Origin of the sequence: Acinetobacter sp. MF4640 (genome assembly GCF_002018895.1) — a bacterium.
GTDB lineage: Bacteria > Pseudomonadota > Gammaproteobacteria > Pseudomonadales > Moraxellaceae > Acinetobacter > Acinetobacter johnsonii.
Map to the genome: position 1 here is coordinate 1 of NZ_MVOM01000030.1, position 45,353 is coordinate 45,353.

Sequence of the window (45,353 nt, forward strand, 5' to 3'; positions counted from 1 at the left end):
ACTCAGTGCAAGGAGTTTTGATAGCCAAGTGAATGAGATCCATGCACGTGTAGCAGTCCTTAACAGATTTACGGAATTAGGTCGACCACTTACCCAAGTTACGCCTTAAATTTGGCTCAATTAGGGGTGCTTTGCATTTCAAATCTTTGTGCAACAAAGCCTATGCAACTCGCATCAGACTATTTACAAATGAGTGAGCGTCATCTTCGACGCTACTTATTGCTAGAAGGTATTAGTTTTCAGCAAATTCGACAAACCGTATTAGAACGAAAAGCGAAACAGATGCTTGAAAATAATCTCTCCATTGGGGACATTAGCCAAGCTTTAGGTTTTAGTGAAGTACGTGAATTTCGTCGGGCATTTAAACGCTGGACAGGCCAAGCGCCGTCTGTTTATAAAAATGGTACCGAATGATCCTAAGCTGATACGGAGGCCCATTTTTTCTGTTTTTATTCGTTCCCTCTTTAAAAGTTGAAGTTGAAATGTGTTTAATTAAAGCAACCAAACTGTTTCGGTCAGCTGCTTAATTTCATCCATATCATGGCTGACATACAACATCGGGATATGGGTTTCATGTTGGACGGTTTGAAAAAAAGGAAGGATTTCCTGTTTATGTGCAGCGTCTAACGCAGACAAGGGTTCATCTAATAATAATAAATTTGGCGAATACAACAGTGCCCGACCCAATGCAACTCGCTGCTTTTCACCACCTGAAAGCTTCGTCGGCATACGACTGAGTAAATGGTCGAGTTTAAGCAGTTCAATAATATAATCGGGATCAAAACGTCGGCTTTCAGGCCGAATGCGCTTATAGCCAAACAATAAATTTTGCATCACCGTCATATGTGGAAACAGTTGTGCATCCTGAAAAACCAAACCAACATGACGTTGCTGTACATTTAAATTGATCTTATTTTTCGCATCGAACCATGTCTGATGATTGATTTTAATCCAGCCCTTGACTGGAGTATTAAGTCCTGCAATAGCATGCAAAATACTGGTTTTTCCTGAGCCTGACGCTCCAAATAAACCAACGACAGGATGTTCAGATGAAAATGTCTGATCGAGTTTAAATTTGCCTAAATTTAACTGAATATGACAGTCAATCATCGTCTTAATGTCCTCGTTTGTTTTTCTGATAGCGATGGAACCACTGGGCAAACCATAACGCCAAAAATGCCACAGTTAATGACAGAATAATCAGTCGCCAGACCGCCTGTTCAGTGTCGGGTTGCTGCATCAGGCTATGCATGGCCAAGGGCAAGGTTCTTGTCTCCCCTGCAATGTTACCGACAAAGGTAATGGTTGCGCCAAACTCGCCCAGACTGCGACAAAAACATAAAATAGCCCCCACCAATATGCCACTGCTGGCTAAAGGCAAAGTGACATAAAAAAAAGTGCCCAAGGAGGAAGCACCGAGCGTTTTCGCCGCCATTTCTAGTCGTTGATCCACCAACTCTATGGCCAAACGAATCGATTGAACCAAGAGTGGAAAGCCCATCACGGCTGAGGCCAAAACTGCGCCTTTCCAATTAAATGCAAAATTGAGTCCTAAAGGCTCAAGATACTTACCCAGTATCCCGTTTCCTCCAAAAACCTGTAACAGCAAATATCCCGGCACCACAGGCGGCAGCACCAGAGGCAGGAAAATAAAGGTTTCAAATAAGGATTTGCCAAAAAAATCTTTACGTGCCAAAACCCAACCCACTGCCAATGCAGGGATCAGACTAAAGGCCAAACAGGTTGCAGCCACTTGGCAGGATAACTTGAGTACCTCTATTTCTTCAGCCGATAAAGAAAACATCATCACTTAGCAGCAGATAAAACGGTAAAGCCATATTTTTTAAAGACTGCATGTGCTTGTTTACTTTGTACAAACTGATAAAAAGTTAGCGCATCGGGATTATTTTTGACAAGAGCTAAGGGATAAACAATCGGGGTATGGGTATTGATAGGGAAAACATCAACGACGGTTACATCTTTACTGATAGCAGCGTCGGTTGCATAGACAATGCCAAGCTGACATTCACCACGTGCTACAAAGTTGAGCGCAGCTCTGACATCTTCAGTTTCAACCAATCTTGGTTCAAGTTTTGACCACCACCCCAATGCGGTCAGTGCCTGTTTCCCATATTTTCCGACTGGGACACTTTTGGTGTCGCCTGTACAAAGCTTGCCTTGAAAAGCGGTAGAAGGATCAAAACTTTTATCCATTTTTATTTTGACGGGCTTAGCTTTGGGCGAAATCAGAACAAGACGATTGCCCAATAAATTCACACGTTTATTCGGCACAATTAACTTTTTATTTTGCAGATAATTCATCCATTGTTCATCTGCCGAAATAAAAACATCCGCAGGTGCACCCGCTTCAATTTGCTTGGCCAAAGTCGATGAACCTGCATAGGAGGTTTTCACGCGTACTCTTTTTTGTTGTTCAAACATTGCATCGACATCTGCTATAGCATTGGTCAAGCTAGCCGCTGCATAAACGGTAATAGCTTGCTCTGCATGTACCTGTGCCCCAAGAGCCAAACCACAACACAACATCGCATATCGCATGCACTTATTCTTAAAATTAAGCAGCACCATGTTCCCCTTAAGCATTATAAATTGACCGATATGTTTTCAAAAATATATGGATACACAAGCAACGTCAATTCCAGAAACAGATTATTTATCGTTCAAGTTAAAGTGTTTGTATCCTAATCACGTGACTGATACTGCTCTTGCAATCGAGTGAATAGATAAGAGCTTTTATCAAATAGAGGAAGCTTATTCGTGTATGTAATGACTTACTACGAGAAGCATCTAGTTGAACTGAATAGATTATTGTTTCAGGTGTTGAGCTATTTCTTCAAAATCCTGCTCAATCGCAACGCGTGCTTTTATTTCCATCTGTCTAAATTGACTTAAAATACTTTCGCCCAAGTCTGTGAGTTTTGCCCCACCCCCATGCGTTCCACCTTTTTGAGTTTCGACCAATCCTGACTGAAAGCTATGATTCATGGTTTCAACCAACTGCCATGCACGGCGGTAGCTCATATTCATACTTTTTGCAGCTTGAGAAATTGAGCCTGTACGGCGAATTTCTTCCAATAACTCGGCCTTACCTGGCCCAAAGGCAATGTCTTGATTAAGAAGTATTCTGAGCTGTAATTTTAATTTGACGTCTTGCATACATTCACTCAAATAAAGACTGGTCATCAAAGCAGATGACCTAAAGAAAAACCTTTTACTTTTTATACAGCAAAATTTTGAATATCAAGTATATAAAACAAAACCATTACCGCGGCAAAAACTCGCTAAGGTCAAACCTGACTGCTTTGCCATATTAATCGCCATACTGGTTGGAGCTGAAATACACGCCAGCAAGGCGATATTCAGTTGAGCACACTTACGAATCAACTCATAACTGGCGCGGCTGGTCATCACTACAAAACCTTGATTTACATCATAATGATGTTCTGCAATATAACCCAATAGTTTATCTAAAGCATTGTGTCGGCCTACATCCTCAAATAAAGCCACTATTTCTCCCGCTTCAACCCACGCAGCCGCATGTGCACCGCCCGTCATTTGGGTGATTTTCTGTCGGGTATTGAGTTGAGCAATGGCTTGGGGAATTTGAGCCAACCATGACTCAGTAACTTGCGTGGTAATTTGAGGTAAATCCAAATGAAGCTGCTGCAAGCTTTCAATTCCACAGAGCCCACAACCCGTGCGTCCAACCATCATCCGTCGATGTTGTTTGAGCGCCATAAAGGCCCGAGTAGAAATCGTCATTTCGACTTGGATCCCAAATTCCGTTTCGTATATGTCTAAAGAGTAAAGCTCTTTCAAACTCGTCAAAATACCTTCAGACAAGCTAAAACCTTTGGCAAAGACTTCAATATCTGCTGGCGTCGCCATCATTACCGCATGGGAAATCCCATTATAAACCAAGGCAATAGGGTGTTCTTGCACTACAAAATCAGATTGTTCAACAGCTCTATTTTCACTTAAACGCTGAATATCAACAGCTTCATACCCCAGAGAACTCAACTTAGACGCTCGAATATCCATAATAATTTTCCAATCTTCCCTAAACACTAAACCCTTCAATCATGAAAAAAATGACACCTCTAAATCAGGTGCCATTTCAGTATTGAATCACCTAGCCTGCTCGATTCACGATCTGATTGGCATCTTCAGGATCAACCGCTTGTGCCAAGTTGAAATGTTCAGGCGCTTGTCCTGCATGCAAAATCACAGGCACGCTTTTCGAAGCTGGTATTTTGGCGTATTTATCATGGCTACTAAGTGCAACCAATGGATTGTTCTCCGGATAATAGGCTGCGAGGCTACCCCGTGGAATGTTATACGGTACGATACGGAAGCTTTGAACCACACGTTTAACACCATCCGAATAGATACTTTCGATATCCACCCATTGATCTTCAACAAAGTCAGCCGCAGCGATATCTCCTGCATTCATAAACAAAACACGGCGCTGACCAAATACACCACGATAACGGTCATCGAGTCCATACAAGGTTGTATTGTATTGGTCATGAGAGCGCGTGGTCATTAGGGTATAGACTTTGGCCCCTGTATATTGTTCAGCGTATTTATTCTCTTTATCGGCATACACTTCAGCCAACGGCGTAATTAAAAACTGTGCCTTGCCTACAGGCGTATTCCACACATGCTGATTGGCTGGATGCTCTAAGTGAAAGCCACCCGGCTGATAGACGCGTGCATTAAAATCATGGAATTCATCAAAGACCTCTTCAATCGAATCTCGAATACGGTCATAACTTTCTACATACCATTTCCACTTGATATCACTGTCTGGTAAGACGGCTACCGCCATACGCGCCACAATGTCAGGCTCTGAAAGTAGATTCTTAGAAGCAGGCTCATTACGCCCTGCTGAAAGATGCACATTACTCATGGAATCTTCAACACTCACTGCCTGCGGCCCATGCTGTTGCATATCAATTTCGGTACGCCCCAAACAGGGTAAAAGTAATGCCTCTTTACCACAAACTAAATGGCTACGATTCAACTTCGTTGCAATCTGTACTGTCAAATCACAACGACGTAAGCCTTCTTGTGTATAAGGTGTATCTGGAGTGGCAACAGCAAAGTTACCACCTAAACCAATAAAAACTTTTACACCACCTTCATACATCGCCTGAATGGTATCCACCACGCCAAAACCATGTTCACGTGGCGACTGAATGCCGAATACTCGGTCCAGACTATCCAGCAATTTTGGGCTTGGTCGTTCATTGATCCCCATGGTTCGATCGCCCTGCACATTACTGTGCCCACGAATCGGAGCTAAACCTGCCCCTGGACGACCAATATGCCCTCTTGCCAACATTAAGTTCGCGAGCATATGTACATTTGCAGTCCCGTGCCGATGCTGTGTAATCCCCATGCCCCAACAGAAAATGGCCGTTTTGGCATCCAAATACATTTTAGCTAAAGATTCTAAATGCTCAGGGCTAAGTCCCGTATGTGTATGAATATCTGACCATGCAGTACGATCTATTTCTTCCATCATGGCATCGAAACCGACTGTATTCATTTCGATAAAAGATCGGTCAAAAACGCTCTTTTTCCCAGCTGCCAGTGCTTGAATGTCCCATTCACGTAAATGTTTCAGCATCCCAAACATGAGCGCATAGTCACCGCCCACGTTGGGTTGGAAATAATAACGACTAATGGGTGTACTGCCATTGGTCATCATCTCAACAGCTGCTTGCGGATCTTGAAAACGTTCTAATCCTCGCTCTTTGAGTGGATTAATGGCAACGATATTGCCACCACGGCGCGATACTTCACGTAAAGTCCCCAGCATCCGCGGATGGTTGGTGCCTGGATTATGCCCAAAACTGAAAATCGCATCTGCGATATCAAAATCTTCTAAAGTTACCGTTCCCTTACCCAAACCAATTGAGTCACGTAAGCCAACACTGGTGGTCTCATGGCACATATTGGAACAGTCTGGGAAATTATTGGTACCATAAGCACGGACAAAGAGTTGATATAGAAATGCCGCTTCATTACTTGCACGACCAGAAGTATAAAATGCAGCTTGATCTGGATGATCCAAGGCATGTAAATGTTTTGCAATTAAGGCAAAAGCATCATCCCACGAGATGGGCACATATTTATCGGTCGCGCTGTCATAACGCATTGGATCAGTTAGACGACCTGAATCTTCAAGCAAGAAATCACTTTGCTCAGACAGCCAACTGACTGTATGGGTTGCAAAAAACTCAGGCGTAACACGTTTTGAAGTGGCTTCAAAGGCAACGGCTTTCGCACCGTTTTCACAAAAGTTAAAGGCATGTGCATCTTTTTTTTCAGGCCATGCACAACCCGGACAGTCGAAACCTGTGGGTTGGTTAATATTGAGAAGCGTAATCGCACCTTTTTTGAAAACTTCCTGTCTCTTTAAGTTTCTTGCAACACTTAACAACGCGCCCCATCCACCCGCAGGATTGGTATAAGGTTCTATTCGTGCATAGCTGGTTTCTTCATCATGCTTTTTATCTTCAGTGTTTTCCATCTCACCGCCCTCAATATTTATCTTCGGTAAAAAGTTCTGCAATGATCAATTCACTGTTCGCTTTGCTCATACTTGCAAGCGATTTGGATTGCTCAACCCTTTTTTATTGCTCTTTTCTTATTCATCATGCCTGCGTTTCTTGGCACAATTCCAAAAACACTTCTGATCAAAAATATCACCCTTTTGGCATGCAATTTCAATAGATGAATTATTACAAAAGACAATGATTTGATGGATCATGTTCGGGCAACACACCCTCTCATTTTTGAAAATGAACGAACTAAGCGACTTTAAGACTCTGTTTGATCTTTGAAATAAAACATTTCATACTCTTGTTTATAAAAACTAAATCGTATGTAAATACGAAGTGGAGCGACTATGGACGGTTCGACGACTACACCCTTAGAACATAGGTCAGCGCAACTGATCGATCAATTTGGCCGTCATAAACATAAACTCCGAATCTCACTGACAGATCGTTGTAACTTTCGTTGTAGTTATTGCATGCCCGATATGCCTGAATGGTTAGCCAAAAAAGACATATTAAGCTTTGAAGAGCTTTTAACATTTTGTGAAATGATGGTCAGTTTAGGCATTCGGTACATCCGCTTAACAGGTGGCGAGCCTTTGATGCGTCAAGGCGTAGTCAATTTTATTTATGCTTTGAATCGACTCAAGGCACAGGGCTTAGAACGTATTTCCATGACCAGCAATGCTTCCTATTTAAACAAGTATGCACGAGCGCTAAAAGAAGCAGGACTAGATGATCTCAATATCAGCCTCGATAGCATTCATGCAGACACGTTTATGAACATGACCAAACGTCCGATAGCACCTGTTCTCGAAGGCATTGCGGCAGCACAGCAAGCCAATCTCCCGATAAAATTAAACTGTATTTTAGTCGCAGGACAAAATGATCATGAAGTGCTTGAACTGACCCAATGGGCTTATCAGCAGAAGATCGCATTACGTTTTATTGAATATATGCCTTTAGATCAACCTGAACACTGGCAGGCAGAAAAAGTTATCACTGAAGATGACATTATCCAAATACTTGAACCCCATTTTCAGATTCAGAAACAAGCCAGACAACATGACCCTGCAACCATTTATCTGCTTAATGATCAATACACATTAGGCATTATTTCCACCATCAGCAAACCCTTCTGTCAAAGCTGTGACCGTTTACGTATCACTGCAACGGGAGAGCTATTTACCTGTTTATTTGCCAATAGGGGAACACCGCTGCGTCATTTACTTCAACCAAAAGATTCCGCTTTATTACAAGCTCAGATTCTCAATGCTGTGTGGCATAAAAAAGCAGGGTTTATTGAACATCAACATGCCCCAACGCGCAAAATCAGTATGCATGCCATAGGGGGTTAATCAACTGGTTAATTTTGAGTTTGTCAGTCATTCGACTGTATCCGCTTTTATTTTTGTGTTATCTAAATACGTCATAAACTTTTTCTCTTGATCGAACAGTTTCACTTTAGATCAACACTTCAATGTTTCGGAATACTTTATGAAAAACGTTGGCATGAAGCCAGAAAGCTATCGCGTTGCAACTGCAAGCTCCGAACTGCTTGCCCCTGCACATTGTTTACAACTTCTTGCCGACGGCAATACCGAAAAAGGTGATGCTCTCAAAACAGCCCGCATTGCTGGGATTTTAGCCGCAAAACGTACCGATGAACTGATTCCGCTGTGCCATCCGCTACCTATTTATCGTGCCGATGTCGATTTTGAACTGCTTGTCGACCGTGTGATTATTCGTGCAACCGTTGAAACGATTGGGCCAACAGGTGTAGAAATGGAAGCGTTGACCGCTGCCAGTATTGCGGCTCTCACCATTTACGACATGCTCAAACCCCATTGCGAACCGCATGAGCTGATCATTCAGCAATGTAAACTCGATCTGAAAAAAGGCGGAAAATCACACTTTAAACGTCATTTGCGTCAGCCTGTTTCTGCGGCAGTATTGGTTCTATCAGATACCGTTGCCGCAGGTCGTAAACCAGATACTGCTGGCCGCTCCGTCGTCGAGACCTTAACCGAAGCTGGTTTTGATCCAATTCATTATCAAATTTTACCTGACGAAGCCGATCAGTTAAAAGCATTGGTCTTAGAGCTCACTCAATCTTATGCTTGCATTATTACTGTAGGCGGAACAGGCATCGGCAAACGTGACATTACAGTAGACACACTTGAGCCTTTACTTGAACGTGAGCTCAATGGCCTGATGGAAGCCGCACGTGCTTTCGGACAAAAACGTACCCCTTATGCTGCGATGTCACGTGGCGTTGCAGGTTTTATCGACCGTTCATTGGTGATTACCCTTCCGGGCAGCCGTGGTGGTGCAAGTGAATCTATGGCAGCCATTTTACCTGCTTTGGTTCATATTTTTGATGTCTGCCGTGATCTACCTCACCCAGGAGGTTATGAATGAGTTGCTCTGGCGTTGGTTTAATTACACTCGATCAAGCTCTTGAACACTATAGCGCCGTCCAAACATTGCCTGTCGTTACTTTGCCTTTAGTACAGGCGCATAGACATGTTTTAGCGGCAGATGTTGCATCAACAGTTGCCTTGCCTCTATTTACCCAAAGTGCAGTTGATGGCTATGCGCTGCGCTCTGAAGACTTGCAAGCTGGAATTACCAGCTTTGAATTGGTTGGTGAAATTCGTGCGGGTATTGAAGAACATATTGAGATTCAAGCAGGTCAAACTGTTCGTATTTTTACTGGGGGCAAGCTGCCAAACTCAGCAGATACTGTGGCTCGACAGGAAATTATCACGCGTGGCCATAAACAAGCGACTCTAACTCAAGCTTTGGACAAAGGCGCAGACATTCGTTATCAAGGTGAGGAGTTATCCATCGGGACAACACTTGCACAGCAAGGCCTGCGTTTAGGCAGCGGTTTAATTGCGGCACTCAGTATGGCGGGTGTTCAGCATGTCGAGGTTTATCGCCAACCTAAAATTGCAGTGCTTATTACCGGTGATGAAGTCAGTACGCAACTGGACAATCAATCTAAAGTGTTCGATGCCAATGCGCCAATGATCCTCACTTGGCTCAAAGAACACGGTTTTTCTGAAGTCCATTTAGAGCATGTGATTGATGATGAGAAGATACTCACACAAGCACTCTCGAATGCCATGAATCATTATGACGTGGTCATTACCACAGGCGGTGTTTCGGTTGGCGATTATGACTTGATTCGACCTGTTTCAATGGCTTTAGGTGCAAAAGAGATTTTCTGGCAAGTTGCGCAAAAACCGGGTAAACCATTGTATTTTGCTGAATATCAGACAGACTATCATCATTCTTATTTGATTGGCTTGCCTGGGAACCCTGCTGCTGTACTCACCTGTCTTGCTGTACATGTATCGACACTATTGGCGGCTTTACAGGGAGTTACGTCTCCCGCACCCGCTTGGAAAAAAGCTCGTTTCAACGACAGTATTAAACAAGACAGCCGTGAGCAACTGGTTCGCATGGTATTAGATGTCAACGAGTTTGGACAATTAACCGTTTCCAAACTCGGCAAACAACAATCCCACATGCTCAGTAATTTAAATCGAGCCAATAGTATTGTTCGAATCCCTGCTCGATCTGATGCCCCTATAACATTGGACTATGTCGATTTCATCTCCATCTAACAACATAGATTGGATAGTGATACAAACCAAGTGCTTTTTTGCACACGATCTAAGGCATGAACAGCTTTGTCCTAGACCGTACATCTCAATATTGAACGGTTATTATTGATATCCCTACACACGGATGTTAGGTCAAAATCATGCAAAACTACCCAGCAACAGCACTGGTGATTTTAGCGGGTGGTAAAGCCACACGAATGAATGGGGTCAATAAGCTTTTGCAAAGATTTGACCATGAAGTCCAGTTGTTAAAAATATATTCAGCTTTTGATGGAAAAGTTCAGGACATATGGATCAATAGTCATCGCGATTATGCGCAATATAGTGAGTTGATTCCTGATATTCGCTGTTTCAAAGATAATAATGCCGGTTTTTTAAGGCCTTTAATCGGTATTCAAACGGCATGGTCATATGTGCAGGCTGATTATATTTTATTTATCCCGTGTGATATTACCAATATTCCACAAGATATATTGCCGCGCCTCCATCACACATTAGAACAACATCCGCACTCTTCTGTTGTCTACCTGAATATCAATGGACAAGCGCTCTACCCTTTTTGTTTGTTAAAACGCAATAGTCTAGAAACCTTGAATAACCATTTACACCAACAACAATTCAGCTTAAAACACTGTTTCAACGATCTGTCGCCACAAACAGTAGATATTCAAAATGCGCATTTGGCTTACCACAGCCTCAATTCATTTGAAGAAGTGCACGATTACCAAAAGTCATTAGACTCTTAGTCGAGTCATATCATTCAAACCGTACTGTCATAGATAGATATAGCGAAATAATAAGAAAAATGGCGTTTTATTTGTCTGTACAAACTGACTTTCCCATTTTGATGATCAAATTAAATAATGCTAAAGTGAATTAATAAGTACTCAATAAACTGAAGTCAGCAAACTATTTTTTAAATCTGTTTTAACCGAGGCGACATGCAGGACATTCATATCAAAATCGAGGCTTATGGTGCAATTGAAAAGCATCTTCCTGTCGAACTTAGCCTGAGTTGTGTGCCGAACAGTTTAATTGCTGATGTACTTGATCAAATAAAAATACGTTATCCATCTGCTTCTGACCTGCTGGAACGCTGTGTTTGTGCGATTGGTGAAGATATTGTGGCGCGTCAAAGTCGATTAGTACAAGATAGCACCTTGGTATTACTTTCACCCGTTGCCGGAGGCTAAGATGTTAGAGTTTGCTCGTATTCAAGATACTGCTCTCAATTTAGAGGATTTTGACGGCATTCAAGCATTTCCTGAATGCGGCGGAACAGGTATTTTTATTGGTACGGTTCGAAACCATCATGAAGGACGCACGGTTCAGGCACTGAAATATACATCTTATGCACCTGTTGCCGAAAAGATGATAAGAACGATTGAACAAGAGATACAAGAAAAATATGCGCTTCGCTATGTTCGGGTTGTACATCGGATTGGTACATTAGACATTGGTGATAAAGCTATTATTGCCATTGCGTATGCTCCACATCGCTGAGAAGCATTTCAGGCCTGTGAAGAAGCGGTTGAGCGTGTTAAACATGAAGTGCCAGTTTGGAAAGAAGAGTTTTATACCGATGGAAGCAGCCAATATGTTGCAGGCTGCTGTATTCGCCAAGACTATGATGAAAAGCATGAACAACACCATCATCACTAGAAATACTTGCATCCATTGATGCTAAAAAGCAATGAAACTCTTTAAACGAAAATAATGGGAAATCATCTATCGCAATCTTCAAGTTTAGTTTTCCCAGTCAGTCCAAAGCCCTCTTCTACTTTGGGCTTTGAACTCGGATGGCGTTATTACGGCTTGATATTATGAAGCACTTTTTGATTTATAGCCGACGAGCATCTTTTCTTTCAACTTTTCAATATCTTCATCCGATAAGCCCAAACCTTCTGTCGCATACTTATCAATACTGCCATACACTTTGATGACTTCATCGAATTGTGCTTTAAAGAATTCTTCACGCACATCAAGAACTGGTCGATATATATTAGCGGCTGCTTCACCTTGGGTGTTGACCATATATTGATACGTCGCATTGACACGGTCTGCGGTATACGCATTTGTTAAAAGATAATCTTGTAAGACATCGTCATACTTCATACCGACCAATAACTGAATCACAGCGGTAACCCATCCCGTACGATCCTTGCCTGCTGTGCAATGATAAAGCTGAACACCATCTGTATAAATTAAACTATTAATCACTACTCCGAAACGTAATTGAGTGCCTTTATCATGCGCAGCCATATTCGCCATTGAGCTATTAAAAAAATTGATCATATCTTCAGCTGTAGCAATTCCTTTCGGTAGATCACTCTCTTTTGAACCAGCAATATTTACCATCATAATATTAGTATCGGGACTTAAAATATCTGGGCTTTTTTCTCTTTCAGAATTGGTTCTCAGATCATAGACGGTCTTAATTTCCAATGTTTTAAAGGTTTCTAAGTCTGTTTCATTTAATGGCAAATAGTTCGATCGATAAATCACGCCTCGTCTTAATTTCAAACCATCAGCGTTAACATAATTGCTTGAAATGCTATTTCCTGCAATATCACGAAAGTTGTCTGCTGTTTCAATTGTAGGTGTATCTGCCAAATATAAACTCGGATCATCCGTAGTATTTGCCGGATTATCAACGACGGTGTTATTAGCATTGTTTGATGAGTTTGAATAACGACTTTCCTCACCACATCCTGTAAGGATAAGCGTTCCTACAAGTAATGGGATAAATAAACTTTTTTTAAGACAAGAAACTAAAAGGCTTTGTTTAGTACTGACGTCCATGGTCTTTTACACATCTGATTTACGGAAGTCGTATTATTGTTAGAGCACATTACATTTACATGAATAATCAAGAATAAAACATAAGCCAATATATTAATTTTTATAGTATTTATCTCAAAATAAAATCACATTAGTGACATAAATCACAATTTAATACACATCAACCCGCGTAAGTGACTGGATGGAATACTTTAATCATTTTGTCATTTTTTATGATAATCAAATGCTGCGCCGAACACGATTTGTTATAGCTAGACCAGTACTAAGCACATTGTCTTATCAGTTCATGTAATTGCATCAATCGATACTAAAATTTTGCCCATATCTAAAAATACACGGGCTTCCATATGCTAACGCATGCACTAAATTTTTAATATTTTGCCTTGGAAAATAAAATTTTCTAAGCTTTAAGCGTACAAAAACTGATTCAAACCAATTACTTGTTCTATATAAATTCGATCAATTTACGTCATATACGGTAACAGAGTCGCCATGATTAGTTACAACACTTAGATTTATTGCAAATAGCTAGTGTCGTCATAGAGCAACAATAAACATTTAAATTGTTGCAAGAAATATAACGAAGGTAGCTTTGAGTGAAATGAAAATAGAGCTTAAAACTGTATTTTTAATATAGCTTCAGAAAGGAAAATAAAAAAAATGGTGCGCTCAGCGGGACTCGAACCCACGCCACAGGCTTCGGAGACCTGTACTCTATCCAGTTGAGCTATGAGCGCGCGAGCACATCATATCAAAAAAAATCACAAGGTAAAGCATCTATATAGCTTAGAGTGATTTTCCTGCTTATGCTTTATACAATGTTCCATATCTGCAACACAGAATTGCGAGTAGATTACTTGGTTTATTAGGCATAATCGCTCACAATAGTGCCACTATTAATCATTCGAGAATTTCATGACTGATGCATTGACGTTAAGAGATTTGTCCAAAACCTATAAAAATGGGTTTCAGGCTTTAAAAGGCATCGATTTAACTGTTCCTGAAGGCGAGTTCTATGCCCTTCTTGGACCAAATGGTGCAGGCAAATCTACAACGATTGGTATTATCAGCTCATTGACCAAGAAAACCTCAGGTACTGTCGAAATTTTTGGACATAATCTCGATACACACCCCTCTCAAGCCAAACAGTGCTTAGGGGTTGTACCTCAAGAGTTTAACTTCGGTCAGTTTGAAAAAACCTTCGATATCTTAGTCACACAAGCGGGCTATTATGGTATTCCTAAAAAAATTGCGGAAGTTCGTGCCGAAGAATATTTAGAAAAACTCGGCTTATGGGAAAAACGCGGTGTTCAAGCCCGTATGCTTTCAGGTGGTATGAAACGTCGCCTGATGATTGCCCGTGCCATGATGCATGAACCGAAACTCCTTATTTTAGATGAACCCACAGCAGGGGTTGATATTGAGCTACGTCGTTCGATGTGGGACTTCCTCACAGAAATGAACAATAAAGGCACATCGATCATTTTAACCACACACTATTTAGAAGAAGCAGAAATGCTGTGTCGTCGAATTGCCATTATTGACCGTGGTGTCATTAAAGAAGACACCAGCATGAAAAATTTCCTCAATCAACTCAATGAGGAAACCTTTATTTTTGATTTGGCCGCACCGATTGAACCAATTCATATCGACATTATTGGGGTTCGTTTCCATTTAGTCGACGCCGTGACTTTAGAGGTGACTATGGATAGAGCGCATACCCTCAATGACTTATTTCAATTGCTCGAATCGCAAGGGATCCAAGTTCGTAGTATGCGGAACAAATCCAACCGTTTAGAAGAACTGTTTGTGAAGATGGTCGAAAAAAATCTCGAAGGAACTACGCCATGAACTTAAATCAACTTAGCGTAGCTTTATATACTTTGGTGTATAAAGAAATTCGCCGCTTTATGCGCATCTGGCCGCAAACTTTACTTCCACCTGCCATTACCATGAGCTTGTACTTTGTGATATTTGGCAATTTGGTCGGTTCTCGTATTGGTGAGATGGGTGGTTTTAGCTATATGCAGTTCATCGTGCCTGGACTGATTATGATGGCGGTGATTACCAACAGTTATGCTAACGTTTCTTCGAGCTTTTTTAGTGCCAAATTTCAAAAAAGTATTGAAGAGCTAATCATGAGTCCTGTACCTTTGCATGCCATTTTATGGGGCTTTGTCTTAGGTGGTGTCTGTCGCGGGGTCTTGGTCGGTATTATTGTGACAGCTATGAGTTTATTTTTTACTGACCTTTATATTACCAATTGGTTTGTTACGATTTACACCGTCTTGGTCACCTCGTTCTTATTTTCACTGGGTGGTTTTATCAATGCGGTGTATGCGAAATCTTTTGATGACATCTCCATCATCCCAACCTTTGTGCTGACGCCTTTAACTTATTTAGGTGGCGTATTTTATGCCATTTCAGCACTCAGCCCTTTTTGGCAAAATTTATCGTTGATCAATCCAATTGTATATATGGTCAATGCTTTTCGTTTCGGCATCTTAGGTCATAGCGATGTTAACGTCGTCGTCTCCCTGTCTGTTATGACCATATGCTGTGCAGTGCTTTATGGCATTGCTTACTATTTACTTTCTCGTGGTTCAGGAATGCGTGAATAATGAGTGTAGAACATTCTCTTTTGGGTAAAGACACCAATTACCCTACAACTTATCAACCCGATATTCTTTTTCCTATAGCCCGTGCTACAGCACGTGAGCACTATGCACATGTTGAAGGTATTCAACAAGGTAAAGACTGGTGGCATGTTTTTGAAATTTCTTGGTTAAATCACCATGGTGTTCCGCAAGTTGCGATTGGTCGCATCAGCCTGCCTGCCACCTCGCCCAACCTCATTGAGTCAAAATCATTAAAACTTTACTTTAATAGCATGAACTTTACTCAGTTTGAGTCTAAAGCTGCATTTAAAGCAACGGTTGAACAGGATTTATCGGCGGCGGCTGGCGCAGATGTGAATATTGATCTTTTTCATGTCGATGATGTGCAAGTTAGTCAACCTGAAGGCATTTGTATAGATGAACTGATTCCGACCCAATTGGAAAATCATCCCAATGCAAATCTATTGGCATTAGATGACGCTGCGGAAGATGTTGAAGTACAGATTTACTCGCATTTACTCAGAAGTAACTGTCCAGTCACTGGACAGCCTGATTGGGGCACGGTATTTATCCGATATAAAGGTAAAAAGCCTTGTTATAACAGTATACTGGCTTATATTATCTCTTATCGTCAGCACAACGGTTTTCACGAACAATGTGTGGAACAAATATTTGCCGATATTTGGCAAAATTTGAAACCTGAAAAGCTGATGGTGTACGCAGCTTATACACGCCGTGGTGGTTTAGACATTAACCCTTGTCGTGTGTCAGATGTGTCATGGATGCCCCGCCCAATTCGATTGGCGCGACAATAAAATAAAGAACATTGAGGTTAATACACGATGCCATTTTTTGGTTTTATTCCATCGACTGAACTTTTACAGACTATTCAAACTGCTCAGCAGAAGAAAGACTCAAGTGAACCTTTATATCCACTTCGTGATAAAACAGCACTCCTCATCAATGATGAAATTATTGATGCCATTTTGACTGAGTTAGTTCGCCGTTTTCCACCGAGTGATAAACGTGACACAGCCGAAAAACTGGCTGGCTATATTAAGTCAACAGTTGCGGTTTTGTTGAAGCAGCTTTTAGGCAAATCATCGAATGATGTGGTTCAAGCATCGATTCAGTTTTCTGAAAAAAGCTTGTTTAAAGATGCTGAAGGTCAGTTCCGTGTGGGTGAAGCGTTAGATGCAAGCTTAGTGACCAGCCTCAAATATAACTATGCTGAAATTAAAGCAGGCAATGAAGTAGATAAAGCCGCGTTAACCGAACTGTATAAACAGTTTGCTGAAGCGACTGTACGCCACTTCATGAATGACTTTAATAAAACCCTCGATTTGGGCATGATTAAGCGTAAAGCAGCCGATATCGGTTCTGCAGCTGTCATTAAAGCAGTGCATATTGCTGCCAATAAAATCATCCCCAATTTAACCAAAGATGAACTTTTAGCTTTAGCTGAATATCACGACACCTTATTTCATGCTTAAGTACTAAAAGTCTTTCGAGGCTTTTCAGATCAAAATGACTCTACCTATGTAGGGTCATTTTTGTTTCTAAGCTGTGATTTCTTGCTCTTTATATAAAGCTATATAAAGTCCATATATAAGCTGAGACCAGATCTAATTGTCATGAGACTTTAAACCGTACAACTCTAATTTCTTCTAAATATGGAAGACTTTTATATCAGTCAGTAAAACTTGACTTATATAGTCACACAAATAATCTGCCTGAAAATCTGCGCCATTTTGAATGATCTGTCCTTTATATAGGCTGAGTTTGTCTTTTTTTGTATACCTATTTGCCCGCTTCAGTACAGACAATGTTATCTTAAAGCCTATTCACGCTAGACTCCGTTCACAAGAATTTCGACATAACAGAAACGCGAACTATGGGCCTTCCCCTATTCGCTTTGCTCCACTGCCAATAACGACTCTGGAAATTAGACTTCTATGTTAAATTTAAACTTTTATAACAAAGTTAAACGTTTACCTTTATTGATTGGCGCTTTGTCGATCACCAGTTTTTGCCAAGCCAACGATTTCGCTTCTCATCCTGACTATGTCAGCTTTAAACAAAAAACCATGCAAAATTATGGTCTGTCTGCTGAACAAGTTGATTGGGCGATGAGTGGTTCTAAAAATGTACCTAACATCATCAACATTATGAACCGCCCTGGTGAAAGTAAACCGTGGTACGAATATAAAACCAACTTTATGGCGGAAAGCACCATTCAACGAGGTGTCCGTTTCAAAGCACAATATGCAGATACTTTAAACCGTGCCGAACAACAGTTTGGCGTACCGCAGTCAGTCATTCTCGGCATTTTAGGGGTAGAAACAGGTTTTGGGACGAACAAAGGTAATTTTGTCACCCGTGATGCTTTAGCCACTTTAGGTTTTGGTTACGAACGTCGTAAGCAATATTTCCAAGATGAACTCAGTGCTTTAATCGCTTGGAGCTATAAAGATGGTGTGCCAACCAACTCAGTTGTAGGTTCATATGCAGGTGCAGTTGGTTACCCACAATTTATGCCAAGCAACATTCCAAAGTTTGGCGTGGATTATGATGGCAATGGTCATGTCGATTTACGCAATTCAGCTGTCGATGCCATCGGCTCGATTGCCAACTATTTAGCAAATCATGGCTGGCAACGTAATCAGCCAATTGGATTCGCAGCACGTTATAGTGGCTCGAATCCTGAAGCGGTCATTGCCAAAGATTTAACTTTACCGACGCCTTATGGTGTTTTAAAAAATCAGGGCATTCAACCGACCAATCCGATTGTCAAAATCGATGATTTAGATATGGTGAATGTGATCCAACTACAGGAAAATTATGGGCAAAGTTATTACATCACTTACCCTAACTTTCAGGTGATTACGACCTATAACAAGAGCCGTATGTATGCGACTGCAGTGTGGCAATTAGGGGCAGAAATTGCTAGCCGATAGGGCTAGCTTTTTACTCAAGCTTGAGATGTCAATAAAAAAATATTTAAAAATGGTGTAAATTTCGGCATTTTTCACACCTTGTTACAATATTGATTATTTTTTAATCAAAAAATGTTCGGTTTATGTAGTTTTTATCATTATTTTAATTAAACACTAGACATGCTTATGACTGCATGAATATTATCCATTTCGTCAAATGTTGTTGCAAAAGTGAATTAACAGGCAAGTTTTTTTATCTTTCAACCACTTAGTTTAAAGAAAAAAGTATTGTCTTTTGGAGTTTATAAATGCAGTCTTCACTTAAATATATACTGGCCATTGCCTCGACCATCGCGCTGAGCCAATCGCAAGCAGAGATGGTTCAGTCATCATTTACCAATGATAACGATAACTCTCGCCTAGCTGCGCGTGTCTTGAATAAAGATGCTCAAGGCTTCAACTCACACTTCTCAAATTTAAATAGCCTTTCAATCACTGAACGTTCAGGCGATAAAATTCGTCGCGAAACAATCGCTGCAAAAATTGAGATCCCTGAAGAAGAGCCTTCAGTGATTGAAAAGTTAAATACTGTTGCATCAAATACAGTCCGTAAGTTTAGTCAAACGGGTATGGCGTCTTGGTATGGTCGTCAGTTCCACGGTCGTAAAACAGCAAGTGGTGAAACATTCGATATGAATGCATTAACTGCAGCTCACCGTAGCTTGCCGCTAAACTGCTTTATTCGTGTAACGAATAAAACCAATGGTAAAAGTGTTGTGGTTAAAGTAAATGACCGCGGCCCATTCCACGGTAACCGTGTACTCGATCTTTCTTATGGCGCTGCTAAGCAACTGGGTATTACCAATGCAGGTACTGCGAAAGTCAGCATTGAACGTATTGATGGACCAAACTCTTAAGATTCTTTCCTACAGCATGCATTTGACAGCAAAGCCACAGTAATGTGGCTTTTTTTATTGTCCTATCTTTGCCTAATGTTTTACACAACCGTAAACAGCTCGATCTCCATCATTTAATCCCTCCCAGATGCTTAGTTTGAATAAGATGCGAAATCTAATCGATCCGATTTTTTGAAGTGAGTGTGCTCACATCTTTACAGCGGTGGAAGACTAGCAGAATTAAATATTTTCTCAGCTCATTCTTATCTGATCAAAGCCAATTTTTCTGCCTACCCTGAACTGTAGTTTTATGCATTCGTCAAATTAAAATGATTTTATGAATTACCTGGTAAATTAAGCGCCATTTTTGCGATATTAGATTCACTATTACCCTGCTTGTTCTATATAATTGAGTCAATTCTATGGACCAAAACTCAAAAGAAAACCTTATTATTTCTTCTAAGTTCTCAAATCCCGCCTCATTTGCTCTATTTTCAACTTTTTTAGTTCCCCAATCAAAAGCTACGCCAATTTGATAGACATAGAAAAAATCGCAAATGGTGAGCATTTAGGGCAACATAAATTTAAAAGCAATGAAAAAGATCGGGCTCGCACACTTTTTCATGCTTTTTTCGGTATTTTATGGGCCTATTTGCTGATGAAATGCTAGAAATCGAATAATAGATTCAGACCGTAAAAAAATCCTAAACTCAGCAAAATACTGAGCAATAATTTTTTCGTCAAAAGAGTGATTAACAGCGTAAAAATTGCCCCATAAAAATAGCTATTTTCAAATATCCCTTTCCAGTGCCCGCCTTCGAAAAAAACCAGTGGCAAACAAATCGAAACCATCAGACAAGGCGCCGCATATTTCAGCATGCGTGTCGCAAATTTAGGCAGCCGAATTTGAGTTTTAGGCTCTAAAAATAAATACTGATTAAAAAAGGTGACACAGGTCAAGCTCAAAACAAATAACCAGGTCATGTTTTAGTCCTCCACTCGATCAAAGAGCGCAGCAACCCACATGCCACTAAATCCAGCCAGCAAAATAGCTGATCCAAGCTCGAACCAACTCAAAATCAGCACCATGATCGATGAACTCACCACACCATAAATTGCGGCCTTATTTTGAATCAGCATCACAGCCATAACCAAGAGCACCACCACAATTGAAAATTCTAAGTGGAGAGTTGAAAGATCAGGTACTTTATTTGCTAGCAAAATACCCATTAGACTAAACAACACCCAACTGACATAAAAGCTGAATCCTGCACCCAACATATAGGCATAAGACGGCTTTTCCTTCAGCATCGCGGTGGCGTAGAGTTCATCGGTTAGCAAAAAGCCGATGCTCAGTCTTCTTTTGAGTGACCATGGCTTCACCTCCTCTCTTAAACTCAGTGCATAAATAAAGTGCTGACTGGTTAAAAAAAATACGGTGATCAGAATACTCAGTAAAGATGCACCCGTCATGAGCATACTCAAACTGACCAATTGTGCCGCACCTGCAAACACTAACGCTGACATGCCTACAGCTTGCATGACACTCAGGCCCGCATTAATCGCTGCTGAGCCTGCCAATATTCCCCATGGAATAACGGCGACTGAAAGCGGCAACATATCCTGTACGCCACGGAAAAAGCTTAAACTTTTTTGTTGGATCAATTACGACTGCACAGCAGACTCCATTTTTCAATTCGCTAGAGTCAATATGCGGCATACCTTAGATGGCTTTCTTGTATGAAATTGCTGTTATTTTAAATTTTATGTGCCAGATATTGCGCAGGCGTACAGCCCAAAGACTTTTTAAAATGACGAGTGTAATGGCTTTGATCGGAGAAACCACAGAGTTGTGCGACTGTCGCAATCTCGCAGCCTTGTTTAAGTAAATATAATGATTTACGTAATCGAAACTGTACCAACCATGCATGAGGTGGAAGTCCAGTAAACTTTTTAAATTGACGTAATAAATGCCATGGGCTCATCCCGACGACAGCGGCGAGCTCGGCTAGTTGATGCTCTCTTTCAGGTTCCGCAGCAAGTAGTTCTTGTACCAAGACCACTTTACGCTGCGCTTCAGGCAAGTCTTTTAATATTTTTTTAGATTGATTATAACGACTTAATAAATAAGCCAAAGTTGAAATATATAAACTCTGCTTAAACAGTGTATTTTTCGGCTGTAACAACAAATCGAACAGCAAATTCAATTGTTCGGCTAGTCCTTCATCATGAACCACAGCTTGCGGAAACCACGGCATAGTGCCGGCTTCATGAAAAAAATCTTGACTCACCTCTTGGATCATTTCAGGGGTCGGATAAATTGCCCGATAACACCAACCAGTTTCAACAGCAGAAGAACCCGTATGTACCTCATCAGCATTGAACAAAATAATATCGCCTTGCGGCGCAATATGCTGATTTCCTGTGCGCAAAAAGGATTGTGCATCTTCATCAATTAAACCAATACAATAGCCTTCATGGGTATGTTTTGAAAACTGCGTATGCTGATAGGAGGCTTTTAACATTTCAAGACCATCAAGTTCCTGAACATGATGGTAATTTACAAATTCACTGGGTCTGATTTCGTGCATGAGTTGGCCTCTCCTGAACACTCAGCATACTGCGATTCAGCAAAACGTATAGAACAAAATTGCTCTACTACTGATAGGTTTTTCCTTGGTGTTTTAACCAACCACCTTCATGGCGCTGTTGTGGATCGTGATGTGTCCAGTGGATCACCCCGCCTTTTTCACTATATTCGTATTCACCATTGAAACCAACGGTATCGCCTTTTTGTAAGCGTTCAATGCGTGGTGCCAAATCAATATTATGTGCAACCAAAACCGTCATTGCATTAGGGAGTTCTACAATAAATTTTTGATGACGAGAACCATCATTATCATCTTTAAGCACAGCCACAACACGCCCTTGTGATTGAACTTGAATATTACTTTTCCGGCTTTGAAACGCTTGGGCAATTTTTGCTGTGCCATCAAGCACTTGATTTTGCGGTTGGCTGGTCTGTGTAGAGGGCTCTACCGCGACTGATGGTGTCGATGTTTGTAATTGATTTTCTTGAAGATCGATTCCGAAATACGCAGCAATCAAAAGTACGATCACCGCACCAATACTCAGGTTGGTTTTGTTGGCCACTTATCTACTTCTCCGTTTTATTTTTATTAATTGTATAAAAAAAGCCCCAAAGGGGCTTTTTTTACTCAAAATAATTTTTCAATTATTTTGCAGCAGCTTGAGCAGCAGCAACTTCTTCAGCGAAAGAAAGTTCAGCTTTTTTCTCAATACCTTCACCCACTTCAAAGCGAGCAAATTGAACAACTGTAGTACCAGTTGCTTTAAGAACGTCAGCAACTTTCTTGTCGTTGTCGATTACGTACATTTGACGATCAAGAGCAACTTCGTTCAAGTATTTCTCAACTGAACCAGTGACCATTTTCTCAACGATGTTTGCAGGCTTACCAGATTCAATTGCTTTAGCTTCAGCAATTTCTTTCTCTTTAGCGATAAGTTCAGCAGATACACCTTCAGCAGAGATAGCAACTGGGTTGAATGCAGCAACGTGCATTGCAATACCTTTACCAGTCGCAGCATCACCTGTGTAAGATACAACAACACCGATTTTTAAACCGTGTTTGTAAACTGCAAGGTTTTCGCCTTCAATGATTTGAGCACGACGAACTTGGATGTTTTCACCGATTTTTTGAACAAGAGCAATACGCGCTTCTTCTACAGTTGCACCATCTTCAAGTTTCAATTCAGCAATTTTAGCAGCATCAGTTTCGCCAGCAGCTAACGCAGCAGCAGCAACTTGAGCAGAGAAACCAGCAAAGTTTTCGTCTTTAGCAACGAAGTCAGTTTGGCAGTTTACTTCTAAAAGAAGCGCTTTGTTACCGTCTTGAGCGATAGTGATTGCGCCATCAGCTGCAATGTTACCCGCTTTTTTAGCCGCTTTAGCTTGACCAGATTTACGAAGGTTATCAATCGCTAATTCGATGTCACCATTCGCTTCTGTTAATGCTTTTTTACATTCCATCATTGCAAGACCAGTACGATCACGCAATTCTTTAACCATGCTTGCTGTAACTGCAGTCATGTCAATCTCCTAAATACGGTAGAAAATGAATTCTTTTTAGAACAGAAACGGCCCAGAGCTGTCTCTTGGGCCGTCTGCATACATGACGCTTACTTTGCCACCATCACATGTCGCAAAAATGACAAGCTTACGTCAAACGCATTAAGCCTCAGGAGCTTCTTTAGCTTCTTCAACTTTAGCTTGTGCATTTGCTTGTGATTGAGCATATTCTTTACCAGCAAGAATCGCATCAGCCATAGCAGAAGCATACAAAGTAACTGCACGGATCGCATCGTCATTACCCGGAATAACGTAGTCTACGTTGTCTGGGTTAGAGTTTGTATCAACGATACCGATTACAGGAATACCAAGGTTTTTAGCTTCTTTAATTGCAATTGCTTCGTGATCAACGTCGATTACGAATAATGCGTCAGGTAAACCACCCATGTTCTTAACGCCGCCTAAAGCGCGTTCAAGTTTTTCCATCTCACGAGTACGCTCTAAAGCTTCACGTTTAGTAAGCTTAGCGAAAGTACCATCTTGAGATTGAGTTTGAAGGTCTTTAAGACGGTTGATAGATTGGCGAAGTGTTTTCCAGTTCGTCAACATACCACCTAACCAACGGTGATCAACATATGGTTGACCAGCACGTTGTGCTTGTTCACGGATGATGTTAGAAGCAGCACGTTTCGTACCAACAAACAATACTTTATTTTTTTTGCTAGCAAGGTTGTTAACAAAGTTCAAAGCATCATTTAACGCAGGAACAGTGTGCTCAAGGTTGATGATGTGAATTTTGTTACGCGCACCAAAGATGTATTGACGCATCTTTGGGTTCCAGAAACGTGTTTGGTGACCGAAGTGTGCGCCTGCTTGAAGAAGGTCGCGCATGCTTACGTTGTAATCTGCCATTTTCTTTACCTTAAAGTTTGGGTTAGGCCTCCATATATCCGCATCCTCCACCCTAACGGGCACCCAGAGAAATGTGTCGATATATGTGCGGATTTTATTGCCCCATCGCACAAAGCCCGTGAAATTTATTCACGAAAAAGCATTTGATAAAATGGGCGGCTATTTATACCATAGTCACACACAAATTTCCAAAAGTTTTTAGAGATCATGAACAGTACTTACGAAGCACCCCGTCGACTCATCAAAAGCGCTGAAGACATCGAAAAGATGCGTGTGGCTGGACGACTGGCGGCTGAAGTCTTGGATATGATCAAGCCACATATTAAACCAGGTGTGACTACACTTGAGTTAGATACGATTTGTCACGATTATATTGTCAATAAACAAGACGCGATTCCAGCATGTTTAGGTTACGGTGCTGCACCGGGTCGCCCTGCTTTCCAACATGTGATTTGTACTTCTGTAAACCATGTGGTCTGTCACGGCATTCCTTCAGATGCAAAAGTGTTGAAAAAAGGCGATATTTTAAATATTGATGTGACGGTCATTAAAGATGGTTTCCACGGCGATACCAACATGATGTACATCGTGGGTGGCGAAACTTCTATTCTCGCGAATCGTTTATGTAAAGTGGCACAAGAAGCGATGTACCGTGGAATAGCAACAGTGAAGCCGGGTTCAACCATTGGCGACATTGGTCATGCCATTCAACAATATGTCGAATCGGAACGTTTTGGTGTCGTACGTGAATACTGTGGTCACGGTATTGGAACTGTGTTCCATGACGAACCTCAAGTCTTACACTATGGTCAACCAAACTCAGGCATGATTTTAGAAGAAGGCATGACCTTTACCATTGAGCCAATGGTCAATGGTGGTGACTGGAAAACTAAATTACTGGGCGATAAATGGACGGTAGTGACCAAAGACCATAGCTTGTCTGCACAGTATGAACATACGTTGTTGGTCACTAAAAACGGGGTTGAGGTGTTAACTGCACGTCCTGAAGAAGATTTATCACGTTTTCAGTCTTAAATGATGTCATTGGCATGAAATATGATGCCATCTGTCAAAAAGACCACCTTCAGGTGGTCTTTTTTATGACTAAGCAAATATTAGATGTGAAATTTATTCTTTATTTTACAAACAGCTAGAATCAAAAAATATTCAACAGTAGCGCTCTATTACATTCATTCACCTGTAACAAAGATTGCAAGCTAGTAACACGATCACACAAAACGGGTTTTGACATTCACAAATGTCAAAAACACATGTCCTTCAAAAACAACAGCTTTATCGTAGCAGCAACCTTAATAATACGCTCTATAAAAACGAATAGCTAATTTGGACATGGAGTCCCAGAATGAAAAAAACATTGCTTTGTGTAGCAACGTCTATTGCTGCCTTGCCTATGCTCACACATGCAGATTCACCTTATTTTAGTCTACAAGATGGTGATGGATTTAAACGCTTTTCTGTATCGGTCGGTGCTTTACACGTCATGCCACAAGGTAAAGCTCAACCCTTCCGAGTTAACACATCGGTTAAAGAAAATGAAAGAGCAAAGGTCGGGGATGTTAAATCTCAAACCGTCAAAGACAATTTAAAAGAGGGATTTACCCCTTCACTTTTGCTACAAGCAGCACTCAATACTTTAGATACCATTCCAAGTGCTCTAAGTGGAACTGCTGAAATCCGTGGACTCAGTCAATGGGATAATCCAGGTACGGGTTTAGAAGCCGATGATGTCACCACATTGGGCATCATGACTAATTACTTTTTTACCGACAATATTTCTTTTGAAATGAAAGCAGGGATTCCACCAAAAGTCGATTTACAAGGTAAAGGAAAAATTTATGCGCCTTTTTCAGCAACTGCAACACCTATGGGCGGAGCTTTAGGAAATTTAGAACTTGAAAATGATATTTTCATTACCGATTTGGAAGCACACGGCCCTGCGGCATCTGCACGTGCGTGGACACCTGCTTTCGAGTTCCAATATCACTTTGGTAAAACAGGTGTGAATAAATTCCGCCCCTATGTCGGTGTTGGAATGATGTATGCCTACTTTAATGAGTTGGAAATTAACCCACAAACTGAAAAAGACTTGATTGCAGCAGGTCATATGATTGCCAATATTAAAGAAGGAAATGCTGGCGCATCACTTGAAGGGAAAAAAAGTTCAGCCAATCCCAAAGTTAAGCTAGAAGCAACTGATGCCTTCGCGCCTATTGCAACCGTGGGTTTCACCTATGACTTTAATGATAAATGGTTTGCTGTCGGTTCCGTGTCCTATGCTCATCTTAAAAATGAAACCACGATCACCGTCAAAGATGCTACGCACGGTGAACTAATCAAATCTACAGCCGATATTGAAATTAACCCAATTCTGGCGTATGCAGGTGTCGGCTACCGATTCTAAGCTTCAAACAACTACCAAAAAGACGACACCAAGTCGTCTTTTTTCATGAATATTCATTGTTTTTATTGATCAAATAGTCAATTTTTTATCATCGCTTTCAGCAAATAATTAACTTAATATAACGAACTCTAAGCTCATTTTTTGGTTGAAATATGTCAGAAACTCGTTTTTCCAAACCGCTGATTTATATGCTCATTGGAAGTGCAATAATTCTGGCATTATCACTGGGTGTCCGACATGGCTTTGGACTCTACCTTGTGCCTATGAGTGATGAGTTTGGCTGGGGACATAATGTCTTTAGTCTAGCGATTGCGATGCAAAACCTGATTTGGGGTGCTGCGCAGCCCTTTACAGGCGCATTAGCAGATAAATATGGCTCTAAAATTGTGGTTGCCGTCGGTGGTGTGTTGTATACCATTGGTTTGCTGCTCATGGCAGTCAGCTCTACGGGTTGGTTACTCAACTTAAGTGTCGGTCTTATTTTGGGCCTAGCATTATCTGCGACCTCTTTTTCTGTATTGTTATCCGCGGTGGGTCGTGCTGCACCGCCTGAAAAACGTAGCCTTGCTATGGGTATTGCCAGTGCAGCAGGTTCTTTTGGGCAGTTCATTATGCTGCCGTCAACCTTACTGCTGTTACAAAACTTTGGCTGGTCTGCGGCGCTGGTCGTTAGTGCACTTTTAATTGCGATGATTGTTCCACTGGCTTGGATGCTCAAAGCTCCCGCCTTTGTTGTACCGAATACGTCAACCAATCAAGTTCAGCTCAGCTTTAAAGATATATTAGTCATTGCGAAAAACCATAAACCATTTTGGTTCCTATCACTTGGTTTTTTGGTCTGTGGCTTCCAAGTCGTCTTTATAGGTATCCATTTACCTGGCTATTTGATTGACCATGGTTTTAATGCAACCACAGGAACTGTTTTCTTAGCGCTGGTCGGTTTATTTAATATCGTTGGCACCTACACTGCTGGTTGGCTAGGTGGGAAATATTCTAAACCAAAGTTACTGATGGGCTTATATGGGCTCAGAGGCATTGCAATTATTGCCTTTTTGATGCTCCCGCTCAGCACATTCACCATCTATAGCTTTGGTGTGGTGATGGGTTTATTATGGTTATCTACAGTGCCTTTGACCAACGGTATTGTGGCCAATATGTTTGGTATTAAGTACCTCAGCATGCTGAGCGGGATCGTGTTCTTTACCCATCAAGTTGGTTCATTTTTCGGTGGATGGCTAGGTGGTGTGAACCATGACGTGACAGGTAATTATGACTTGATTTGGCTGTTTTCTATTATTCTGAGTGTTTTTGGCGTACTGGTACATTTCTTTGTCGATGAAAAGGCGGTTGTCCATGACTAATTCATTTTTATGGCTCAAATGCGGTATCGGCATTAGCATTATTGCGTTGTTTGCTCTGGCTATTAGCCTTTGGCTGAATACGCCTGACCTGTTTGAGTATTTTAATCAGGCATTTTGCGCTCATTAAATCTGCATATTTTGAGCTCAATATTTCATTATAAAAGAAAAGCAATATAATCATCAGCTTAGTATTTTTTAAATTTTTTCATAAGTTTAGAACTTCTTTTAATTTTAAGATTACACATATTTTGATTACATTTTCTCTAGACCGCATATCTAGAGAAAATAATCAAAATGACCGCATTAACTCAACTTTCACAAGCGATTCATGATGCCCAACGTTGGCATCAACCTGAACAATTTCAAAATCCAGAAGAAATACAAATTATCCCACTGGCGGAAGAAGCCTTAGGTGCTGTGGTTTTTGGTTTAGATGCCCGTAAAGCCCAAGCAGGAGAGACCATCTATCGCTTGAAAGAAGCTTTGGCTGAACATCTACTTTTAATTTTTAAAAACCAAACTTTGGATGATCTGCAATATTTAGCCTTTGCCAGCTATTTTGGTTCTATCTTCCGCCCAAGTGCAGATAATCCAGTGCTGGCTAGTCAGTCTGACACTGGTGTTCCACCCGATGTGGTTCCTGTTTCCAATGCAGTCGGTCAAGGCGACTACACTGGTCATGGCGAACTCACCCCACATGCCGATCACCAGTGGACACCTCTTCCCTCTTTTGGCTCTCTACTCTATGCCCTTGAACTTCCTCAAGACGGCGGACAAACCTCTTGGTTCAATACCATCAAAGCCTATGATGCACTTCCCGGTGACGTGAAAAAGCAGATCGACCAGCTACAGCTGATTACTTATAACCCATTCGTCCGTGCGCAAAGTAATACAGGCAATACGGGTTATGGAGACAGCCCTTATTATCGCTTTAAAGATCAACCCATTTTAGGTCATGCCTATCCTCATCCCTTAGTCCGCACACATCCAGAATCTGGGCGTAAAGCGCTTTGGCTCAATACCCGTTCGGAAGTTGAATTACTCAATGTCGATGATAGCGAAGGCAGTGAACTGATTGCTGCACTTCGTACGCATATCCTCAAACCTGAGTTTCGCTATGAACATCACTGGGAAACTGGAGATATTGTCTTTTGGGATAATCAGGTGACACTACATTCACGTCGCCCCTTTCCTGTCGATCAACGTCGCTTACTCAAACGTATTAGTCTTGCAGGTGGGCGTCCGTACTAGGCGATAAATAAAATGAATAATTCATTGGCATGACACCAAAATGTCACGATTGTTTTAGATAATCTGTTAAAAAACCAATAAAAAAAGCCCATCGTTTGATGGGCTTTTTTTATTTCTATGACTTAAGCATTGCGTTTCGCAAAGTCATCCATAAAATTCACTAGGGCTTGCACGCCTTCTAGAGGAACCGCGTTATAAATACTTGCGCGCATCCCACCAACTGAGCGGTGACCCGCAAGGTTCAACAAATGGTTTTCTTCAGCTTCTTTCAGGAAAAGTTTTTCCAAATCTGGATTCGCCAAAGTAAACGGCACATTCATAATTGAACGGTTTTGCACAGCAATTGGATTTGCATAAAAATCGCTTGCATCGATATAACCATAAAGCAGTTTCGCCTTTTCAAGGTTCACTTTATGAATCGCCTCAACACCGCCTTGTTCAAGCAACCATTCAAATACTAGACCGGATAAGTACCAAGCATAGGTCGACGGTGTATTGACCATCGAATCATTCTTCGCTTGTGAAGCGTATTTCAAAATGCTTGGAATTTCAGGTTTGGCTTGATCTAGCAGATCTTCACGAACAATAACCAAGGTTAAACCCGCTGGGCCAATGTTCTTTTGCGCGCCTGCATAGATGATACCAAATTTAGTCACATCAACAGGTGCAGACAAAATACTTGAAGACAGATCCGCAACCAATGGCGCATGGGTTTCTGGAATAGCTGCAAACTGAAGACCACCAATCGTTTCATTGTCTACATAATGCACATAAGCCGCATCTTGAGATAAGTTCCAAGTGCTTGAGTCTGCAATGGCAAGTTTTCCATCAATTTGCGTACCCGCTTCAATGACGTTGATATCGCCATAGCGCTGCGCTTCTTTCAGTGCTTTCTCAGACCAAATTCCAGTATGGATATAGTCCGCTTTTCTGTTTTTACCCAACAAATTTAAAGGAATCGCGGAGAACTGAAGTGAAGCACCACCTTGAAGGAACAAGACTTTATAGTTCTCTGGAATGTTCATGAGTTTACGTAAATCTGCTTCTGCTTTTTCAGCCACAGCAACATAGTCTTTACTACGGTGACTCATTTCCATGATGGAAAGACCTTTGCCTTGCCAATCAAGCATTTCAGCTTGTGCTTTTTCTAAAACGGCAGTAGGTAATGCAGCAGGACCAGCACAGAAGTTGTACGCGCGCATGATTTTTCCTTTCAAAGTGAAACACAATAAAATGATGGCATTTAACCACAGATAGCCAGTGCTTGCAGTAAATTCAACTGAAAATATTTCAATGTAATCTCACCTTTACAGTCAAAAACTCAATCAAGATCAACGATCCAGTTTTAACTCAGCACTCCTCAATCAATTACAGCAGCGCTTTCCGATTCACCAAAGCTCAAACGAAAGCATTTCCTTTGCTTAAAAATGTCGCTAATCTATTGATATACATTTGCAAATTAAACAATTCAGTAACTGAGTCAGCATTCAGAACAGTTAGATTATGCGTATAATGTGCAAAAACATAGAAAAGAGTCGTGCTCATGCCACAAAGACTATTCAACATGCTTAATACACCAGCCAACAAATTCTTATTGCGTACATCACTGCCATCAATCTTGTCATTAAGCATGTTCGGTCTCAGTCTCGGAATCAGCTCGACAACTTTTGCTGCATCCATCAGCTATCAACAAGCTGAGCAAAGTGTGTTACAAGACTCGTATAGCACACAGGCCACCCAAGCCTTACAACAAGCCTCAAAGCTAGAAGCTGAAGCAGTGAAAGGCTTGGGGCTACCTCGTGTCGATCTGAATGTTCGTGCCTATGCTTTTCATAATGAGCTGGATGTACCACTTGGTGCACTCAAAAATAATTTAGAACACACACTTTCTCAAAACATTAATGACCGTATAAATCAACAAAATCTGCCACCTAATATTTCTGACCCTTTAAAAGAAGGTATTAATCAGACCATCCATAATGGTGTCGGGCTTATTCCAGACAACTCTCAAATTACCTTAGAAGATCAAGTCATACGCCCAACCATTTCTGCAATGATGCCGCTTTATACAGGTGGGTTAACCTCAAGTGTGAAACAAGTCGCCAATATCAAAGCAAAACGTAGCGAACTCAATACAAAACAACAGCAAGACCTACAACGCTTTGAACTGATTCAAGCCTATTTCAATGTTCAACTGCAAAAACAGTTGCTCGCGTCTAGCCAATATAATTGGCATGCAATGCAAAAACACTATGACAATGCACTTAAACTTGAACAACAGGGCTTTATTAGTAAAGGCCAGCGCATGCAATTTGAAGTGGCAAAAAACAATGCACAGCGGAGTGAACAAGCCAGTCAGGCCAATTTAAAAGCCAGTTTATTTCAGCTGAATAACCTTTTACAAAGCAGCCAAATTACTGAGCTAACCACACCACTCTTTATTAACAGTACCCAAAACCAAGATTTAAATACTCTACTCAGGTCATATGCAGATCAATCGGCCTTAGTACAAAAACTGCAAATGGACACTCAACTGGCACAAGCCAATGTCACGGCACAAAACGCCGCCAAGAAACCACATATTTTTGCCTTTGGTGAATACAGTCTGGACGATAAAAATAACTGGATCGTTGGCTTAGCCGCACAGTACAATCTGTTCTCAGGCATTGATAAAAACAAAAATGTCCAAGCAGCAGAGTTACAACGCTACGCTTCTGAACTGATGACAGCACGGACTAAACAAGAAATTGAAAATGTGATTTATAAATCGTATAGCGAAGCCACCACAGCGCAGCAAAGTGATCAGTTATTACAGCAAAATATAAAAGCAGCGCAAGAAAATTTACGTATACAAGAACTGTCCTTTAAAGAAGATATGGGAACAGCGACCCAAGTGATCGATGCACAAAATATGCTCAGCGCTTTAAAAGCAGAAACCGCACTGAATGCCTATAAATATGTCATGTCACTGGCGACGCTTCTACAAAGTCATGGTTCGATCCATCAGTTCCAAACCTATCTTCTGCAACCCAATACGCGATTTATTCGTTAATTCTTTGATGAGAGCCATTTAATGAATCAAGATCAAAACCAATCTGATCCGCAAAAACCTGAAAAACAAGAAGATCAAGCGGTGCCATCAACAGAGGAATTAACCACAAATGATACTCAAGAGCAGGTACAAGCTGAGACCGAACAGACTAAGCCAGCATCAGCCAATACAAACACCGAGCAAAAGTCCAAAGCAATCAAGCTGATTGGGGGCCTTGCTCTTATTATTCTATTCATCGTGATTGCTTTTGGACTGTGGAAGGCCTATCAACCAAAAACGGTTGAAATCCAAGGTCGGGTTGAAGCAGAAACGATCCATGTTAGCACCAAAGTGCCAAGTCGAATTGATGAAATTTATGTACATGACGGACAGAAAATCAGCAAAAACCAAGAACTCGTTCGACTGTATAGCCCAGAAGTCGATGCCAAAAAACAGCAAGCATTGGCCAGCTTACAGGCTGCTTTAGCACTCCAATCTACCGCTGACCGTGGCTCTCAGGAAGAAAATATTGCGAGTTTATACGCCAACTGGCAAGCACTGAAAGCACAGCAAACTTTGGCACAAACCACCTATCAACGTGGTGCAAACTTGTATCAACAAGGTGTCATCTCACGCCAACGTCGCGATGAAATGCATGCTGCGGCCCAATCAGCTGCTCAAATGACAGAAGCCGCATATCAACAATATGCTCGGGCTAAACGTGGCAGCACTCCACAGCAAAAAAGTTCAGCAGATGCGCAAGTGCAAATTGCAAAAGCAGCTGTTGCTGAAGTCAATGCACTTGAAGCTGAAACCAAACTACTCTCACCTATTGACGGTACCGTTTCTAAAACTTATGGCAAACCCTCTGAATTGGTAGCAATGGGGGTACCGATTGTCAGTATTATTCAAGATCGCGAGCTTTGGGTATCACTGAATATTCGTGAAGACCAATACGCCAACATCTATCAGGCAAAACAAATTGAAGGCTTTATTCCAGCCTTAAAGCTATATACCAACTTTAATATTAAAAATATTGATGCCGAAGGCGAATTTGCCACCATTAAAACCACACGCCAAACAGGAGGCTATGACATTCGTAGCTTTAAAGTTCATTTAACGCCTGCGCAAGCCATTCCAGACCTAAAAGTTGGCATGAGTGTGTTGTTTAAAGTCAAAGAGAGCCAATAATGCTAAGTGGGTTACTGCGGGAACTAAACTATTTACTCAAGCATAAGTGGGATCTATGTTTAGTTACGCTTGCCCCACTGTTTATTATCGTACTGTTTTCCAGCATGTTTGCCCAAGGTAAACCCGAACATTTGCCTATTGCGATTATTGACCAAGACCAAAGCGAGCTAAGCCAAAACATACAGCGCTATTTAAAACTCAACCATACTTTAGATGTCGCCATCGTCAGTGATCAAAATACCGAAGTTGAAAAGTTGCTGAACCAAGCCAAAGTTTGGGGTTACGTCAGTATTCCCAATGGCGCCGAACAACGTTTTGTTCAAGCTAAAGATGCTGAAATCAGCATCGCCTATAACCAAAGTTACTTTAGTGTGGGGAACACCATTTCATCAGCCATGTTACTCAGCACAGTTGAAGCCATGGCAGACTATGCTGGTGAAAGCTATTTAGAAAATACTATTCCTTATTTAGATGTACCTACACCACACGTTAAAATTTCGACCTTATACAACCCAAATTTGAGTTATGAGTTCTATTTAGAACCCTTTATGATTCCTGCAATTTTGCATTTACTACTCTGCTGCTGTGTCGCGTTTTCAGTCGGTCAAGAATTTAAGTTTCATACAGCGCAAAATTGGCTAAACAACCAATCTGCTTTTAAAGCCATCCTCTCTAAGAATCTGACCTATGTACTAATTTTTAGCTTATGGACATGGGCGTGGATGTTTTGGCTGATTGAGATTCGCGGTTGGTTTGTTGCAGGTCAACTTTGGTTGATCATGTTGGCACAGCTTTTATTTTATAGCGCCTATGCTTTGATCAGTAGTACCATTGTTTTAGCCACCAATAATTTATCCAAAACCTTTGGGTTAATTGCTGTGTATGGCGGCTCATCACTCAGTTTTGCAGGAGTGACCCTCCCCTTAAATAACGCACCACTGTTTACCAAATTTTGGGCCAATATTATCCCTTACACACCTTATGCCAAACTACAAACCGAACAATGGGTCATTGGTAGCCCAATCAGTTCATCGCTGTTGCCTTTACTCATACTTATCCTCTATGTGGTCTTTTACGCTGTGACCTCTGTCCTGCTGCTCAAAAAAAGAATCAAAGGAGCAGTATCATGAAGTCATTTTTGTACTATTACCTCAAGACATTTAAAGACATTATCGCCAATCAGTCGATTTTAACCACGCTCATCCTCTCGGTGATTTTCTATAGTGTTTTCTATCCGACTGCCTACAAAGCACAGCAAGCAGAAGCTTTACCGATTGTGATTGTGGATGAAGAACAAAGTATCGTGACCAATAACATCATTCAGCAAGTTTCGCTCAGTCCAAATGTTGAAGTGAAAGCTGTGACGGGCAATTTCCTCGATGCTGAAAATATGATTAAACAACAGCAAGCCGATGGTATTTTGCTCTTACCCGAAAATCTTTCCAACAGTCTTCGGCATGGCGAAGTCGGTGGGATTGGGCTCTATCTCAGCGCGGCAAACTTCTTAAAAACCAAGCAAATTGGACTAGGTCTCGCTACCTCAATTGAAAATGCTGTACGCGAGCACGTGGAAAAATTTGGCAATATTTCGCACTTTTCTCCAGCCATTTCCATTCATCAAACGCCGCTTTTTAACACCATGTCGGGTTATGGCAGTTATATTTTCCCAGCCATTGCTCCGCTGATTATTCATCAAACCATCGTGCTCGGTTTAGGGATGTTATTGGCCGGATACCGCGAACAGAAATGGCGACCAACGACGACGGAATTTTTTGCGATTTTTTGCGCCATTCTGACCATTGGTATGCTCGGTTGTTTATATTTATTTGGCTTTATTTATTGGTTAAATGACTACCCACATGGGGGAAATTTTAGTGGTATGTTACTGGCCGTGCCGATTTTTATAGGCTGTATCGTGGCTTTAGGCATGTTGATTTCAACATTTTTCGATATGCCTGAACGTGCAGGACATGTCATTGTATTTACCTCTATTCCGCTATTTCTACTTTCAGGAACAGCATGGCCACACGCCGCAATGCCCGCTTGGATGCAATACTTGGGCAATGTTTTTCCATCGACCCAAGGTATTCAAATGTTTATTCAACTGAACCAAATGGGTGTACCAACTGCACTTATTCTGCCGAAACTACTCTATCTCTTTGTGTTTGGTATAGCTTGCGCAGCATTTGCTTATTGGCGTCTCAAGCATCGCTAAATTTTAGAACGTATTGATAGCAATCCTACCCATTTAATCCGTTGAAGCCCCATAAAGTTTGACATCAAAGCTACGAATTTTTGTGCTTCCGCCGGCTTTGTCAAAACCAACATCGTATTGAACTAGGTTTTTATTGCTATAAGCATACTCATAGGTAACTGCGTACAAACTTGGCTTTTCTGTCGATTTTTCAATGTGTTTCGATACAATTTTTTGAGTCGTTATGGCTTGTTTAGGAATCGATTTTGCAAATTTTCGCATGTCTTTTTCATGAGTTTTAAATTCAAGCTGTAACTCTGGCTCAAAATAAGTATAGAGCTGCGGAAAATCACCCTGAGTAAAGGCTTGATAAGCTTGCTGAGCTACTTTCTCTTGAGCAGGACTCGGATTTGGGATCGAATCCAATGCCTGTTGTCCCAATTTATCACACGCTGTTAAAGCCAACGCACAACTCAAAACCAGTAATTTTGCTTTCATAAAATCTTATCCACCACTAGGTCATCGCCAATATGAAAAAGGACGCCGAAGCGCCCTTTTCTTTTTCATTCAGTTAGTCTTCGTTCGATGTATTGGTATCTGTTGTATTTTCAGATGCATCTACATTTACTTCGTCAACTACAGTTTCTTCGGCAGTCTCGATAGAAGCATCTAAAATATCGTCTTCGACTTCAACGGCTTCCACTGCAACAACACCGACCAAGATTTCTTCATTGCCTAAACGAATCAGACGTACACCTTGTGCATTACGACCTGTTCTAGCAACTTCAGAGGCACGAGTACGAACTAAAGTACCGCCATCAGAAATCAACATCAACTCTTTAGATTCATCAATTGCAACCGCACCGACCAACTCACCGTTACGTTCTGATGTTTTGATAGCAATAACACCTTTACCACCACGTTTCTTGGTTGGGAAGTCATCAACTGGCGTACGTTTACCATAACCATTTGCAGAAGCACACAGTACTTCGCCAGTTTCAGGTACAACAACTAATGAAACAATACGGCTCGCCACATTTAAATCAGAAGATTCTTCATCATCTGAATCTGTGTCAGTTTCAACATCATCTTCGGCCTGAGCTGCAGCTAAAGTGACACGCATACCACGCACCCCTTTTGCAGTACGTCCCATCACACGTGCATCAGTTTCAGAGAAGCGAATTGCTTTACCTTCATTTGAGAACAACATGATTTGCTGTTCGCCATCGGTGATTGCAACACCAATCAAGGTATCTTCTTCTTTCAGCTCAATTGCACGTAAGCCGTTTGAACGAACATTACTAAATTGTTCTAATTCAACACGCTTGACCGTACCAGATGCAGTTGCCATAAATACAAAGAAGTTCTTACGCATTTTCTCTGCAAGATCAGCAAATTCAACAACGGTTTCATTGTCCAAATCTGTTGTTGAAAGCTCAACACCCAACTCTTTCAATTGCTTACGTAATGCATCAGAGAGTTCATCAGCATCTTCAGCCAACTCATCGAATGAAGCTTTTAACGCTTCATAATGCGCGTCGATAATACTATTTTCACGTAATATCGCGACATTGCTACGCACAAAGTTTTTGAACTCAGCTAAGCGTTCTTTAAATTTCTTCGGCGCATCAATCACAGGAAGAATTGCTGTGATCGTCTCATCGGCATCCAGTGGCAATAAGTTCACCATTGGGCGACCTTTCGAACCACGCGATGCTTGAGGCACTTCAAACACTCTCAGGCGATAGACTTTACCAACATTGGTAAAGCACAACACTGTGGCATGGTTAGATGTCACAATCAGATGCTGGATGTAGTCATCTTCTTTCATCGAGGTCGCAGATTTACCACGTCCACCACGACGCTGCGCAGCATAGTCTGAAAGCGGTTGTGTTTTCGCATAACCTGTTTTTGAAACAGTCAGTACCACTTGCTCTTCAGGAATTAAATCTTCACGAGAGAAGTCAATACGAGACTCAACAATTGCAGTACGACGAGCATCACCATATTGTTGCAAAATTAAAGCTAACTCTTCTTTAATCACGCCCATCAATAAATTGAAGTCATTTAAAATCGCTGTGAGTTCAGTAATTTGACCTAAAATTTCAGTATATTCAGCTTGTAACTTGTCTTGTTCAAGACCCGTTAAACGGTGCAAACGAAGTTCAAGAATCGCACCGACTTGCGCAGGCGATAAACGATATATCTGACCATCTAGACCAAACGGACGGTTTGGATCTTCACCTTCAATTTCGTCTGGACGTACAGAAACAGAACCTGCTTTTTCAAGCAGTGCAATTACATTGCCTGCTGCCCACTCACCTGCTTGTAAACGCTCACGCGCCTCAGCTGGGTTTGCAGAAGTTTTAATGGTTTCAATGATCGCATCAATATTTGCTAATGCTACCGTCAAACCTTCTAAAATATGGCCGCGCTCACGTGCCTTGCGCAATTCAAACATGGTACGACGCGTCACTACTTCTTGGCGGTGACGAATAAATGCCGCAACAATGTCTTTCAAGTTCATTAACTTTGGCTGGCCGTTGTCTAAGCACACCATGTTAATGCTGAAAGAGTTTTCCAACTGCGTGTTTTGGAATAAGTTATTTACCACAACTTCAGCATTTTCACCACGCTTTAAGTCAATGGCAATACGCATCCCGTCTTTGTCAGATTCATCACGTAGCTCAGAAATACCTTCCAGTTTTTTCTCTTTCACTAACTCAGCGATACGTTCAATGGTTTTCGCTTTGTTGACTTGATATGGAATTTCTGTGAAAACGATCGTGGTACGACCTGTTTTTTGGTCTTCTTCAAAGTGGTATTTACCACGAATATGCAAACGACCTTTACCCGTACGGTAAGCATCAACAATGCCCGCTTTACCGTAAATAATGCCACCTGTAGGAAAGTCTGGACCCGAAATATACTCCATCAATCCTTCAATTGAAATATTTGGGTTTTCAGCATAAGCCAAACAAGCGTTCACGACTTCAGTCATGTTGTGCGGCGCCATATTGGTCGCCATACCCACAGCAATACCTGTAGTACCGTTAATCAGTAAGTTAGGAATACGCGTTGGCATCACTTGCGGAATACGTTCAGAGCCGTCGTAGTTGTCTTCCCAATCCACCGTATCTTTTTCAAGATCGGCAAGAATTTCATGAGTCAACTTACGCATACGAACTTCGGTATAACGCATCGCAGCTGCGCTATCGCCATCGACCGAACCGAAGTTCCCCTGACCATCAACCAATTGATAACGCAAGCTAAAATCTTGAGCCATACGAACAATGGTTTCATAAACAGCAGAATCACCGTGTGGGTGATATTTACCGATCACATCACCAACCACGCGGGCAGACTTTTTATAAGCTTTGTTGTAGTCATTACCCAATTCGTGCATTGCATAAAGCACACGACGATGAACAGGTTTTAGACCATCTCGAACATCTGGCAAAGCACGAGAAACAATCACGCTCATTGCATAGTCAAGATACGAGTTCTTGAGTTCATCCTCAATCGCAATCGGTCTGATTTCCGATACGCTCATGCATACTCCTTATTCTACAAACGTAAAACCGCTTGCATTTATATGTCGTAAAACTTGCAAAATTATTAGTTCAAAATACTGAACTAAAAACTGAAATATAGCCGCAAATTATAGCATAAACACTCTGATTTTTGTGTCACGTCACCACAGTTAATCTCGTTAATTTTCTTTAATTTAGGGGTTATTTTTTACACATGTATAGGATGTACATTTACAGCTCCATCACATTCCCTGTTAACGTTGCGTAAAATGCAAAAAAGCCCTCATTTTTGAGAGCTTTAAGCCATGTCTTGCCTATCTTTGGACTTACTGATCAACCCCTTGCTTATCGCGCCGCATAATATGAAATGCCACCATAAACAAGCCCAATATTAAAGGAAACTCATATAGCTCCTCCATAAGGTCTTTATAAGCAATCTGATGTAAGAAAATTCCACCATAAATGCGACTGTGTTCAATGCCGTCAGAAATAATCAAACCCAACACCGTGAGCAGCATTGCCCAAGCAGGTATCGTAATGTTCTTCATTTTTATCGCAATCTCATGGCGCAATGGTTTAACCAACAACATAAATACGACTGAACCAATCAAAACTACCGAGATGCCACGAAAATATACTTTTGGGACCTCAGGGAAATAGTCTCTACCCCAACTGGTGCTACGCCCAAATAAAAGTAACCACCACAGTACTCCCCAGATCCAAAAATACTTTTTACCCTCTGGAAGACGCATCGGCTGCATATAAAAATAACTAAATACAGCGAATATCAATAAAAGTAGAGCTTGTATATTTTCCACGCCACGTACAACAGCACCACCTAAAAGTGGAAGCTGTAGATCAGCCAAAAATGGAAAGATTAAACACAGAACAGCAAGGATCAGAACAGACCACGATACACGCGTATCAATCAGCAAAATCACGACTCCCAACTTAACAAAAAAAGTTTTATGTAAGTTAAGCTTAAAAATGGATGGCAAATAGTATCATAAATCTGAATATTCAGATGCACACTCATCTTAAGAAATGCTTAAATTTTCATTATTATTTGCAAAATACAAGGACTTAAAATAACAAAATAAATATCGAGTGATTTTGATTTTTTATAATATTGAGATTGATTTACGCACATAAAAAAACGCTCCTGCACATGACAGCTAAGCATTGCTTAAACTGCTTGCACAAAAGCGTTTTTTGAAACGTTGTCAGGAATTAGATTTTAGATACTAACTCTGGAACAACGGTATTCAAATCACCTACTAACCAGTAATCCGCTACTGCATTGATAGGTGCTTCTTCGTCTTTGTTGATCGCAACGATCACTTTAGAGTCTTTCATACCCGCCAAGTGCTGGATCGCACCAGAGATACCTACAGCGATATACAGGTCAGGTGCAACAATTTTACCTGTTTGACCTACTTGCATGTCGTTTGGAACAAAACCTGCGTCAACCGCAGCACGTGATGCACCTTGAGCAGCGCCCAATTTGTCAGCCAATGGATCAAGAACAGTATGGTAGTTCTCACCTGAACCCACACCACGACCACCTGAAACCACGATACGCGCAGCAGTTAATTCTGGGCGTTCAGATTTTACGATCTCTTCAGCAACAAACTTAGAGATACCCGCATCTTTTGCTTCGCTTACAGCTTCAACCGCAGCAGAACCACCTTCAGCAGCGACAGGGTCAAATGCTGTACCACGTACAGTACCAACAATGATTGCTTCATCAGACTGAACTGTTGCAATCGCGTTACCTGCATAGATTGGACGCTTAAACGTATTTGCAGATTCAACAGCAATGATGTCTGTAATCATGCTGACATCAAGAAGAGCAGCCACACGTGGAAGAATATTCTTACCCGTTGTAGTTGATGCAGCCAATACGTGTTTGAAACCACCTTTAGCAATATCTGCAACCAAAGCTGCAACGTTTTCAGCCAATTGGTTTGCGTAAACTGCGTTGTCAGCAAGTAATACTTTGCTTACACCCGCAACTTTTGCAGCAGCATCAGCAACAGCTTGAGCGCCAGAACCAGCAACTAATACAGTGATATCACCACCGATTTTTTGAGCTGCTGCAACAACGTTTAAAGTTGCACCGTTTAGTGCTTTGTTGTCGTGCTCAGCGATAACTAAAATACTCATGATTTTATCCTTCTGTATTAGATCACTTTCGCTTCATTTTTTAGTTTTTCTACAAGTTCGTCTACAGACTTCACTTGTACGCCGGCTTTACGTTCAGCAGGCGCTTCAACTTTAACTGTTTTAAGTTTAGTTGTCGTAGAAACACCAAAATCAGCAGGAGACTTCGTATCCAGCGGTTTTTTACGCGCTTTCATGATGTTTGGAAGAGCGGCATAACGTGGCTCGTTCAAACGTAAGTCAGTGGTGATGATCGCTGGAAGTGCAAGCTCAACAGTTTGTAAACCGCCGTCGATTTCACGAGTTACTTGTACTTTGTCGCCATCAACTTTAACTTCAGAAGCAAAAGTACCTTGACCTGCACCTAGAAGCGCACCAAGCATTTGGCCAACTTGGTTAGAGTCATCATCAATTGCTTGCTTACCAAGAAGAATCAACTGAGGTTGTTCAGCGTCAACAACGCCTTTCAACACTTTCGCAATTTCTAAAGCACCCAGTTGGCTGTCATCAGCTTCAACTAAGATACCGCGGTCAGCACCAAGCGCCATTGCAGAACGGATTTGCTCTTGCGCTTCTTTAGGACCAATAGAAACAACGATGATTTCTGAAACAGTTCCTTTTTCTTTTAAGCGAACCGCTTCTTCCACTGCAATTTCACAGAATGGGTTAATTGACATTTTAACGTTGGTTAAGTCAACACCACTGTTGTCCGGCTTAACGCGAACTTTAACGTTGGCATCAACCACACGTTTTACAGCAACAAGAGCCTTCATGTAATCCTCGGCTGTTTTAGCAAATGTAAATGTTGAGAAAAGTTAGTTTAACTCTTCACTTAAATTTTTTTAGGTGCCCTATCTTGCAATGTGTACGGCATTTCGGTCAAGTCACAATTCACCAAAGAGCTGTAAAAATGCGTAAATTTAGCTGAACGACGCGTTCATACTTTTTTGTACGCACTATATTTGCACAAAATCGCACTCAGATTAAGTTATGATTTTTATTATATTTTTATCTGATTTACATTATTCAAAGATTTGATTTCTTTTCTCTAATATTCATCATCAAATAGATGATTGACTGCCTGTTTACATCTTTATCAGGCTTCACAAATCTGTCATTTAAGATAGATCACGCAGCCTTAGATTCAAATACTCATTATTCTAGACATACGATGACACAATATTGCTGCTTTATTAGGCGATCTTAAAAACTTCCTCAAAAAAAAGCATGCCCTTCTGACATGCTTCTCTGAGTTTAATTGGCAATCAGCCATGTCGCGGCCAATGCCAACAGACCACCTGAAGTGCCATCAATCCATTTTTGCTTACGTTCATCTATTGGGGCCTTCTGTGTCAGTTTTGCAAAACCAGACTCAAACTACAGTAGACCACAAAAATCATCGCGATAAAGAGTAAAGATAAAATCAAACCTTGACTGACAGTGTTGGCAGATTTATCGATAAATTGCGGCAAGATTGCAAAATAGATAAGCATACCTTTAGGATTTAATAGTGCGGTAAAAAAGCCTTTTTTGATCGGGTTATTTTCCGTTTTTCGGTCTAGTTGCAATTTTTTAGTGCTAAAAACCGACTTTAATAAACCAAAGGCCAAATACAACAAATATGCAATACCCAGCCAGCGGATGGTTTCAAACAAAAGCGGGAAAGACACAATAATGGCAGCAATACCCAAAGCCACTAAAATTGAATGTAGTAAATAGCCTGTACATACGCCGATAGTCGCCATCATGCCTGCTTTTGCATCTTTGCCCATAACTTGAGACAGAATAAATAACATATCTGGCCCAGGTGTAAAAATTAGTGGCAGCACGGTCAGTGCAAAGAGTACATATACAGACATTTCCTTTCCCCTTTCATCCATTAGAAAGTGAAAATTAGTATGTGCGAAATAATACAAAATTGGCTTTCAATTTATTCTATAATAAAACGTATTTTTCAAATTATATTCTAAGATATGAAACAATCACCAAAGTCTGTGCGCATAAAACTTGACCGTATTGATAAAAATATCATTCGCCACTTACAAGACAATGGCCGTATTCAAAATAATGACTTAGCACGAGAAATCGGTCTATCACCGTCTTCATGCCTAAGACGCGTCAAACTATTAGAAGAAGCAGGTGTTATTCAAAATTATACCACAGTGGTCGATCCACAAAAAATTGGCCTTCAACTGATTCTGTTCTCGCGTATTTGGCTGGTCGGTCAAGATGCCGAAACCATCGACACCTTTATTGAAGCCATGAAAGAGCTCCCTCAAGTCATGGAATGCTACATTATTTTAGGTGAATGCGATGCAATGCTGAAAGTCGTGGTACCCGATTTAGAAAGCTATCGTGAGTTCCAATCCACGCATTTGACCAAAAAGAATGGCATTACCAGTGTCAAAACAGACTTGCCAAGTCAAATCATTAAACAAAGTTTCCAACTGCCGCTTGATGAAATCTAATGTCAGCGCATTTAAATTTTGCGATAGAAACGACGCGTTTACGTCTAAGAGCTTGGCACGCAGATGACTTTCCTGCATTTGCGCAGTTAAATGCCGATGCTCAAGTGATGCGTTATTTTCCTCATCCACTCACGCAAACAGAAAGCGATACCCTTGCGCAAACGTTTCAGCAATTCATCAATCAAAATGGTTGGGGCTTTTGGGCAGTCGAACTGAAGCATAGTCAGGAGTTCATTGGATTTACAGGCTTACATGCTCAACCTGAGTGCTTTGATTTTTCACCCTGTGTCGAAATCGGTTGGCGATTAGACTCGAAATTTTGGCATCAGGGTTATGCCACAGAAGCTGCACAGGCTTGCTTATATTTTGCTTTTTCGGTTTTAGACTTGGATGAGGTTGTTGCTTTTACCGCAGTTCAAAATAGGGCTTCTGAAGCGGTAATGAAACGTCTTGGCATGCAACATCGTGGCTATTTTAATCATCCTAAACTCGATCAAAATAGCCCACTGCTTCGACATACGCTCTATGCCATTAAGCCAGCTGACTTTCTAAAAAATCACGATGAATATGACTTAAATCAATCAATTCATATTGTCCAAGATTAAAAATTTTCCAGACTTCAAAAAAGTCGTCTTTCAAATCAATGCTATTTGAGGGCTGTGCAGTCGCTTGCCACTGTAAATCGGAAATCCATAAATAGTATTGCCCAGTCTCTGCATTAAAAGCCTGAACTTTACCTGCTGCATTGACGCCTTGAACAAATGCATTTTCGGGCAGTACAGGCTCAATATTGGCTAAACTAATTTCAACAAAATGTTTGACCTGACGCAAACCATAGCCCGCAAAAATATCTTTTTGCGCGGAGCTGAGTTGATCATACTTTGCTTGTATATCTGAAATCATATACTGACCTATTTTCACATTTGTCATCTTCAATATAAGCTTAAATCTACCGTTTCATTAAACTGGAACATTAAGCCCATCCTCTTTTAAGTTTATACTCTATTTTTTGCCGATTTATTATTCTACAAAAGTTCATAATCACACTTTTTCTAACAAAAGTGATCGATCATTGCTACTTATTGATCTAGTTGATTCAAGCAAGAATAATGCCGAATTTCACAGCCCCTAGCTGTTTAGTCCCGGCATTTGATGGATCGGATCAATTTTAAAAAGTTCAGGTTCATCTGTCCACTGTTTGCAGATGAATTCGTAGGGAGTCAGGCCCCTGAGTGTTTTGAGTCTGCGGCCGAAGTTGTA

At 41.1% G+C, this 45,353-nt stretch carries 42 protein-coding genes, 1 tRNA gene and 5 pseudogenes; 25 read left to right on the forward strand and 23 right to left on the reverse strand.

Annotated elements, in window-relative coordinates:
• Both MF4640_RS19010 and MF4640_RS11065 read left to right on the forward strand, forming a co-directional pair.
• Positions 1 to 109 (forward strand): annotated as a pseudogene (locus MF4640_RS19010) (IS5/IS1182 family transposase); the annotation flags it as partial.
• Between the two features lie 74 nt (positions 110 to 183).
• Positions 184 to 414: pseudogene (locus MF4640_RS11065) on the forward strand (helix-turn-helix transcriptional regulator); the annotation flags it as partial.
• Positions 415 to 492: 78 nt separating this feature from the next.
• Here MF4640_RS11065 and MF4640_RS11070 read toward each other — a convergent pair.
• The 6 genes from MF4640_RS11070 to MF4640_RS11095 form a co-directional block, all read right to left on the reverse strand.
• Positions 493 to 1,110 (reverse strand): ATP-binding cassette domain-containing protein, encoded by a 618-nt coding sequence (locus tag MF4640_RS11070; protein ID WP_078389593.1) that lies wholly within the window; start codon positions 1,108 to 1,110, stop codon positions 493 to 495.
• Positions 1,111 to 1,114: 4 nt separating this feature from the next.
• Positions 1,115 to 1,807: a molybdate ABC transporter permease subunit gene (gene modB, locus MF4640_RS11075; RefSeq protein ID WP_078389594.1), complete on the reverse strand. Its 693-nt coding sequence runs from the start codon at positions 1,805 to 1,807 to the stop codon at positions 1,115 to 1,117.
• Positions 1,807 to 2,559 (reverse strand): molybdate ABC transporter substrate-binding protein, encoded by a 753-nt coding sequence (gene modA / locus MF4640_RS11080; protein WP_227518647.1) that lies wholly within the window; start codon positions 2,557 to 2,559, stop codon positions 1,807 to 1,809. The genes modB and modA overlap by 1 nt, the downstream gene beginning before the upstream one ends.
• A 267-nt stretch (positions 2,560 to 2,826) precedes the next feature.
• On the reverse strand, positions 2,827 to 3,177 hold the full coding sequence (locus MF4640_RS11085) for a winged helix-turn-helix domain-containing protein (protein WP_078389621.1): 351 nt from the start codon (positions 3,175 to 3,177) through the stop codon (positions 2,827 to 2,829).
• Between the two features lie 84 nt (positions 3,178 to 3,261).
• Positions 3,262 to 4,062, reverse strand: a complete 801-nt coding sequence (gene fdhD, locus MF4640_RS11090; protein ID WP_078389596.1) for a formate dehydrogenase accessory sulfurtransferase FdhD — start codon at positions 4,060 to 4,062, stop codon at positions 3,262 to 3,264.
• 91 nt (positions 4,063 to 4,153) lie between these two features.
• Complete coding sequence (locus MF4640_RS11095; RefSeq protein ID WP_078389597.1) at positions 4,154 to 6,562, reverse strand: FdhF/YdeP family oxidoreductase; 2,409 nt, start codon at positions 6,560 to 6,562, stop codon at positions 4,154 to 4,156.
• A 378-nt stretch (positions 6,563 to 6,940) separates the two neighbouring features.
• Here MF4640_RS11095 and moaA point away from each other — a divergent pair, with 378 nt between their 5' ends.
• The 6 genes and pseudogenes from moaA to MF4640_RS11125 all read left to right on the forward strand — a co-directional run bounded on the left by moaA (position 6,941) and on the right by MF4640_RS11125 (position 11,887).
• Positions 6,941 to 7,948, forward strand: a complete 1,008-nt coding sequence (moaA, locus tag MF4640_RS11100; protein WP_078389598.1) for a GTP 3',8-cyclase MoaA — start codon at positions 6,941 to 6,943, stop codon at positions 7,946 to 7,948.
• 139 nt (positions 7,949 to 8,087) lie between these two features.
• A complete protein-coding gene (gene moaCB, locus MF4640_RS11105; RefSeq protein WP_004695990.1) occupies positions 8,088 to 9,011 on the forward strand; it encodes a bifunctional molybdenum cofactor biosynthesis protein MoaC/MoaB in 924 nt (307 codons plus the stop codon).
• Positions 9,008 to 10,225, forward strand: coding sequence for a molybdopterin molybdotransferase MoeA (locus MF4640_RS11110; protein WP_078389599.1), 1,218 nt, complete (start codon positions 9,008 to 9,010; stop codon positions 10,223 to 10,225). The genes moaCB and MF4640_RS11110 overlap by 4 nt, the downstream gene beginning before the upstream one ends.
• A gap of 140 nt (positions 10,226 to 10,365) precedes the next feature.
• A complete protein-coding gene (locus MF4640_RS11115) occupies positions 10,366 to 10,971 on the forward strand; it encodes an NTP transferase domain-containing protein (RefSeq protein ID WP_078389600.1) in 606 nt (201 codons plus the stop codon).
• Between the two features lie 195 nt (positions 10,972 to 11,166).
• Positions 11,167 to 11,418, forward strand: a complete 252-nt coding sequence (locus tag MF4640_RS11120; RefSeq protein WP_078389601.1) for a MoaD/ThiS family protein — start codon at positions 11,167 to 11,169, stop codon at positions 11,416 to 11,418.
• A 1-nt stretch (position 11,419) separates the two neighbouring features.
• A pseudogene (locus tag MF4640_RS11125) lies at positions 11,420 to 11,887 on the forward strand (molybdenum cofactor biosynthesis protein MoaE).
• Between the two features lie 159 nt (positions 11,888 to 12,046).
• On the opposite strand, the gene MF4640_RS11130 reads toward MF4640_RS11125, so the two are convergent.
• A complete protein-coding gene (locus MF4640_RS11130) occupies positions 12,047 to 13,027 on the reverse strand; it encodes a tyrosine-protein phosphatase (protein WP_078389602.1) in 981 nt (326 codons plus the stop codon).
• 661 nt (positions 13,028 to 13,688) lie between these two features.
• Positions 13,689 to 13,764: transfer RNA gene (locus tag MF4640_RS11135), tRNA-Arg, on the reverse strand.
• Positions 13,765 to 13,942: 178 nt separating this feature from the next.
• On the opposite strand from MF4640_RS11135, the gene MF4640_RS11140 reads away from it, so the two are divergent.
• The 6 genes from MF4640_RS11140 (at position 13,943) to MF4640_RS11165 (ending at position 19,498) form a co-directional block, all read left to right on the forward strand.
• Positions 13,943 to 14,878 (forward strand): ABC transporter ATP-binding protein, encoded by a 936-nt coding sequence (locus MF4640_RS11140; protein ID WP_004695849.1) that lies wholly within the window; start codon positions 13,943 to 13,945, stop codon positions 14,876 to 14,878.
• On the forward strand, positions 14,875 to 15,648 hold the full coding sequence (locus MF4640_RS11145) for an ABC transporter permease (RefSeq protein ID WP_004695847.1): 774 nt from the start codon (positions 14,875 to 14,877) through the stop codon (positions 15,646 to 15,648). Before MF4640_RS11140 ends, MF4640_RS11145 begins: the two co-directional genes overlap by 4 nt.
• Complete coding sequence (gene queF, locus MF4640_RS11150) at positions 15,648 to 16,460, forward strand: NADPH-dependent 7-cyano-7-deazaguanine reductase QueF (RefSeq protein ID WP_078389603.1); 813 nt, start codon at positions 15,648 to 15,650, stop codon at positions 16,458 to 16,460. Before MF4640_RS11145 ends, queF begins: the two co-directional genes overlap by 1 nt.
• A gap of 27 nt (positions 16,461 to 16,487) precedes the next feature.
• Positions 16,488 to 17,138 (forward strand): hypothetical protein, encoded by a 651-nt coding sequence (locus MF4640_RS11155; RefSeq protein WP_004695843.1) that lies wholly within the window; start codon positions 16,488 to 16,490, stop codon positions 17,136 to 17,138.
• A gap of 462 nt (positions 17,139 to 17,600) precedes the next feature.
• The gene (mltB, locus tag MF4640_RS11160) at positions 17,601 to 18,602 is read left to right on the forward strand and encodes a lytic murein transglycosylase B (protein ID WP_078389604.1); all 1,002 of its coding nucleotides are present in this window, start codon (positions 17,601 to 17,603) and stop codon (positions 18,600 to 18,602) included.
• 287 nt (positions 18,603 to 18,889) lie between these two features.
• Complete coding sequence (locus MF4640_RS11165; RefSeq protein WP_004695839.1) at positions 18,890 to 19,498, forward strand: septal ring lytic transglycosylase RlpA family protein; 609 nt, start codon at positions 18,890 to 18,892, stop codon at positions 19,496 to 19,498.
• Between the two features lie 645 nt (positions 19,499 to 20,143).
• Here MF4640_RS11165 and MF4640_RS11175 read toward each other — a convergent pair.
• The 6 genes from MF4640_RS11175 to rpsB form a co-directional block, all read right to left on the reverse strand.
• Positions 20,144 to 20,461 (reverse strand): AzlD domain-containing protein, encoded by a 318-nt coding sequence (locus MF4640_RS11175; protein WP_078389606.1) that lies wholly within the window; start codon positions 20,459 to 20,461, stop codon positions 20,144 to 20,146.
• Positions 20,462 to 20,464: 3 nt separating this feature from the next.
• On the reverse strand, positions 20,465 to 21,097 hold the full coding sequence (locus MF4640_RS11180) for an AzlC family ABC transporter permease (protein ID WP_227518648.1): 633 nt from the start codon (positions 21,095 to 21,097) through the stop codon (positions 20,465 to 20,467).
• 137 nt (positions 21,098 to 21,234) lie between these two features.
• Positions 21,235 to 22,068 (reverse strand): AraC family transcriptional regulator, encoded by an 834-nt coding sequence (locus tag MF4640_RS11185; RefSeq protein WP_078389608.1) that lies wholly within the window; start codon positions 22,066 to 22,068, stop codon positions 21,235 to 21,237.
• A gap of 67 nt (positions 22,069 to 22,135) precedes the next feature.
• The gene (locus MF4640_RS11190) at positions 22,136 to 22,630 is read right to left on the reverse strand and encodes a DUF3465 domain-containing protein (RefSeq protein WP_078389609.1); all 495 of its coding nucleotides are present in this window, start codon (positions 22,628 to 22,630) and stop codon (positions 22,136 to 22,138) included.
• A gap of 82 nt (positions 22,631 to 22,712) precedes the next feature.
• Entirely contained in the window at positions 22,713 to 23,588 is an 876-nt protein-coding gene (tsf, locus tag MF4640_RS11195; RefSeq protein WP_004695824.1) for a translation elongation factor Ts, read from the reverse strand.
• Between the two features lie 141 nt (positions 23,589 to 23,729).
• Positions 23,730 to 24,479: a 30S ribosomal protein S2 gene (rpsB, locus tag MF4640_RS11200; RefSeq protein ID WP_004982536.1), complete on the reverse strand. Its 750-nt coding sequence runs from the start codon at positions 24,477 to 24,479 to the stop codon at positions 23,730 to 23,732.
• 207 nt (positions 24,480 to 24,686) lie between these two features.
• Between rpsB and map the strand changes: the two genes are divergently transcribed.
• The 5 genes from map to MF4640_RS11220 all read left to right on the forward strand — a co-directional run bounded on the left by map (position 24,687) and on the right by MF4640_RS11220 (position 29,513).
• Positions 24,687 to 25,514, forward strand: coding sequence for a type I methionyl aminopeptidase (map, locus tag MF4640_RS11205; RefSeq protein ID WP_004695821.1), 828 nt, complete (start codon positions 24,687 to 24,689; stop codon positions 25,512 to 25,514).
• 328 nt (positions 25,515 to 25,842) lie between these two features.
• Positions 25,843 to 26,901 carry an OmpW/AlkL family protein gene (locus MF4640_RS11210; protein ID WP_078389610.1) on the forward strand — a complete coding sequence of 353 codons (1,059 nt, stop codon included), beginning with the start codon at positions 25,843 to 25,845 and terminating at the stop codon, positions 26,899 to 26,901.
• 152 nt (positions 26,902 to 27,053) lie between these two features.
• Positions 27,054 to 28,262, forward strand: coding sequence for an MFS transporter (locus MF4640_RS11215; RefSeq protein WP_078389611.1), 1,209 nt, complete (start codon positions 27,054 to 27,056; stop codon positions 28,260 to 28,262).
• Entirely contained in the window at positions 28,255 to 28,389 is a 135-nt protein-coding gene (locus tag MF4640_RS19900) for a hypothetical protein (RefSeq protein ID WP_004982541.1), read from the forward strand. The genes MF4640_RS11215 and MF4640_RS19900 overlap by 8 nt, the downstream gene beginning before the upstream one ends.
• A gap of 167 nt (positions 28,390 to 28,556) precedes the next feature.
• A complete protein-coding gene (locus tag MF4640_RS11220) occupies positions 28,557 to 29,513 on the forward strand; it encodes a TauD/TfdA dioxygenase family protein (protein ID WP_078389612.1) in 957 nt (318 codons plus the stop codon).
• 122 nt (positions 29,514 to 29,635) lie between these two features.
• Here the strand turns inward: MF4640_RS11220 and serC are convergent, their stop codons facing one another.
• Positions 29,636 to 30,715, reverse strand: coding sequence for a 3-phosphoserine/phosphohydroxythreonine transaminase (gene serC, locus MF4640_RS11225; RefSeq protein ID WP_078389613.1), 1,080 nt, complete (start codon positions 30,713 to 30,715; stop codon positions 29,636 to 29,638).
• A gap of 341 nt (positions 30,716 to 31,056) precedes the next feature.
• On the opposite strand from serC, the gene MF4640_RS11230 reads away from it, so the two are divergent.
• From MF4640_RS11230 to MF4640_RS11245, 4 genes are read left to right on the forward strand one after another with little or no spacing between them, the layout of a single operon-like run.
• Positions 31,057 to 32,565, forward strand: coding sequence for a TolC family protein (locus tag MF4640_RS11230; protein ID WP_101495483.1), 1,509 nt, complete (start codon positions 31,057 to 31,059; stop codon positions 32,563 to 32,565).
• 21 nt (positions 32,566 to 32,586) lie between these two features.
• Entirely contained in the window at positions 32,587 to 33,735 is a 1,149-nt protein-coding gene (locus MF4640_RS11235) for an HlyD family secretion protein (protein WP_078389615.1), read from the forward strand.
• Complete coding sequence (locus MF4640_RS11240; RefSeq protein WP_078389616.1) at positions 33,735 to 34,865, forward strand: ABC transporter permease; 1,131 nt, start codon at positions 33,735 to 33,737, stop codon at positions 34,863 to 34,865. Before MF4640_RS11235 ends, MF4640_RS11240 begins: the two co-directional genes overlap by 1 nt.
• Positions 34,862 to 35,950: an ABC transporter permease gene (locus tag MF4640_RS11245; RefSeq protein ID WP_078389617.1), complete on the forward strand. Its 1,089-nt coding sequence runs from the start codon at positions 34,862 to 34,864 to the stop codon at positions 35,948 to 35,950. The genes MF4640_RS11240 and MF4640_RS11245 overlap by 4 nt, the downstream gene beginning before the upstream one ends.
• A gap of 33 nt (positions 35,951 to 35,983) precedes the next feature.
• Here the strand turns inward: MF4640_RS11245 and MF4640_RS11250 are convergent, their stop codons facing one another.
• From MF4640_RS11250 to MF4640_RS11275, 6 genes and pseudogenes are all read right to left on the reverse strand, one after another.
• Positions 35,984 to 36,427 (reverse strand): DUF3887 domain-containing protein, encoded by a 444-nt coding sequence (locus tag MF4640_RS11250; RefSeq protein ID WP_078389618.1) that lies wholly within the window; start codon positions 36,425 to 36,427, stop codon positions 35,984 to 35,986.
• Between the two features lie 73 nt (positions 36,428 to 36,500).
• Positions 36,501 to 39,482 carry a DNA gyrase subunit A gene (gene gyrA, locus MF4640_RS11255; RefSeq protein WP_078389619.1) on the reverse strand — a complete coding sequence of 994 codons (2,982 nt, stop codon included), beginning with the start codon at positions 39,480 to 39,482 and terminating at the stop codon, positions 36,501 to 36,503.
• 306 nt (positions 39,483 to 39,788) lie between these two features.
• Positions 39,789 to 40,397 carry a hypothetical protein gene (locus MF4640_RS11260; RefSeq protein WP_078389622.1) on the reverse strand — a complete coding sequence of 203 codons (609 nt, stop codon included), beginning with the start codon at positions 40,395 to 40,397 and terminating at the stop codon, positions 39,789 to 39,791.
• 295 nt (positions 40,398 to 40,692) lie between these two features.
• A complete protein-coding gene (locus MF4640_RS11265; protein WP_004982561.1) occupies positions 40,693 to 41,628 on the reverse strand; it encodes an FAD-binding protein in 936 nt (311 codons plus the stop codon).
• Between the two features lie 17 nt (positions 41,629 to 41,645).
• Positions 41,646 to 42,398, reverse strand: coding sequence for an electron transfer flavoprotein subunit beta/FixA family protein (locus tag MF4640_RS11270; protein WP_005400499.1), 753 nt, complete (start codon positions 42,396 to 42,398; stop codon positions 41,646 to 41,648).
• Between the two features lie 481 nt (positions 42,399 to 42,879).
• A pseudogene (locus MF4640_RS11275) lies at positions 42,880 to 43,484 on the reverse strand (LysE family translocator).
• Positions 43,485 to 43,598: 114 nt separating this feature from the next.
• Between MF4640_RS11275 and MF4640_RS11280 the strand changes: the two are divergent.
• The gene (locus MF4640_RS11280) at positions 43,599 to 44,093 is read left to right on the forward strand and encodes an Lrp/AsnC family transcriptional regulator (RefSeq protein ID WP_004695793.1); all 495 of its coding nucleotides are present in this window, start codon (positions 43,599 to 43,601) and stop codon (positions 44,091 to 44,093) included.
• A complete protein-coding gene (locus tag MF4640_RS11285) occupies positions 44,093 to 44,698 on the forward strand; it encodes a GNAT family N-acetyltransferase (RefSeq protein ID WP_078389620.1) in 606 nt (201 codons plus the stop codon). The genes MF4640_RS11280 and MF4640_RS11285 overlap by 1 nt, the downstream gene beginning before the upstream one ends.
• On the opposite strand, the gene MF4640_RS11290 is transcribed toward MF4640_RS11285, so the two are convergent.
• Together MF4640_RS11290 and MF4640_RS19015 are read right to left on the reverse strand one after the other, a co-directional pair.
• The gene (locus tag MF4640_RS11290; protein WP_005400495.1) at positions 44,625 to 45,023 is read right to left on the reverse strand and encodes a hypothetical protein; all 399 of its coding nucleotides are present in this window, start codon (positions 45,021 to 45,023) and stop codon (positions 44,625 to 44,627) included. The genes MF4640_RS11285 and MF4640_RS11290 overlap by 74 nt on opposite strands.
• Before the next feature lie 198 nt (positions 45,024 to 45,221).
• Positions 45,222 to 45,353 (reverse strand): annotated as a pseudogene (locus tag MF4640_RS19015) (IS481 family transposase); the annotation flags it as partial.

Excerpts from the sequence above, each read along its gene's own strand:
- MF4640_RS11095 (WP_078389597.1), bottom strand. The coding sequence starts at position 6,562 with ATGGAAAACACTGAAGATAAAAAGCATGATGAAGAAACCAGCTATGCA.
- gyrA (WP_078389619.1), bottom strand. The coding sequence starts at position 39,482 with ATGAGCGTATCGGAAATCAGACCGATTGCGATTGAGGATGAACTCAAG.
- MF4640_RS11215 (WP_078389611.1), top strand. The coding sequence starts at position 27,054 with ATGTCAGAAACTCGTTTTTCCAAACCGCTGATTTATATGCTCATTGGA.
- MF4640_RS11120 (WP_078389601.1), top strand. The coding sequence starts at position 11,167 with ATGCAGGACATTCATATCAAAATCGAGGCTTATGGTGCAATTGAAAAG.
- MF4640_RS11145 (WP_004695847.1), top strand. The coding sequence starts at position 14,875 with ATGAACTTAAATCAACTTAGCGTAGCTTTATATACTTTGGTGTATAAA.
- tsf (WP_004695824.1), bottom strand. The coding sequence starts at position 23,588 with ATGACTGCAGTTACAGCAAGCATGGTTAAAGAATTGCGTGATCGTACT.
- MF4640_RS11165 (WP_004695839.1), top strand. The coding sequence starts at position 18,890 with ATGCAGTCTTCACTTAAATATATACTGGCCATTGCCTCGACCATCGCG.
- MF4640_RS11235 (WP_078389615.1), top strand. The coding sequence starts at position 32,587 with ATGAATCAAGATCAAAACCAATCTGATCCGCAAAAACCTGAAAAACAA.
- MF4640_RS11175 (WP_078389606.1), bottom strand. The coding sequence starts at position 20,461 with ATGACCTGGTTATTTGTTTTGAGCTTGACCTGTGTCACCTTTTTTAAT.
- MF4640_RS11130 (WP_078389602.1), bottom strand. The coding sequence starts at position 13,027 with ATGGACGTCAGTACTAAACAAAGCCTTTTAGTTTCTTGTCTTAAAAAA.
- MF4640_RS11280 (WP_004695793.1), top strand. The coding sequence starts at position 43,599 with ATGAAACAATCACCAAAGTCTGTGCGCATAAAACTTGACCGTATTGAT.
- MF4640_RS11290 (WP_005400495.1), bottom strand. The coding sequence starts at position 45,023 with ATGACAAATGTGAAAATAGGTCAGTATATGATTTCAGATATACAAGCA.
- moaA (WP_078389598.1), top strand. The coding sequence starts at position 6,941 with ATGGACGGTTCGACGACTACACCCTTAGAACATAGGTCAGCGCAACTG.
- fdhD (WP_078389596.1), bottom strand. The coding sequence starts at position 4,062 with ATGGATATTCGAGCGTCTAAGTTGAGTTCTCTGGGGTATGAAGCTGTT.
- MF4640_RS11070 (WP_078389593.1), bottom strand. The coding sequence starts at position 1,110 with ATGATTGACTGTCATATTCAGTTAAATTTAGGCAAATTTAAACTCGAT.
- MF4640_RS11115 (WP_078389600.1), top strand. The coding sequence starts at position 10,366 with ATGCAAAACTACCCAGCAACAGCACTGGTGATTTTAGCGGGTGGTAAA.
- MF4640_RS11265 (WP_004982561.1), bottom strand. The coding sequence starts at position 41,628 with ATGAGTATTTTAGTTATCGCTGAGCACGACAACAAAGCACTAAACGGT.
- queF (WP_078389603.1), top strand. The coding sequence starts at position 15,648 with ATGAGTGTAGAACATTCTCTTTTGGGTAAAGACACCAATTACCCTACA.
- MF4640_RS11245 (WP_078389617.1), top strand. The coding sequence starts at position 34,862 with ATGAAGTCATTTTTGTACTATTACCTCAAGACATTTAAAGACATTATC.
- MF4640_RS11270 (WP_005400499.1), bottom strand. The coding sequence starts at position 42,398 with ATGAAGGCTCTTGTTGCTGTAAAACGTGTGGTTGATGCCAACGTTAAA.
- MF4640_RS11140 (WP_004695849.1), top strand. The coding sequence starts at position 13,943 with ATGACTGATGCATTGACGTTAAGAGATTTGTCCAAAACCTATAAAAAT.
- rpsB (WP_004982536.1), bottom strand. The coding sequence starts at position 24,479 with ATGGCAGATTACAACGTAAGCATGCGCGACCTTCTTCAAGCAGGCGCA.
- mltB (WP_078389604.1), top strand. The coding sequence starts at position 17,601 with ATGTTAAATTTAAACTTTTATAACAAAGTTAAACGTTTACCTTTATTG.
- MF4640_RS11240 (WP_078389616.1), top strand. The coding sequence starts at position 33,735 with ATGCTAAGTGGGTTACTGCGGGAACTAAACTATTTACTCAAGCATAAG.
- MF4640_RS11180 (WP_227518648.1), bottom strand. The coding sequence starts at position 21,097 with ATGTTGCCGCTTTCAGTCGCCGTTATTCCATGGGGAATATTGGCAGGC.
- MF4640_RS11155 (WP_004695843.1), top strand. The coding sequence starts at position 16,488 with ATGCCATTTTTTGGTTTTATTCCATCGACTGAACTTTTACAGACTATT.
- MF4640_RS19900 (WP_004982541.1), top strand. The coding sequence starts at position 28,255 with ATGACTAATTCATTTTTATGGCTCAAATGCGGTATCGGCATTAGCATT.
- MF4640_RS11220 (WP_078389612.1), top strand. The coding sequence starts at position 28,557 with ATGACCGCATTAACTCAACTTTCACAAGCGATTCATGATGCCCAACGT.
- MF4640_RS11110 (WP_078389599.1), top strand. The coding sequence starts at position 9,008 with ATGAGTTGCTCTGGCGTTGGTTTAATTACACTCGATCAAGCTCTTGAA.
- MF4640_RS11185 (WP_078389608.1), bottom strand. The coding sequence starts at position 22,068 with ATGCACGAAATCAGACCCAGTGAATTTGTAAATTACCATCATGTTCAG.
- modB (WP_078389594.1), bottom strand. The coding sequence starts at position 1,807 with ATGATGTTTTCTTTATCGGCTGAAGAAATAGAGGTACTCAAGTTATCC.
- MF4640_RS11230 (WP_101495483.1), top strand. The coding sequence starts at position 31,057 with ATGCCACAAAGACTATTCAACATGCTTAATACACCAGCCAACAAATTC.
- MF4640_RS11210 (WP_078389610.1), top strand. The coding sequence starts at position 25,843 with ATGAAAAAAACATTGCTTTGTGTAGCAACGTCTATTGCTGCCTTGCCT.
- modA (WP_227518647.1), bottom strand. The coding sequence starts at position 2,559 with ATGCGATATGCGATGTTGTGTTGTGGTTTGGCTCTTGGGGCACAGGTA.
- serC (WP_078389613.1), bottom strand. The coding sequence starts at position 30,715 with ATGCGCGCGTACAACTTCTGTGCTGGTCCTGCTGCATTACCTACTGCC.
- MF4640_RS11285 (WP_078389620.1), top strand. The coding sequence starts at position 44,093 with ATGTCAGCGCATTTAAATTTTGCGATAGAAACGACGCGTTTACGTCTA.
- moaCB (WP_004695990.1), top strand. The coding sequence starts at position 8,088 with ATGAAAAACGTTGGCATGAAGCCAGAAAGCTATCGCGTTGCAACTGCA.
- map (WP_004695821.1), top strand. The coding sequence starts at position 24,687 with ATGAACAGTACTTACGAAGCACCCCGTCGACTCATCAAAAGCGCTGAA.
- MF4640_RS11250 (WP_078389618.1), bottom strand. The coding sequence starts at position 36,427 with ATGAAAGCAAAATTACTGGTTTTGAGTTGTGCGTTGGCTTTAACAGCG.
- MF4640_RS11085 (WP_078389621.1), bottom strand. The coding sequence starts at position 3,177 with ATGCAAGACGTCAAATTAAAATTACAGCTCAGAATACTTCTTAATCAA.